Origin of the sequence: Psychrobacter sp. Ps7 (genome assembly GCF_022129225.1) — a bacterium.
GTDB lineage: Bacteria > Pseudomonadota > Gammaproteobacteria > Pseudomonadales > Moraxellaceae > Psychrobacter > Psychrobacter immobilis_A.
In genome coordinates, this window is the sequence record NZ_JADQAH010000015.1 from 1 (window position 1) to 57,671 (window position 57,671).

Consider the following 57,671-nt stretch of genomic DNA (forward strand, 5'->3'; position numbering starts at 1 on the left):
TTTTCATGGGGTAATTATGATCTCAATGTATTTGGTTATCAAGGTATGTTCAATCCTAGGTGACAACGGTTGACGCCTGATATCCATGCCCTAGAAGGACGTGGTTTTACGGCGCTAGATGATAAAAGTATTAATAATAGAAAACGCTCAGCTTTTGAGTATAACGAAGTTTGGTTGGTTTTTCATAATTCAACGGCTATAACAGCAAAAATACAACGATAATAAAACGAACCATCATGCTGTGATAGTAATTATGCTCAAGGCATCAATCATAAAAAAGACGCTAAGAATTATCTTAACGTCTCTATATAAAGTCGATTATCAGTATTAATAATTAAGGTTTTGCAGGCTTAACCAACTTCACTAATGGCGCATAGCCTGACTGCGGCATCACATCGACTGGAATAAACTGTAGCGCCCCGCCATTGATACAATAGCGCAGCCCGCCACGATCTTTTGGCCCATCAGGGAATACATGACCCAGATGTGAGTCTGCTACTCGCGAGCGAACTTCAGTGCGTACCATATTAAAAGCGGTGTCTTCATGCTGGGTAATGACTTGCATGTCAATCGGCTTGGTAAAGCTTGGCCAACCACAGCCAGATTGGTATTTATCAGTTGATAAAAATAAAGGCTCACCGCTCACCACATCGACATAGATACCCGGCGCAAATAAATTATCATATTCATGGCTAAAGGCGCGCTCAGTACCGGCATCTTGCGTGATATTGTATTGTGCTTTGGTCAAGGTGTTTTTGAGCGCGCCTTTATCAAATCCTGCGTAACGCTTAGGATTTAAAGTCTCAGCAACGGTACTTACAGGTGCAAGCTTGGTACGCGCAGTACCTTCTGGTTTATCATCGGCAAGGCTTAAATCAACATGACAATAGCCGTTTGGATTTTTTGCCAGATAATCCTGATGGTACATTTCAGCTAAGTAGAAATTGTCTAGCGGCTCATTTTCTACTACAATTTTTTGTTTATACTGGCTTTGCACACGTTGGAGGGCAGCATCAATCACTGCTTTATCTTCTTTATCGGTGTAATAAACGCCTGAGCGGTACTGCACACCGTGATCATTGCCTTGTTTGTTGAGGCTGGTTGGATCTATCACGCGGAAGTAGTATTTTAAGATAGTATCAAGGTCTGTTTTATCCGCATCGTAAGTGACTTTGACGGCTTCGGCATGACCTGAACCACGAATCACTTGCTCGTAACTTGGATTGGCGGTATCACCGTTGGCATAGCCTGATACAGCGTCGACCACACCCTCGACGCGCTCCATGTAAGCTTCTACGCCCCAAAAGCAGCCGCCCGCCAAGTAGATTGAGCGCGTATTAATCGCTTTGCCTTTATCGTTATAATAAACGCCCTCTTTTTGTTTGATGGTTTCAATCTTGCTGTTGTTGTCTAAGGTTTGCGCGTTTGCTGGTTTAGCACTCCCTGCTTTAAGCTCAGCAAAATCATTATTGGCATTTTCAGCAAGGGCATAGGCTTGCTCTGCCGATATATTGCCTTTCACCAAATGCACCAAGTTGCCGCTTTTATCGAGTATCGCCCAGCTTGGATAAACTTGCACACCAAGTTTATTAATCAGCTCGCCTGAAGCGTCAGACAATACTGGTAGCTTTGGATAGTCTGCTTGGACGCCTGCATACCAAGTGCTAAAGTCGCTATCGGCTTTTTCGTTTAGATGACCGGGACTGACAACAGTCACGACATTTAAATCAGCGAACTTGGGATCGGTGCGCCATTCTTCGGTTTCTGCCAACGTACCCAAACATAATGGGCACCAGCTTGCCCAAAATTTAATCAATGTCGGTTTATTAGGGTCAATGACTGCTGTGCCCGTGTCACCTAAGCCTTTTGTCAATTGCGGCAGCGCTCGCATTTGTCCAAGCATATCGGAAGGCAGCATGTCACGTGAGCTAGTCACTCCACTGTTTTGCTTGGCTGATTTAGTCGTGCTACTTGCATTGCTCTCCGCACTACTCATTTGTCCACAAGCGACCAATATGCCAGCACTCAGTACTGTCGTGACACCAACGGCACTAATGTTTTTTAGCCAACGTGATGAATCACATGGTGAGTCTGTCGCTAACTTATTAGTATGACTATGATCATTATGGCGAATTTTCTTATGCGGCATGCGAGGTCCTTTTTACGAAGTCTTACGATCATAAACTGAGTTTTTATGCTCGCTCATGATCTTCTTACGTAATCAATGAGAGTGGATAAATCAAGATTTTAGCAAAGCTAATAAACTATTAGAGTATCTTAATAGTATACATCGATGATGGAGTTTACTTTAATAGTAACTAAGGGGTTGCTACACTTTTTTAACACCAGTGTAAGAATAATGATATAGACAGAAATCTATCATTTTGCAGGTGTAATTTATAAAACAGCATTTAAAAAAACGTCGTATTATTTTTAAATTAAATTTTGGCACGCATAAATTGCGCCACATACTCATCAGCTGGGTTGTGGCGTAATTCACTGGGTGTATCCGTTTGTACCAAACGCCCGCCATTTAAAATACTAATCCGCTGACCGACCTTAATCGCTTCATCGATATCATGAGTGATAAAGACGATGGTTTTGTTTAGCCGTGCTTGTAGCTCAAGTAGTTGGTCTTGTAATTGGGCACGAATAAGGGGATCAAGGGCAGAGAAAGCCTCGTCCATCAGCAATATTTGATTGTCGGTTGCTAAGGCACGCGCAAGCCCTACTCGCTGCTGCATCCCTCCTGACAGCTCATCAGGGTAACTTTTCTCCAAATTTGCTAGCCCAACTTCATTAAGCCAATGCCGAGCAACCTCGTGGCGTTCTTTGATACTCATTTTTCGCACTCGCAAGCCGTAAGCGACGTTTTGCAGCACCGTCATATGTGGCACCAAACCAAAATGCTGAAAAACCATACTGAGTGTCTGCTGGCGATAATGCTGTAGCGCTTTATCATTTAGCTCTAAAATATTAATAGCAGACGATGATCTTCCATTTTCTAATACATCAGCAGAGGGTTTGGCATTAGTGGAGGGCTTAGCAATAGTAGACGGCTTAGCATTAATAGAAGTATCAACCCATATTTTACCGCTGGTTGGGTCAATCAAACGATTGATATGGCGTATCAAGGTTGATTTTCCTGAACCTGACAAGCCCATAATACAATGCAGCTCACCTGCTTTAACGCTTAAATTGATGTCATAAAGCCCGACCGAATAGCCTGTTTGTTCCTTTACCTGAATACTATCCATACCTTCTGCTAGTAATGCCAATGCAGACTTTGCTTGCGAGCTATTGGCATTATAAATCTTGCTGATATTTTCCAATTGAATATGATTCATGATGGCTCTCATTTTTATTTTTCTAGTTATCATTATGATTAGGGCGTGTTGAACATTCGACCAGGGCACTGATAATTAACCAATGGGATGCCTGCCAGCATCGATGGTTTTTTGCCGAGCACGCTTGCCTTGACCGAACGCTTGGGTGATACGGTCAATGATAATGGCAACGATGACAATCGCCGTACCTGCTTGCAAGCCCTGACCGATATTAAGCGTTTGAATCGATTGCAACACATCTTCACCAAGCCCCGGTGCGCCAATCATAGACGCGAGCACCACCATAGAGAGCGACATCATCACCGCTTGATTCACGCCCGCCATAATACTGGGTAATGCTTGCGGCAATTTAATCCAAATGAGCAGCTGCAAGTGTGTGCTACCGAACGAGCGCCCTGCTTCGACCATCTCATGATTGACTTGGGTAATCCCCAATGTCGTCAGCCGAATCAGTGGTGGCAAGGCATAAATAATAGTGGCAAATAACGCAGGCACTTTGCCAATCCCAAATAACATTAATACGGGTATCAAATAGACAAAACTTGGCATGGTCTGCATCACATCCAGTATTGGCGTCACAACCTTGCGAAGAATTTTACTGCCCGACATAGCAATGCCTATAGGAATACCAATCACGACGGTCACCAACACTGATACGATGAGCAGTGCCAAGGTATCAATCAATGCGCCCCATAGTCCAAATGCACCAATGAGAAAAAGTCCTGCGCCGCATGCCAGTGCAAACCAGATTTTACGGACACCAAACCATGCCAATACGCTCACAAGCGCAATGATAAGCCAAGGCGGCATAGTGGTTAATAGACGCTCAATCGGTAGCAATAGATAGGTTAACGCCATGGTACTGACAGTACGAAACACATCGCCATAATTTTGGACAACGCTTGCTAATGTATTATTAAGCGGCGTCTCAAGTGACCAAGAAGGAAAGCTCGATAATGAGGTCGCTCGATTAGTGCTAGAGACGGTTGCATCTGAAGTGATAGCCTCGCCCGTTAAGCTGATGCCTAGCTTAGCCGCAAGGTTACTGGCTGCTTCATCAGACAACCATGCTTGCCAGACGCTCGGATATTTACGCAAAAATGCTAGTGCTTGCTCATCGCCACTGCGTTTATTTTCACTCATCTCCAAGATAGCACCATTGAGCTCATCGGAGCTAAACTGAACTTTTTTAAAGACATCAGCAAGCTCTGGATTGGATTCAATAAAGGGGGTAGATACTGCGATACCTAAAGGTGAGACAGGGAAGCCAGACACACAATCGGCGGTGCCATCCGCTCGTAACAAATCTTGCCAACAAGCGTCATCATGGGCAGGGAACTCTAATGGCGCAAAGTCATATTTTGCCATCAAGCCCGTAGGCTGCCAGTAATAAAACAGTAGTGGCTTATGTTGCTCAAAAGCAGAGGCAATCTCAGCGTCGAGCGCTGCCCCAGTGCCGGGATGGGCATTATTAAAGATACTGTCCAAACCTGTATTCTTCAGCAAGCGAGTATTGAAAATCTCACACGTCCAACCAGACGGACAATTCATAAAGCGTGATTTGCTAGGGTCTTCAGGATCTTTAAACAGCTCAGCATATTTAGGCAAATCTTGATAACTGCGTAGACCTGGGTTTTCTTCTAATACATATTTGGGTACATACCAACCTTGAGTTGCGCCGCCTTTGAGCGTATCACCGATGACTGCCACTTTATTCTGCTCGATGGCTTGTTCCATAATTGGCGAGCGTCCAACCCACTGCTCCCCAATCACTTGAATGTCGTTTTGTGACAATGCCGTTTCGAGTGCAGGACCAGCACCCGGCACCTCTTCAATTGTACAATCATAGCCATCTTCAGCGATGTACTTAAGCACCCCAGAGATAAACTGACCGCTCTCCCATGTCAGAGCGCCAAATTTGATTGGTGAGTCGCAGGCTGCTGATGCCGATACTGGCAGTAACAGCACGCTCATGCATAGTAAACTTAACGCAATCCATTGGCGCATAAGATGTCCTATTTATAATTTTTATTATGGAAATGAACGCCCAAGTCAATAACATTATTGCTTTACGCCAAGCGTGTATTGCTTTTGACTCATTCAGTCGTTGAAGACTAGACAACGTCTTCATCTAAAACTAATACTACTATCGTTTAGGCTCACTACAAAGTGTAGCGATTTATAGACAAGATGACAAATGCTCATTAATTTTTTATCGCTTACTTTTATACAAAAAAATAGCACCTATTGAGATAGATGCTGTTTTTTAAAGTTGCTTATATGATTGCTCACAATGATTAGGTATTTTTGTTTACTTGAACGAAAGTTATGTCAACTTTGCTCACTTTAGCATTTGTTATTTTAAAAACATTGCCATGGCTTTTTTAAACAACCCGCCATAAGGTGGCAACAACAAATTCAACCCATTTAACTTGGATTGTACAAATACTGGTTTCATATGGCTAAGACGCTCGAATCCCGCTTTACCATGGTAAGCCCCCGTTCCTGAATCGCCAACCCCGCCAAACGGTAAGTCATGCTGGGCAACATGTATCAGCACTTCATTAATACATAGGCCACCAGAGACCGTATTGTTACGTACTTTCTCTAGGGCGTTATAGTTATCACCAAAAACGTATAACGCCAGTGGGCGTGGTCGCTCGTTGACAAAATGAATGGCATCATCAAGCGTATCGTAATGCATCAATGGCAAAATCGGCGCAAAAATCTCTTCCTGCATCACATCACTATCGGGGGCAGGCTCACTCACGATGACAGGCGGCATTAGACGCGTTTCGATATTAGACTCAGCATCAGTGAGCTTATGGATCCCATCGCTCGATAATGCATCTAGATAGCCTTTGACACGCTTAAATTGCTCGCCATTGATAATACGTGAGTAATCTGGATTGCTCTCAATATTTGGATAGTGCTTTTCCATCCACTCTTTTGCTAAACGGATAAACTCTTCATGATATTGGCGCTGAATCAGTACATAATCAGGGGCAATACAGGTCTGACCCGCATTTAGTGTTTTGCCCATCATCACACGATTGACGGCGTTTTCTAAGTTTGCGCCCTCTAACACGACGACCGGTGATTTACCGCCCAGCTCGAGCGTGACGGGTGTTAAGTTAGGAGCCGCCGCCGCCATGACTTTTTTGCCCACAGCCGTAGAGCCCGTATAAAGCAGATGATCAAAAGGCAGCTCACTAAAAGCAACCGCAATGTCTACCTCACCCAGTACTACACAAATCATGTCTGGTGAAAAATAACGAGCAATCGCACTGGCAAATGCTTGGGCGAACTGCGGTGCCGCTTCACTCATCTTGATCATAACTCTGTTGCCAGCAGTGAGTGCATCAATCATCGGTCCTACTGCTAAAAATAACGGATAGTTCCAAGGCACCATGATACCAACCACGCCCAATGGCTGAGGCTGGATTTCATTATGAGCTGGCATATACAGCGCTGAAATAGAAGCCCGCTGAACTTTCATCCATTTTTTACCGTGCTTTTTGGCATGACTGATACCAGTAAAGCTAGGAAACAACTCGGCAAACTGGGTCTCTGATTCGCTACGATAACCAAAGTCGGCACTGATCGCTTTGGCGAAACTGGCTTGGTTATCGCTAAGCATGACTTCTAGACTGTCTAGTTGGGTTTCACGAGTGGCCCAGTCATTGATTGGCTGCGTGCGACTGAGTGTTTGTAAGCGTAAAAATTGCGCTCGCATCTCATCAACCGTATTAGCAATACTAGGCGATTTTGGCGCAGGTTGCTGCAACATATCCGTGTCGATTGAGGTCTGCTCATTCATGTTTTGATTATTATCTGTCATTTATCTTCCTTGTCATCTGCGTTGGAGTCAATATACTCTATTGGGTTAGAGACTCTGTATTTCTAGGGCTTATCCTCATTTTAAAAATGGTGATAAACATGAGATAAATTGCCGTCAAACAAGGAAAGTAGCGCAAATAATATCGAGATATTAAGAAGCTATTTGACGATGTTTGGCAAAATTTAGCCATTTTCAGCCCATTTAGAAAGTAATCTATTGAATTAAGGACACGCCCTAATCAGCGGGTTGCATTGATGGCAACCCCTGAACATAAGTAATGCGATTCCATTCATTGCACTTTAATGTAGCGCATCAACGAATCAATGAACAGCACATTAAGTTGACTCCTGCGTCTGTATGGAATAAGTGTCTATAAACACGCATCACAATGCTAGAAATTTCATATTAAGCACTGAGAACTTTTGCTTATTATGGCTACTCCGTTAGGGCATTTATCAGTGTTTTGATTGTTGAGTTTTACAGCGTGACCAGAGATAATCTTGGGTACCAATCGCAAAAACTGCTACACTCACTATCGATATCACGACTAAATATCAGTGATACACCTCTTCGAACCAGACCACAATAAGACTGCGACTCTCATGCAAAACACCACGCAACAGCTTAATGACACACTGATCAGCAAATCTCTAACAACAGCCGATTACGTTCCCACTCTCGATGCGATGCTAGCACGTACACTTGCGCGTATTGACTTAAAAAAACAGCAAGGACTGCGCACACCTGACGAGTTATGGATTGTCGATCACAATGATGTCTATACTTTAGGGCAAGCAGGTAAAGAAGAGCACATCTTGCAACGTACCAATACGCCTATTATAAAAACGGATCGCGGCGGTCAAGTGACATGGCATGGTCACGGCCAGCTGGTTATTTATTGGTTGTTCGATTTGAATAGCTTGGGCTGGAGTGTGCGCAACTTGGTCTCGCATGCCGAGCAAGCAATCGAAGACGTCATCAATGACTGTTTGCAAAATCCTGCTTCATTAGACACGACAGCCATCAGCGCCCATGCGCGCCGTGACGCACCCGGTGTTTATCTATATGCTGATACATCTGTAGCGGATGATAAAATTATGCTTGGGAAAATGGCGTCACTAGGCTTCAAAATTAAACATGGATTTAGCTATCACGGTATTGCGCTTAATTTAAATTGTGACTTGTCCGCATTTAATGCGATTAATCCGTGCGGTTATGCGGGGATGCAAATGTTACGGTTATCCGACTTTATGGCTATGCAAAAAGAGTCAGATGAACAAACTGGTGAAGCCTTAAGCTATGAGCAAGTGACCCAAAAACTTATTGATAACATTGCTAAGCGTCATGCCGGACTCATTGAGCTACGCGCACTCGCACCCAAGTGAGTTCTTTTAGTCCGTTTTTGCATAATCTTTTTTTGCATAATATCGTGCACGCTTAGACTTAAGCATTGTGAGAAAATTTGAGTCAAACTTGTTATAATCGCAGGCGGCACATATTGGGCACAGTGATAATATCGCAGTGCCGCGACGTTATTCTTTTATCATCACTTATTATTCAAGCACTTAAAACAAAAGCAAATTGGAGTACTTTATGGCAGATTTTAATAAAATTTTGGACGCAGGCGATGTAGACGGCGGCATTATCAACGTAGTAGTAGAAATCCCAGCTGGTAGCAGCCATAAAATTGAGTGGAATCGTGAACTGGCGGTATTTGAGCTTGATCGTATTGATCCACAGATTTTTGCCAAGCCTTGTAACTACGGTTTTATCCCGCAAACGCTTGACGAAGATGGTGATGAGCTTGATGTGTTATTGCTGACTGAGCAGCCGCTACCAACTGGTATTTTCCTAAAAGCCAAAGTCGTTGGTGTGATGAAGTTCGTTGATGATGGCGAAGTCGATGATAAGATCGTCGTCGTACCTGCTGACGACCGTGATACAGGCAATGCTTATAACAGCCTAGCGGATCTACCAAAGCAGCTAATCAACCAGTTAGAGTTCCATTTCAGCCACTATAAAGATCTGAAAAAACCAGGTACTACGGTCGTTGAATCTTGGGGCGATGTTGCAGAAGCAAAAGAAGTCATCAAAGAGTCGATCCAACGCTGGAAAGACCTATAGGTCATCAAAAATTGGTAGAAATACTAATAAATGATAGCTATCAAAATACCGCAGTCATTATCGTGATTGCGGTATTTTTTTGATTGAATATTACTGCTGTAAAATGGTTATAATAATCAACACTATCGATGCCTATTTTTCATATCGCCATAAGGACAGTCATGTTTAACCCCGACCCTAGCTCAAAACCAGTCAACCCAAAGCTGCCAAGAGACGTCATCATGATGATCGAAAAAAACAATTTAGTGATGGCGATCAAAACTTTGGCGGCAGATGAAGACATTAGTATGGATGACGCCAAGAATAGGATTGATGCCTATGAGACACAACTAAAGGTGAAGCAGCAGCAAAAACTCAACACTATCGCCAGCAAGCAAGGCATTCCTAACCATGCTATTAGCTTTGATAGAGAGCAAGGTGCTGAGGATGAAGCTGGACATCTGATAAAAAATCGCGTCAAAACGACTAAGCAAAGTCGAGGATTCAAGAGTCTACAAAATGGTGTGGACAGCCAGCTTAATGATTTAGGCTATAAAAAACCGCTGATACCCTATTGGCTGAAACGGCTATTGGTGATTGCCATCATTATGGCTGGATTATTTTGGATATTATGGCGAGTATTTGGTTAAATAGGACAGGATATCGTCGTGTTAATTTTTTTATAGTCTGTTATAAGTGGTTCTGTTATATCAGTCTGTTTTAAGTAGTCTACTAATACGCATGAGGGCTGAAATAACTGGTTTCTTTGAGGTATAGCCTTTTCTAATATCTCTATTACTTTAAATATGAACAAAGGACATCAAGATGAATAAGGAACTACCGAATGATAATACTGGAAATGCATTGCAAAGATTAAAAGATGATGGAACAGATTTGACAAAAATGATCGAAATAGATTTTTTTATCTCAGTACCATCTGAGAGTTTTGGAATCTTAGTAGTAGAAAAAATTAAGGAAGCTTTACCAAATACTACTTTCAGCATTGAAGAGGAAGAAGATGATTTTACATGCTATTGTAAAATATCCATGATTCCTAACTATTATGATGTAGTAGAAACTGAATCATTACTGAATGCTATAGCAGAGCCGTATGGTGGTTATATAGATGGTTTTGGATCTTTTGGTAATTAAATCAAAAACCAACCTTTGAGTTATATTGAACAAACTGTAGAGATAAACCTTATAGATTTTAATCAAACAGCTCAGTAGTCATAACCTATACTGTAAATTTCATAGTCATGAAAGTCATATCTAAAACTAGTAGTTCGACTCCTGTATAGCGCACCGATCACAGATAGAATATATATGGTAAGTACACCATGAAGTATACTGCGACTATTTCAGTGGGCAAAACCATTGATACTATTAGCTTACAGCCGAGTGTTCAAGTCCTCACTAGGAAACCATAGCCTTAATTTTTTCTGAAAGTATTCTTTTAGACACATGTTTTTTTAGACTGAAATATGCATAAAAAACAGATGAGATTACATGTAATTTACTTTATTTATTCTGTTCAAGATCTTTTAGTATGGCACAATCGGCGTTTGCATCACCTGAGCAATGATCAGCTGAAATCTGTAGTGAGCTCACCATATCTTGCAATTGAGCTATTTTTTGGTTCAAAGTTGCGATATGTTGCAGTGTCAATTGTTTAACATCAGCACTCTGCCGATCTGTATTTTTCCGCAAATCAAGCAACTCTTTCATCTGTTTGGACGAAAAACCTAAATCACGAGCCTGTCTTAAAAAGCATAAGTCTTTTATATCTTGTTTAGAATAGATTCGATATCCTGAATTTGAGCGTTTTGCGGCATCAAGTAACCCAATCTGTTCATAATAGCGGATCATTTTGGGAGAGATTCCTGATTGCTCTGACGCTTGACCGATATTCATAACTTTCCTCCTGATATAAAAAGGGTTAAAGCCAAACGGGTACTTTAACCCTATATTAACAGTTCTACGCTTTAATCACGGGCACCTGAAAGTACTTTAAGCGTAAGGCATTACCTAGTACAAAAACAGAGGATAGCGCCATTGCGCCTGCTGCAAAAATAGGTGACAACAAAATTCCAAATGCTGGATATAAAACCCCTGCGGCAATTGGAATTAAAGCAATGTTATAGAAAAATGCCCAAAATAGATTTTGTCGAATATTTTTGATGGTAGCCTGACTTAAAGCAATCGCATTAGGAACCCCTTGTAAACTACCTGACATTAACACTACATCTGCGGCTTCAATTGCCACATCTGTCCCTGTGCCAATTGCCAGTCCGACATCAGCTTGAGCAAGAGCGGGTGCATCATTAATACCATCACCAACAAAAGCCACTCGTCCATATTGTTGTTGCAGTTGACGTATTGCATCTACTTTTCCATCAGGCAACACTTCTGCGATCACTTGATCAATATGTAATTTTGCTGCAATAGCTTGCGCAGTATGCCGATTGTCCCCTGTAATCATTGCTACTTTTAAGCCCAGTTGATGTAAACCTGCAATCGCGGCATAAGTGGTGTCTTTAATGGGATCTGCAACGGCAATAATAGCAACCAATTTCTGATCAATCGCGACATATATGGGGGTTTTAGCTTCTTGTCCTAAGTGCGCGGCTTCGTCTTTAAAGGGAGTAACATCAAGTCCTAATTGCTGCATATAACGATCAGCACCAATATGAACGGCTTGACCTTCAACTCCTGCTTTGATTCCAAATCCCGTCACAGAGTCAAAAGTGGTAATCGGCAATAAGCTAATATTCTGTTGCTCTGCGGCCTGAACAATGGCTAAGGCAATGGGATGTTCAGATTTTGCTTCAACCGATGCCACAATACGCAAGACTTGCTCACGTTCGAACCCTGGTTGGACATAAAAATCTGTTAAGGTTGGTTTGCCTTCAGTCAATGTGCCAGTTTTATCGACAGCAATGACTTTTACTTCCTGTAAAGCTTGTAACGCTTCACCTTTGCGGAATAAGACGCCCATTTCTGCGCCGCGACCTGTACCAACCATTATGGATGTAGGGGTTGCCAATCCCATTGCACAGGGACAAGCAATGATTAGGACGGCAACGGCGTTGACGAGACTAAACGTCAACGCAGGGTCAGGACCAAAGATAAACCAGACTATAAAAGTGAGCATTGCTAAGAGCATGACCATGGGGACAAACCACATAGTGACTTTATCAACCAATGCCTGAATCGGTAATTTAGACCCTTGAGCCTGTTCAACCATGCGAATGATTTGTGCCAATACCGACGATTCTCCGATAGCAGTCACCCGAAAATTTAAGGTTCCATTCTGATTGACTGTTCCTCCGACCACTTGATCACCGACTTGTTTTTTGACAGGAACGGGTTCACCTGTAATCATGGATTCATCAATATAACTTTGACCTTCAATTACTTCACCATCGACTGGAACACGCTCACCGGGACGAATCTCAACAATCGTTTCTGTGGTCACCTCTGCAATCGGTACTTCAGTCACTTGCCCATTGTGGTGAACACGTGCTGTTTTTGCTTGCATACCCACTAGATGTTGAATGGCTTGAGAGGTACGCCCTTTGGCTTTTGCCTCGAAATAACGCCCTAATAAAATTAAGCTCACAATCACAGCCGCCGCTTCGTAATACACATTCACAGTACCCTCAGGTAGAACTTGTGGAATAAATGTTGCGACTAGCGAAAAACTATAAGCCGCCAGTGTTCCAACAGCCACCAATGAATTCATATCTGGAGCCAAGCGCCATAATGCTGGAATACCTTTTTGATAAAAACGTCGGCCTGGAAAGATGAGTACCAGCGTGGTCAAAACAAATTGAATCAGCCAGCTTTGTTGCGTGCCGATATTGTCCATGACCCACATATGAAAAGCTGGAATCATATGTGACCCCATTTCTAGAATAAAAACAGGCACGGCTAGAATTAAAGAGATCATCAAATCTCGTTTCAGCTGTTGCTGCTCCGTGGCTTTTTTATCCTGTCGAACACGTGCATTCTGCTCAATCTGCTTAGCCGTGTACCCCGCTTTTTTAACGGCTTGAATCAAATCGCTGCTCTGTACTTGAGCGTTGCCTTGTACCCATGCGCGTTCAGTAGCAAGGTTGACGTTTGCTTGTTGTACGCCTTCAACTTTTTTTAAGGCTTTTTCTACCCGTCCAACGCAGGAAGCACAAGTCATACCTTCTATCGACAGCTCAATCGGCTGAGAGGCCAAGACCTTATAACCGGCTCGTTCTACGGCTTTGGTTGCTGCGATAAGATCTAAAGGTTGAGACGAGGAAATCATGGCGTTTTCAGTCGCAAGATTCACCTCAGCATTTTCAACACCTTCAACTTTTTTTAATGCTTTTTCCACCCGCCCCACACAGGAAGCACAGGTCATACCTTCAATGGGTAATGTTTCATTGTAAAGATAAGACTTACTATTTTCTGAGTTCATAACATCCTCTATCATGTTCAATCTGTTATCAACAGCATAGAGGTTGACATGATGGTAAGGTCAAGCGTGTTTTTTTAAAATATGTTTGACATTACCATCAAGACAAGGCTTAAGCTTAGTGATGAAATAAAACTTATTTGGAGAAAGGCTATGAAACTATGGATTGGAAACATGAAATATGGCGGCTGTGCTCGTGGTGTGACAGCAATTATTCACGATATCGACTCAAACGCCAAGGTTGACATGGATTTAGCAGCCAAAGTGGTCAGTATTGAAACCATCGCAAGTGTTGAGCAGATGACGGCTGCTTTAGCAAAGGCTGGCTTCCCTGCACAAGTGCAATGAGTCAGTCTGATAGACGCGCAGTCTATACGATTAACAGAAAGGATTATGGGCTGAATCATTTTGAATTTATTGACCACGCGCGTTTGGTGATAGGTCTACTTTTACGTATGAAAAGTGGATAATGTTACCAAAATGAATACTTTATTTATGACAGGAGTTATCGGCAAGCGCATGCAATATTCCGCAGGATTCAGCCAGCGCTTCACTTGCGCATTTTTGCCGCAACGCTAGTAGATGTTGCTTTAACTGAACCAATTCTTCCATACGTGTTTCTACCGCATCGATATGCTCATCCAATAGCACATTGACCTCACCGCAGTTTTCCTCAGGTTTATCTCTATACTGAAGCAGGGTTCGTACTTCATCCAAAGTCATATCGAGCGTACGGCAGTGCAGGATAAATTGTAGACGCTCAAAATGCGCCTCATTGTACAAACGATAGTTGCCTTGGCTACGCGCAGGCTCTGGTAATAACATCTCTTTCTCATAATAACGAATGGTTTCGACCGTCGCACCGGTGCGCGTGGCAAGCTCGCCAATTTTGATAAGCATGTGTATCTCCTTAAATAGTATTTTCTATTATCTAAAACAATAAAGTAACTATAAGGTTTGCTGATAAAAAATCAAACCCCTTTATCGTTAAAAGCCTTGACCCTGAAGCTACTATAGGGTTCATAATATCTTCAATAAGAGGATAAATAACTATGCAATATCATATTGAAGGTATGGACTGTGCCAGTTGTGTTGGCAAAATTGAGCGGGCGCTCATACGTATGCCAGGCGTCTCTGGTGTTCAGTTAAACTTTGCGACCCAAAAGCTAGAGCTAATCTTGGCGTCTGATGCATCGACTGATGTTAAAGATATCGAAAAAACCATTAAGCGTCTCGGGTTCGGTATATCAGCGTTAAATGGTCAACAAGAGAAGAGTAGCACTGATGAAAGTCAATCAGCGATAGAGAATCAGCGCTGGTGGCAAACCATAAAGGGTAAGCAGGTTATTGGTACTGGGATTTTGATGAGTGCCGCATATATGTTGTCCTTAATTTTCCCTGAATATGGCGCATGGGTTTTTATTGCCGCTGTGGCTATCGGAGTCCTACCATTTGCTCGTAAAGCTTTTGCACTGGCGTTAGTAGGTTCGCCTTTTTCAATTGAAATGCTCATGTCTGTTGCGGCTATCGGCGCCCTTATCATTGGAGAGGCAGAAGAAGCTGCCGCCGTGGTATTTTTATTCTCAGTTGGTGAGCTGCTAGAAAGTGTCGCAGCTGATCGTGCGCGCGCTGGCATCAGAGCGTTATCATCGCTAGTGCCAAAGACAGCTATCTTGTTAGACACGCAAGGACAACAACGTCAGGTGGCAGCGACTGCATTACAGATTAACGATAAGGTGCTTGTGCGTCCCGGTGATAGAGTTTCTGCTGATGGGGTGATTATTCAAGGAATATCTAGCCTTGATGAGTCACCTGTGACAGGAGAATCTGTTCCTGTTGCCAAAACCATAGGTGCTGAGGTCTTTGCTGGATCTATCAACGTTGATGGGGTACTACAAATACGCGTAGAAAAGACAGCAGCAGATAATACGATTGCGCGTATTATTGAACTTGTGGAGCAGGCGCAATCGTCCAAAGCACCGACTGCACGCTTTATTGAAACCTTTAGCCGTTACTATACGCCTATCGTGATGGCGATTGCAGCGCTGGTCATTATTATCCCACCTCTACTGATGGGAGCAGAATGGGGAATATGGTTATATCGCGGTTTGGCGCTATTACTGATAGCTTGTCCTTGTGCTCTTGTGCTGTCAACACCTGCCGCTATTGCCTCAGGTTTGGCGGTCGGCACGCGCCATGGACTGCTTATCAAAGGCGGTAATGTCATGGAGTTGGTTGGTCAGGTCAGCACCGTCGCTTTTGATAAAACGGGTACTTTGACTGAAGGAAAACCACGGGTAACCGATGTCATTGATTTTAAAACAGTACATGGCGATGCTGAGGGTCACGATAAACTACTGTCACTGTTTGCGAGTGTCGACTCCGTCTCTAGTCATCCGCTTGCTATCGCTATTGTGGATCATGCCAAAGCCGCTAAGGTAGTCATACCTAGATCCTCCAACGCCTTTGCGACTGCCGGTAAAGCCGTTCATGCAACGGTTGCTGGACGCTCTTTGGCCATCGGCTCACCAGTCTACGTCGCTGAGAAAGTGAGGTTGCCAGCTGAGCAGCAGATTCAAATTGAGATGCTACAAAATGATGGTAAAACGGTTTCTATTTTGTTTGATGAGCACACGAGGGAGGCGCTCGGATTGGTCGCTCTACGTGATGAGTTACGAGAAGATGCACAGCAAGCCATTGCCCAGCTCAATAAAATGAACGTGCGCTCTGTCATGCTCACAGGTGACAATAGCCGTACGGCAAAAGCACTTGCTAGTCAATTAGATATAGAGTGGCAGGCTGAGCTGTTACCTGAAGACAAGCTACGTCTACTCAGCGAGATGCAAAGCAATAGTAAAATAGCGATGATTGGTGATGGTATCAATGATGCACCCGCTTTGGCAGCGGCAGATATTGGCATTGCGATGGGCAGTGGCACGGATGTGGCTATCGAAACGGCTGATATTGCCCTATTAAAAAGCCGCGTGATGGACGTTGCTAACCTTATTGCCTTATCCCGCGCCACCATGAGAAATATCCATCAAAATGTCATATTTGCACTTGGGTTAAAAGGCATATTTCTGATAACCACTGTGCTCGGCGTGACAGGACTTTGGATTGCTGTGCTAGCGGATACTGGTGCTACGGTACTGGTGACGCTGAATGCATTGCGTTTACTGCGTTTTAAAGGAATGTCTTCCCGTTAATGACAGTTAAAGAATAAAACGGTTATGGCTACATCAGTGGCCGTTTTATTACATCCACCTCTTACCTAGAAGCAGTCAATGAGCCTACCTTTAAAAAAATCATTACCTAAACCTATCACACCTTATTCGAATTAAATCTACGTCGATACTCACTTGGTGTCAACCCAACAATGCGCTTAAATATTTTACGAAATGCACTGGCATCACTATAACCAACTTTCCACGCTATTTGCTCAACAGGAGATGACGAGAACTGTAAAAAGTCTTTTGCCTCTCCGATGCGTAATCGCTGACAATATTCTGTGGATGTCATGCCCGTCGCCTTATGAAAACGACGCAGAAAAGTACGCTCTTCTAACTGTGCGCAATCGGCTAAGGTAGATAAATCGATATCTTGTGCATTGGTTCTTTGTAGCCAATGCTGCACTTTTAATATGGCTGTGTCTCCATGGGTGAGGTTGGGTGAGAAAGCACTGTAATAACATTGTTCACGCCTTGAAGGGTCAATTAATAACATACGAGCGGTCTCATTCATCACCTGAGAACCAAGAAAGCGATCCACCATTCTCAATCCCAAATCCGTCCAAGCCATCGCGCCACCAGCGGTCACAATATCACCGTCTTCGATAATAATGCGATCGACATCGAGCTCCACATCAGGGAAACGCTGCTTAAAATCCTCTGCATAACCCCAATGCGTGGTTGCCTTTCGCTTGGAGAGTAGTCCTGTTTCGCCCAATAAAAAAGCACCGGCGCAGACGGACGACAGTATCACCCCTGTCGAATGCTGCTCTTTTAGCCATTCTAGCCAAGGTTCTGCCGCTTGCTTTGCAATCGGTGCTTCTAACGTGGGTGGAATGATGACGGCTGTTAATCTTCCTACGCTATCAGGATTGCTCGAAAAAGTGCGCTTAGGCTGCTGCTTAACGCCGCAAATCTCCCAGTGACTGACCTGTAAAGGCAGATCGGTTGTATCTTGACGTTTAGCGGCGAGTTTACTGGCCACCACGAATAAATCAGTCAGTCCAAGGACAGCCGCCGTTTGTGCTTTCTCATAAACGATCAAGCCAATTTCAATAGCATGTTTTTGATTCATATGTCGTTATTAACCTCTTATGTGTCGATGTAGCCACTCGTTAGTGTAGCACAGTGCTTGTAAAATATACGCCTATACAGTCACTTCCATAAACAAAGAGGCATTATCATGAACACACAAGCATTGATCGTTGTCGACATTCAAAATGAGTATTTCCCACAAGGTAACTTATCACTTGTAGGTATTAACGAAGCCGCTGATAATGCAGCTTTGGTGATTGCGTCTGCGAGAGAAAAAGGTCATACCGTCATTCATATCCGTCATGAAATGCCTGCTGACGCACCGATCTTTACGCCTGGTACCGATGGTGTAGCAATCAATGAAAAGGTAAAACCAATAGAGAATGAAGCCGTCATCACTAAGCATTACCCCAATTCGTTCCGTGAGACCAATCTGAAAGAGCTATTAGATAAAGAAGGTATCAAAGAAGTGACTGTGATTGGCGCCATGAGCCACATGTGTGTGGATGCCACAGTTCGTGCTGCAGTGGACTTTGGTTATACAACCACTACGGTTCATGATGCCTGTGCCACGCTTGATCTTGAATTTAATGGTACGAAAGTACCTGCTGTTCAGGCTCATGCCACCATCATGGCAGCGATTGAGTTTCTATATGGCGAAGTGATTGATACCCAAACTTGGATTGCCCGTTAATCCAGAGTTGTTAGCCAAACCATGATTTAGTCATGAAATAGACTCTTAAACCCTAGTCCCATTAAGAAGAATTTCCTCAATAAGGTAACTATTATGAATATCGCAAAATCACTGACCGGCACCACACTGTTAAGTGGCGTCATGTTGTTAACGGCATGTACCACCTTTGCCAGTCCAGCAGCAAATTCTAACGCGGTAAAACAGACAGCTACCAATACCGTTCAATTTCAGCAAATCCGTAATGCCACGATCAAGCTTGATTATGCTGGCACCACGTTTTTAGTGGATCCGATGCTAGCAGCTAAAAACGCTTATCCAGGGTTTGATGGCACAGTAAATAGCCAAATACGCTATCCAATGGTGGATTTGCCGATGACTGTTGCCGAAGTGCTTAGGGCTGATGCCATTATCTTGACGCATCTTCATGCTGACCATTGGGATGATGCCGCACGCAACCTCGTGCCGCGTGACATGCCAATTTTTACCCAAGATGAAGCGGATACGGCAATCGTACGTAAAGATGGTTTTACCAATGTTATAGCATTAACAGAGCAAGGCTTTGTGTTTAAAGGCGTTACAATTCATAAAACCATCGGACAGCATGGTACTGATGAGATGTACAAAGTGGCACCATTAGCTGAACTACTGGGCAAAACGATGGGGATTGTATTCCAGAAACCAAACTACAAGACCGTTTATGTCGCAGGGGATACCGTTTGGAATAAGGAAGTGGAAGATGCATTCACTCGCTATAAGCCTGATGCGGTCATCCTTAATACAGGCTATGCGAAGTTAACTACCTTTGTTGATGACTCTATCATTATGGGTAAAGAGGATGTATACCGTGCGTATAAATTCTCTCCTAATGCTCAGATCGTGAGCGTGCACATGGATACGGTCAATCATGCCACCCTCACCAAGGCAGAGCTGCGCCGCTTTATCGAAGAAAAGCACTTAGACAAGCAGCGTGCGCTTGTCCCTAATGATGGTCAAACCTATAAATTCTAGTGCTTGATGGTTGGGTCTTTAAATCTTCCCTGTGTGGCAATACCCAAAGTGTGTTGCTATGCATCGTTAATACGGTAAAAATGAGATCGTTTATGAATATGCCAAATCATTCAGGTAGCGCCCCTTTCGTTCTTTCGGTGCTCGACAATGCCTTCACCGGCGTTAGTCACACGGCAGAGGACACCTTTCAAGAGATGATTGCGCTTGCGAAATTGGCTGACAAAAGAGGCTTTCAGCGGTTTTGGATGTCTGAACATCATGCCATGCCTGGTGCTTCGGTGCCTTCACCGCAGATGATGGTGGCTCGGCTTACTGGGGAAACTGAGCGAATTAGGCTTGGTGCAGGCGGCATCATGCTACCGAATCATGTGCCTTTGGTCATTGCTGAACAATTTGGCATGCTCGATGCGATGGCGCCAGGACGAATTGATCTTGGTTTGGGACGGGCACTGGGTACGGATGGTGCAACGGCTTCCGCTTTGCGTCGGCATAAGGCAGCAAACGATGAATTTCCTCAGCAAGTCGCAGAGTTGTTGGGCTTTTTAGAAAACAGTTTTCCAAAAGACCATCCTTATCATGCGGTTCATGCGGTGCCAGGCCCATGGCAAGCCGAGCAAAACCGAGTACCCCCATCGAAGACCGCTGCTGATGTTTGGATCTTAGGGTCATCGACTTACTCCGCGCATCTGGCAGCAAAGCTGGGTAGACCTTATGCATTTGCTCTACAGTTTGGCAATGCTGATGTCTTAAGTGCCATGCGCATTTACCGAGAGAATTTCCGTCCTTCAAAAATTCTAGCCAAGCCATACTGCTTAGTCAGCATTGGCGCGATTGCGGACGAAGATCCTGTAGAGGCACGTCGCCAGTCAACATCGTCTGCCATGGCAATGTTGAGAATGTTTCAGCGCAAGCCTTTTGCTTTACTGCCTCCTGATGAAGTAGCCGCTTTTCAAGGCAATATGCAAGAGCACCAGATTATTGAACAGTATACCGATCAAACCCTGCATGGCACTGCTGCCGAGGTCGCAAAAGGTTTAGAGGATCTTCAGGAGCAGACAGGTGTCGATGAGGTAATGATGGTGGTTCAGGGCTATTCGCGCCGCGCCCAATCGCGCACTGTTGAGCTAATCGCAGATCATTATGGTATGCCAAATCACTAGATCCTGTTGGGAATAACGATATTAAAAAGTTAGCAAAGCGCTTAATGCCTAACCATTAGGCTTGATTGGGCTCGTAAGCTACCCAAATGCATTGCACCGATGTAATGACAGCGACACTCAAAAGACACTGATTCTCATCCAAATAGTAGTCCCTGTGTAGATAATGGCTTTTGAAGAAGTAGCGCATACAAGTGAAGTTAGCAACCAAGATAAGCCGTGATATAATGCCCCGATAATTGATATTTTATGAAAGGTTTACATTATGGCTCGTACAGCTAGCGCATTACACATTTTAGTAAAACACAAAGAGCAGGCTGAAGACATTATTGCCAAGCTTCAAAAAGGCGCTAAGTTCGATGTGCTGGCGAAACGACATTCAACCTGCCCATCAGGTAAAAAAGGCGGCAGCTTAGGTGAGTTTCAACAAGGCGACATGGTACCGCCATTTGACAAAATCTGCTTCAGCGGCAAACTCTTCACCCCACATTTGGTAAAAACCAAATTTGGCTGGCATGTGGTCAAAGTACTCTACAGGACATAAGCATTAGGAGCGGAGCTTTAATTATAAGCCGACTGACATATGCCTTAAACATTATCCTGACTCATACAGGATCTAACATCATGGCAATCACGATTTGAGCTGCCATGATTGACTCATTTATGACCCAAAACGACTTATGATCTAATGTCCGTGTCATATCTAAATTTGAGTTGAAGACACTTTAGTTCCCATAAAAGTGATGATGATAGACATTTATAAATAGGTTTTGATCATAATAAAGCGTTAAGAACAAAAGGCTGCTACTGCCCTCTCTCCTATTTTATATCAACAATAATAATTTTTAAGGCATTAAAAAAGGACACCGCAGCGTCCTTTTTTATTCTAAATCAAGGCTCATATACAGCCTATTCTAATGATGCTCACCAGGCAGTATTCTGGCAAAAGCACGCTGAGCAAGGTTTGGCTTCTTATCGGTAGTCAGTCCAGCGCGGGTGCTTGGAAAAATACGATAACCCATCGACTGAATACCAACGTTGATTGCTGGTGCCAGTGAATAAGTAGCTGACGCAAATTTACCCATGTTGCTGGCAATACTGTTTGGTTTATGGACAATCGCTTTGGCAACCATCATCGCGGCTTCATCAGGCATTAATGCAGGCATGTAACGGTATAACTTAGTAGGCTCAATCATAGGCGTACGCACCAATGGCATAAAAATATTGGTAATCGTCACATTATCGCCCTTCACTTCAGCAGCTAAGCAGCGGCTAAAAGCGTCCAATGCCGATTTTGAGGCAACATAAGCGGCAAAACGCGGACTGTTTGCCAATACGCCAATCGATGAGATATTCACAATTTGACCAGTCTGACGTTCAATCATCCTCGGCAAAAACCCAAGAACTATTTTAACCGCGCCAAAGTAATTGATATCCATAGTACGCTCAAAATCATGGAAACGATCAATAGACTCGTGAACCGAACGCCGAATTGAACGACCAGCGTTATTGACCAAGACATCAACATGTCCGAAATCTGCCAAAATTTGCGTGCTAACTTTTTCGATATCATCCATATTGGTCAAATCACAAGGGTAATAACTGGCATTGCCACCAAGCTCCTCGATACTTTCTTTAACGGCTTTTAGTTTGTCTTCGGTACGTGCTAATAAGATAACATGCGCACCGCATTCACTAAGTAAATATGCTGTACGCTCACCAATACCGCTTGATGCCCCTGTGATAATGATATGCTTATCTTTGACCGCTTTGTTGATTGCTTTTTTTGAGGGATTGGCCATAAAAAATCCTTTTTGTTGTTTCTATGCCTATGAATGTTCGATTACAGCATAGCAAAAAATTATGGCTTAAAGTGAACAAAACCGCCGTCTCAGCCAGATAATTTGCCGATCATAAGGATCGATAAACGTATAATCGCAGTATTTTTCAGACTTACGCTTTTCACCGAGCATCGATAAGGAGTATCTATTTTGATTGCAACTCTAGCTCATTACATTGATTTAATTGCTAAGATAGTCGAGGTCATTGGCGTACTTATTATGTTTTTTGGACTGTTTTTTGCTTTTTATCGAGGGATTCGCCTAACCAGTGGGTTTAACCATGAGACCTATATCGAAGTCAGACAAACCGTCGGTAAATCTATTTTGTTAGGATTAGAAGTCCTCATCGCCGCTGATATTATGGCGACTGTCGTCACAGAACCGACGTTACGCAGCGTCCTAGTACTAGGTTTTATCGTACTCATTCGGACTTTTTTGATCTTGTCACTACAAGTAGAATTAGAAGGCAAATTCCCTTGGCAAAAAGAAAATACCGCACTCAAAAAAGAACCAAGTACCGCTAAAGTGGACGAGCCTTAAAGCTTTTTTATTATTTAACAAACGCTTAGCATGAACCCTCTGCTCACTTACTATCCGTGCGCCTGCAAAAAATCTTCGACCACGCGAAACTGTCCAGCGGTACTTTCTTCACCATACATTGCTTGGCGAAAAGCATTAGAATTAGGAATGCCTGTGGTATACCAAGCAATGTGCTTGCGAGCGATACGGCAGCCAGAGTACTCACCATAAAAGTCATATAGCTCTTGCAAATGCGCCAATACGATCTCTTTTATCTCACTGACGCTCGGTGCATCAAGACTCTCACCAGTGCGTAAGAAATGCTCGATATCGCGGAATATCCACGGTTGTCCTTGGGCAGCACGCCCAATCATCACCGCGTCACAGCCTGTCAACTCATAGACACGCTGGGCTTTTTGCGCGCTATCGATATCGCCATTGGCAATGACGGGAATGTTGATACTTTCTTTAACTTCGCGTATCAGCTCATAACGCGCCTCGCCAGTGTACATATCCTCGCGCGTGCGTCCGTGAATGGCAATCGCTGCAATACCTGCTTGCTCAGCGCGCTTCGCCACACGCAAGATATTCTCACGACCATTCTCATAGCCCAATCGCGTTTTTAAGGTCACGGGGGCATTTACGCTATTTACCGCCGCATCTAGTAAACGGGCAACCAAATCTTCGTCTTGCAACAGTGCAGAACCTGCCAGCCTACGGCAAACTTTTTTGGCAGGGCAGCCCATATTGATATCAATAATTTGCGCGCCATTATCGATCTGATAACGTGCCGCTTCTGCTAATTTATCAGGCTCAGCCCCTGCAATTTGCGCTGATATAGGCGCAATTTCATTGTCAAAATTGGCACGATACAAGGACTTTTTGCGCGCGTAAAGCGCCGTGTCAGCGATAATCATTTCACTCACCGCATGACCGGCACCAAAGGATTTACATAAACGCCGAAAAGGATTGTCCGTCACGCCAGCCATAGGAGCAACCATGAGGCGGTTTTCAATCGTCAGGCCACCGATATTCAATGGTTGCAATAATGGATGGTCAGATACTGGCAAAGACGACGGTAAAGCAGGAGAATCAGTAGACATAACAAACGGCTTGCCATTAATTAAAATAAGATAATAAAAACAAGCCGTTATTCTAAGGAATCGTACGCATATTGCAAGCTATTAACATGAATAACTTGCATTAAGAAACACGACTTTTTCAACAGTGTACCCTTACTTATCAAACACACTGCCCTGTTCTAGTGTGATGTCCTCATCATGCTCCTGCATACGCCACGGCAAACTATCTGGCGACACATTTAAGAAGTGTAGGTATTTTTCGAACTGATCAATAATATCGTTAATCACCGACTCTGATTGATAGCCATATAAATCATAGGTTTGACCACCACGGCGCAAATACACCTCAGCACGATGATGGTGCTCTTGTGGTAATTCATTGGCCATATCTTCCGTATAATAGTCAGGAATTTCATGCTCTGACAAACGAACTTCATACCAGAACTCTACATTGTCACCGCGTCTTAATTCCAATACAGCACGGTTATTGACCTCATCATAATTTACATCAGGCAACCAGCCTGTTTCGGCAAATTTCTCTGCCACCTCATGCATCGATGATAAAACCGTACCTTTGATATAACCCAGCACTTTATCTCGCGTTGGTTGATTGGTGATATAGTCAATACGATCACGCCATGCGTCAAGCTTAAGTAGATGCGGCGGCAAATGATTGTCATTGGCTAGGCTTTGATTGCGATGCTCTTCAATACGTAGCGCGCGCCACATACCAAATGTCGAAATCAATATAATGATTGCAAACGGTAAAGCACTAACGATAGCCGCTGTTTGTAGTGCACTCAGACCGCCCGCGATAAGTAGAACTGCCGCGACCGCCCCCTCGGTTACCACCCAAAACGAGCGCTGCCACCAAGGCGTATCACTACGTCCACCCGCAGCGAGCGAGTCAATCACTAATGACCCTGAATCCGATGACGTGACAAAAAAAGTAATAATTAACAGTACTGTCAATGACGAGACAATCTGCGTGAATGGTAAATTCTCTAGCAATTTAAATAACGCAATCGCTTGGTTGTTTTGCACTTCGCTAATCAGCGCGTCGTAACCATCGACCATAATCATATGTAGTGCCGTATCACCAAACACCGAAAACCAAAAGAAGGTAAATAGCGTTGGCACTAACATGACGCCCAATACAAACTCACGAATGGTGCGACCGCGACTGATTTTGGCAATAAACAGACCCACAAAAGGCGCCCAAGCAATCGTCCATGCAAAAATAAATAGTGTCCAACTACCGATCCAATCACTCGATTGATACGCTTGCAAGCTAAAAGTACGCTCAACGATATTGCCCAGATAGCTGCCCGTGTTTTCCATAAAAGCATTGAGAATAAAGATCGACGGACCAACGATAAAGACAAATAACATGAGTGCCGTTGCCAATACCATATTTAAAATAGACAAGCGCTTGACGCCTTTGTCCATACCTGCCAACACGGACACCAAGGCAGCTGTTGTTACTAAGGCGATGATAATAACCTGCACCGTCGTATTAACTGGCACCATCTCTGGTAGCAAATAATTTAGTCCTGCATTAATTTGCGCCACCGATAGACCCAAACTGGTGGCGATACCAAACATCGTACCCACTATCGCAAACACATCAACAGTATGTCCGATAGGGCCATAGATTTTGTCACCGATTAATGGATATAGCGTTGAGCGTACCGACAATGGCAAGCCATGACGAAAAGAGAAATACGCCAGCGACAAACCTACTACACCATAAATCGCCCAAATATGAAAACCCCAATGAAAATAGGCAATTTGCATGGCTTCTTTAGCAGCTTCAATCGTCTGCGGCGTGGAAAGTGGCGGACTGGCAAAATGCAATACGGGCTCTGCTACGCCATAAAACAGCAAGGCTATGCCGTAGCCTGCGGAGAATAGCATGGCGAACCATTCCAGAAACTTATACTCAGCCTCCGCATGGTCAGGGCCCAATTTAATACTGCCATAAGGCGAAAATGCCAAGGCGATAATAAACATCAAAAATATGGCGACTGCCAACATATAAAACCAGCCGAAAGTGTCGGTGGTAAATGCCAACACTTTGCTGAACAGCTCGCCAGCAGCGTCAGGGTTGATGGCTGTACCGATCACCAATAACAGCATAATCGCTGCTGCCGGTACAAAAACCGGCAACAAAATAGTGGAGCGAGGTAATTTACTCATAGAAAGTGATATCCCCAAAAAGTAGCAATGAAAAATAATCTTCGATATAAAGATTAATAATCAGAAGGAGCAGTGCCTTTTTTATAAAAAGTGACTCACAAAGGCGAAAATGCATCAGTTATTATTAAACAAATACAATTTTTATCACACTATGCTCAAAAACCCCAGACAAGCGCCCAACTTGTAACATGACTTTAACGATTGTTACATGACTATTACCAAGTAATAAAAAAGGCCGCTTGTTAGCGACTTTTTTATTTTATTCTGGAACAATTTACGTTTTGCTTGTTAATTCGACAGCTATCTCGTTTTTTTATTACTAAACAGTAATGGTAGCAGCAAGTTGCTTAGCCGTTTCAGCCAGTTCTGTGTGATCAGCTTGGGTCACTGCATGTCGACCGAGCTGATGAATACTCGATGGAATGAGATGCACGTGATAATGAAAAACGGTTTGACCCGCCTCGCTACCATTTAATTGCATCTGAATAATGCCTTCACGCGCAAACACTTGACGCTGTGCTTGCATGACTTTTTTAGCGGTCATTAACACCGCTGCGGCATACTCTGGTTCAAGATCCGCCAAATCAACGGCTTTTTGCTTAGGAATCACCAGCACATGCCCCTCTGCTTGTGGCATGATATCCATAAAAGCAAGGGTTTTATCATCTTCATAAACTTTGTGATAGGGAATGTCACCGTTTAGCATTTTGGCAAAGATATTGTTATCGTCATACGCGGCTTGCTCATTGGCTTGGGTCATTATTTTTTCCTTTACTTGTTTGATTATTGGTTGCTCAACAGCTTTTAGAGGGGGTGGGACAACCTGTAATATAGTGGACGAAATGTCGTTTAAGCACAAGTTGCGATAGCACTCGTTATTAAAAATTCGCAATACGTAAGCTAATCGCGGTAGCTCACTAATTTGGTTGGCGAGTCAGGCGCTTTAAATGTTATATTAACCCTCTACTTTAACAACACTACGTTTATGGATTCGTCTACTTTGCCGACTCAATCAAATATGAGTAACATTTACACAGAACCTGCTCAAGCAGCGCAAACGTCTGTCACAGCTGGCTCTGTATTCAATAATGGAAAACAACCAAGCAGCGCTGAGACTGAAAATGAGACTCAAGCCCCCACTCAAAGCATTGAGCCTAACGCGCTCATTCTGGCCGAAGCACTGAGCGACAAGACGATTGGTTGGAAGATACACAATTGCAAAATCACTAAAAAGACGGTCACACAGGATTTACCACTACCGTTCTTATATCATTACGACAGTTTAAATGATGCGATTAAGCAAGCGAATCCGCTCACACCCGCCCTCCTGTCACAGTTCAATACGCCCATGAGCGCTCATGAAGCAGCCAAGCTGATTGGTATTAACGAAGCACTAATAAGCAGCCCTTGGCATGTCAAAATCATCGGGTCATTGGTGGTTTTTAGCGAAGCGTTGCAGTTAGCCGTACGCTTGCATTGGACCAATACAGGCAAAGACACCCAACAGCTTTATACCCAGAATGAAGCAGATGCTATTACAGCCGCTTTTAAAGATTGGCAGTTTTTTGGTCGTATCGATGTACTCTACAAAAATAATAAGCAAACCTTAATCAGTATAGATGAACAAGCTGAAGGCAATGAGCAACTACTTCGTATTGAAGCAAACGCTGATTATCAATGCTTGCCAGCGACTCATGCGTTAGTGGTTATCGCTAAATTGGAAGCGGACAAAATAGAGCTACCTTGGTTCGAGGCGGCGATAGTAGAGCGCGTCGAATAACACCTTATCTTCCAAATACTTACGATGTTATGACTACTATTGACTTGGCATTATCAATGAATAGTTTTCAGTGACTCATATCTAATGGTATGGTAACGACCTAGTATTATTCACTAGTCCTCGCATTTTATAAAAAGCACACTATCAATATTAAAATTGAGGGTGCACATTTTCACAAACCTCGCCTATTTGTAAGGAATATCACATGGATTATCGCTCAAAAACCTCTACTGGCGGCCGTAATATGGCAGGCGCGCGCGCATTATGGCGTGCAACTGGCATGACTGATGGCGACTTTGGTAAACCAATCATTGCGATTGCCAACTCATTTACCCAGTTCGTACCTGGCCATGTGCATCTAAAAGACTTGGGGCAACTGGTCGCACGTGAAATTGAACAAGCAGGCGGCGTGGCTAAAGAGTTCAACACCATTGCAGTCGATGATGGTATTGCCATGGGTCATAGCGGTATGTTGTACTCACTGCCAAGTCGCGATTTGATTGCCGACTCGGTCGAGTATATGGTCAATGCCCATTGCGCAGATGCCTTAGTGTGTATCTCCAACTGCGATAAAATAACGCCGGGTATGTTAATGGCTGCGATGCGCCTGAATATCCCTGTAGTGTTTATTTCAGGTGGCCCAATGGAAGCGGGCAAGATTTTAGCCAGCACGGTTGGTAAAAGCCATAATACCGATGGTAGTGACAGTAGTGCGATTCGTAAGCTTGATCTTGTCGATGCGATGATGGATGCCGCTGATGACAGCATTAGTGATGAAGATGTAGCCGCTATCGAAGCCTCAGCCTGCCCAACTTGTGGTTCGTGCTCTGGTATGTTTACTGCTAACTCAATGAACTGCTTAACCGAAGCGTTGGGCTTGGCATTACCGGGTAATGGCTCACTATTGGCAACTCATTCATTGCGTCGTGAGCTGTTTTTAGAAGCAGGACGCACCATTGTCTCACTTGCCAAACGTCGCTATGAGCAAGATGATGATTCAGTATTGCCACGCTCCATCGCTAGCAAAGCCGCTTTCGAAAACGCAATGACCTTAGATATCGCGATGGGTGGCTCAACCAATACTATTTTGCATCTGTTAGCGGCTGCTAACGAAGCAGAAGTCGATTTCAAAATGTCAGATATCGATCGTCTAAGTCGCGGTGTACCTTGCCTTGCAAAAGTCGCCCCTGCCTCGCAGAAATACCATATGGAAGATGTGCATCGTGCTGGCGGTGTCTTTGCCTTATTGGCCGAGCTTGATCGTGCTGGATTACTGAAGACTGACGTACCGACCATCCATAGTCCAACGATGAAAGCCGCGATTGATAAGTGGGATATCATGAATCCTGATAATCAAGAGGCACGCGCACGCTTCCTTGCAGCACCGGGTGGCATACGTACCACTGAGGCATTTTCACAATCAAAAGAATGGTCAAACCTTGACGTCAACCGTGAGTCAGGTTGCATCCGTAGTGCCCAACATGCCTATTCTACAGATGGTGGTTTGGCCGTATTGTATGGCAATATCGCTGAGCGTGGCTGTGTAGTCAAAACCGCAGGTGTGGATGACAGCATCCTAGTATTCACTGGTCGCGCGCGCCTATTTGAGTCACAAGATGATGCTGTCGCTGCGGTATTGGCTGACGATATCGTCGCAGGTGATGTGGTCATTATCCGCTATGAAGGCCCTAAAGGTGGCCCTGGCATGCAAGAGATGCTTTATCCAACGACTTACCTTAAGTCTAAAGGCTTGGGTAAAGAATGCGCCCTACTAACTGACGGTCGTTTCTCGGGTGGAACATCAGGTTTATCCATTGGTCATGCAAGCCCAGAAGCAGCGGAAGGTGGCGCCATTGGTTTGGTTGAAGAAGGCGATACCATCCATATCGACATTCCTAATCGTACGATTAACATGCAAGTCAGTGATGCCGATTTGGCCACTCGCCGCGAGGCGATGGAAGCTCGTGGCCGCGATGCGTGGAAGCCTGTAAGCCGTGACCGTCATGTGACCCCTGCGCTACGTGCCTATGCTGCTATGACTACCAGTGCCGATACTGGTGCGGTACGTGACGTGAGTCAAGTTGAGCGTTAAGCCTTCAATTATTAATCGTTAAAGTATATTGGTAAAAATCTATTAAGCCTGCGCTATGCAGGCTTTTTTTTCACCAAAAAACAACGCATATGTCGTTTTGATAACGATTTTTTGCGGTAATCATTATTTTTTAGCGTCATTATAATGGACTAGGGCGTGTCCTCAATTCAACCGATAGCAATCTAAATGAGCTAAAAATGGTTAAATCTTGCCAAACATCGTCAAATAGCTAGGTAATATCTCGATATTATCTGCACTATTTTCCTTGTTTGACTGCAATTTACCTCATTTTTATCACCATTTTTAAAATAAGGACACGCCCTAGTAAATATGACCTCACTCTAACTTTTTAAGATAAACATAACAGCGTGCACCTACCTTATGATTGAAAACTACAATTTATTTTTATTGGTCTGCGGTATCGCTTTTTTACTGGGGGCGTTGTTCCCCATTATATTTAAGCGCACGCCTATCTCTTTGCCTATGTTGCAGGTCAGCTTTGGGCTGCTGATGGGGTACTGGTGGACGACCTTATCATTTTTAGACCCTATGAATAACGGCTTAATTATCGAAAAATTAACCGAAATTGTGGTGCTCGTATCCTTGGTTGGTGCTGGTATCAAAATTGATACGAAGCTGTCTTGGCAATTGTGGCGACCGACCGTGCGTCTGTTGCTTATTACCATGCCGATTGGCATCTTTGCGATGGCGGTGCTAGGCTACTATGCATTTGGTCTCAGTCTGGGAGCCGCTATATTGCTGGGCGCAGTACTGGCTCCAACCGATCCCGTCTTAGCTTCTAGTATTCAAGTAGGGCCACCCAATACAGGTCGCGAAGACACACCTCGCTTTACCTTGACCTCAGAAGCAGGATTGAATGACGGACTGGCTTTCCCATTTGTTTATTTGGCCATAAAAATAGCAGAAGCTTTTAGCAAAGGCAATACCTTTACCCTCGAGATGCTCTGGTCATGGTTCACTCATGATGTCTTATGGAAAATTGGTGCTGGGCTGGTGGTGGGGATTGTCGTTGGTAAAATTATGGCCAAGCTGGTATTTTCAAAATACAGCCAAAACACCACTATTTCTCAAGGCTATGTGGTCATTGCGCTAACGTTAGTGGCTTATGGACTTGCCGAATTTGTACATAGTTATGGCTTTATCGCCGTATTTATCGCGGCATTTGCCTTTCGCCGCTCAGAGCATGAGCACAGCTATCACCACAAGCTCCATGATTTTGCAGAACAATCAGAAGGCTTACTCATGTCTTTAGTGCTGGTCACTTTCGGCATGTTTCTTGGTCAAGGATTGCAATCGGGCGTTGAGCTGACATGGCGTGTTTACATCGTCAGCTTCACCTTCCTCTTATTGATACGTCCCATTGGTGGGTTTATTGCTTTATCAGGACTAAACATGGCACACACTGAAAAATATGCCATCTCTGCTTTGGGCATCCGTGGTATTGGTACGCTATATTATTTATCTTATGCGCTCAACCAAGGTTTTTTCGGTGATGAAGATGCGCTTAAGCTATGGGTCGTCTGTTCGATTGTCATTTTAGCGTCAATTTTTATCCATGGTCTTAGCGCCACAAAATTGCTGAAAATGACGCCGAATAAATCACATTAACCTTATCGATAGAGCTATTTAGCGCTTTGAAAGCTCTGAATCGACTAAGTTAAGTACCGCTTCCGTTAGTGCAAACTGACGGACATCATTCAGCATCGTGGTGTCAAAATTATGGATAAAGGCAAATGACAACTGACGCTCTGGGTCACACCAAGCCACTGAACCGTTATAGCCCATATGCCCAAATCCTTGCTTGTTTACATCAACTTCTTCACTGTCTGTATGCTGACAGAGACTAAATAACCGATGATAACCCAAGCGCCAATCCATGTTTGCTGGCATAACAGCATCTAGCCCTGTGACTTGCGGTTTGGATAGTTGCTCAAAAGTGGCGCTATTAATAAACTTGTGTCCTTGCCATGTTCCGCCATTGGCTAACATGGCATAGATGGTCGCCAATGCCTGAGCTGAAGCGACACCATTTGCTGCTGGAATAATCGCCTGTAATGTCTCACGACTGTGATAATCGATTGCTTGTTTGCCAGCAGGTATGAGTGCCGCCTTATAGTTTTTTAGATTAAGCTGACTGGTATTGAAGTACAAACGATTAATATGAGCCGTGTCTAATATCGGTAAAGTGTTCTGCTCATCATCTGACCTTAGGTCTACCGCTTGTATATCAACCAAGGCGAACTGCTGCCAACAAGTGTAGCTAGGCAGACTAGCATAAGTACGTAAAGTACTTTGTGAATCGGCTTTTAGGGTTGGTTTATGACGTTTATTACGCAGTTGTGAGCCAGCCTCATTTGATGCTTCGAAGTCTTTGGCCAGTCTTGCTATTTGGTTGACTTTATTCTCTGGTACACCAAAATAGCAACTATCGGCAATACCTAAAGGCTCAGTGAGATAATAGCGCAATGCCTCAGCTAAAGGCATTTCAGTAACGGCTTCTATCAGACCGCCCAACACCCAACCATAGACCAGAGCACTATAAGCGCTGTCATATAGCTCGCCATGGTCTGGTGCTGTGATTGACATGGCAGCAACTTTATTGAGCATTTGATCCCAATCAAGCAAAGCTTCGCTATCCGCATCGATACTCTGAATTGAGAATAAGTTGGCTTGATGTGACATCACGCTACGTAGCGTAATATTCCCTTTATTCTGTGCAGAAAATGCAGGCCAATAATGGGCAATAGGCTGGTCATAATCAAGCATCTGCTGCGAAACCAATATATGTACGAGCGTCGCCAATACACCTTTACCCGTCGAAAAGTTAATCGCCAAAGTATCAGGCTGCCACGACATCTCTGGACGTGCCATCCCCACACTCGCCTGTGCAATGCATTCTCCTGCCTGATAGACAACCACGGCACCCCCTGCTGGTGCATCATCAAGCTGTAAATCGGTGAGTATTTGCTGCAAACGTTGTTGCAACGTTATATTTATCTGATGATCAAAAATCTGCGTGGTTTTATTATTATTGTCCATCATGGCTACCCTGCTCCATTTCTATAAAACAGCTAAACGGTAAAAAACTATTTAGCCCCTAATATTAATTGTTCATATGATAAAAAATACATTATTTGCTAAGGCGTAACTGTTCAATATCTCAATATTAACAATTTATCTTTTCGTTTGCTTAGGGCGTGTCCTTATTTTTAAAATAACAACGCGCCTTAATAAAAAAGGCAACCTAGTGGTCGCCTCTCTGTCATTCAATGCTGCTCAATAATACGTTGTCATCCTTATGGTCTTAACGCGGTACCAACAGACGATTATGAACTTCTTGCTCAAGCTTCGTTAAGCCATGACTGCGCCCACGTTCCATAGCGGTGTCCATTTTACGTCCACGTAACCATCCTGCGCGTAGCGCCATTGCGGCACCCACTCTATTGCCTGAGCCACAATGCACTGCCGTTTTTTTGCCATGATGTTGGCGCAATATATTATCAAATGCCAATATATTGAGCTGCTTTAAGTCTGCAGCACCGTTAATAGGCAGATGCTCATAGTGCATGCCAGCTCGCTCGACCGCTGCGGCTTCATCAAAGCTCAATTCATCATCTGGCTGTAAGTTAATCACTAACTCAACCCCAGCGTTCGCTAAGGCAACCACTTTTTCGTCATTGAGTGCACCGCATACAATGGTAGTGTCATCAGGACGAAAATAAGGCTCAAGAATAGTACTAAGATCAACACCATTGTCTAAAACGTTATTGCCAGCATTCGATACTGTGTCAATAGCTACTGAATGATTCAGTTGATCTGGGTTCGGTACGGCGGTATGTGAAGTCATAATTATAAATTTGTTCGTTATATTTACTATGGTCAATTCCAGTTAAAATAAGTACAAAACAACCGCGTGTCGATGTATAAGCAATACTTCAAGCGAGGTTAACGCGATCACTTTTCTATCACGAATCGACCATATTGAGATATTTTTTAGTTAAATGACATTTGTTCTACTGGCTTTTATTCATTGCCACTCTGTAATTTAACCGTACCTGCCAAATGCGGCTTGTCATTTTTAGAGCTAAATAAGCCAAACTCACAGGTATCGTCTGTGTCTTTAAGTGCAGCCACCGGATCAGCGATAAGCTCTACTTCGGCTGGCAAAAAGATAGGCAGTTTAAATGACACATCAACCGTACAAGCATCCGGCAACTCGTCCATCATAGCAAGGCATTTGGCCTTTGACCACATGCCGTGAGCAATCGCTTTAGGAAAGCCAAACGCACGCGCAGATAATGGATGGAGATGAATGAGGTTAAAGTCACCTGAAACAAAAGCATAACGACGACCGATATCTTCTGGCACTTCAAAGATACTATGCACGCCTTCTGGGTTGACTGATGGCTTGACCGTTATTGGACGTGGAGTGCTTTTTTTGTCTTTGCTGCTGATTGGTTTTTTGCTGCGTGATAGATACGTCGAAGTACCTTCCCAAATCACTTTATCTTCTGACTTGACCGTCGTCACAAAATCAAACTGCTGACCCTGAGCATGGTCACGCAAATTATCAAAGGTAACTGACATAGCAACCGTTTCACGCTCACCGATAGGACGATACTGAGTCACACTATTATCGACGTGCACTAGACCCAGCATAGCAAATGGAAATGGCTCTTTGACCATCATATTCATTTGCAGCGTTTGAGACAGCACTGAAAAGTAAGTAATGGGTACTTTGCCATTATCTGCAAAACCACAAATTTTACGATAATCGTTTAAGTTACTTTGGTCAATGTGCAAATCGTCCACATAGTAAGTCGCTTGCGGCAATTGGTCTTTACTGATTTTGCCATTATTACCAATAGGCAATAAACTTTTAACGATATTGGCATAGGTCGTATGCGCTTTCGGCAACGCATCATAATGTTTGTCTGACATAATAAATCCTAAGTGGGGCTTGAGCAAATTTTCTTGGTGTATCTAAAGATGCTATGACATTAGTGGTTACGGCCTATCATTGAGCAATGCCACCAGTATTATGCCTAAATTAGGCACAATTCATAGGCGTGGTTTTAGACAATGTAAGCAACTCTCACAGCAAAAAACAATTTGGCTACTGGTTCTCTGTGTTTTTATCATAAAAAAGCCACCCTTGGGCAGCTTTATTACGATTTATGAGCAATTTTTTCGTAAGCATATGTGAGGAAAATTAAAAATACTGATTAATATCAGCTATTTACTATAATCTAAATCATCATCTACACTTACTTATAATTGACACTTACTTATAAAGTGATATTAAGCACCCAATAAGCTTTGACCACAAACGCGAACGATGTTGCCATTTAAGCCACCAGAAGCAGGTGATGCAAACCATGCGATGGTCTCAGCCACGTCTACTGGCAAGCCGCCTTGGCTCATAGAGTTCATACGGCGACCCGCTTCACGGATAGCAAATGGAATAGCTTCGGTCATTTGCGTTTCAATAAACCCTGGAGCAACAGCGTTGATCGTCATGCCTTTGGCGTTGTCTTCTAACTGCTTAGCAGTGGCATTCACCAAACCAATCACCCCTGCTTTAGAGGTGGCATAGTTGGTTTGACCCAAGTTGCCAGCGATACCTGAAATCGATGACACACAAACGATACGTGCATTGTCTTTTAATACGTCGTTGTCTAGTAAATAGCGGTTCAGCCTAGCAATACTACCTAGGTTGATATCGATAACCATGTCCCACTTTTTCTCGTCCATGTTTGCCAATGTCTTATCACGAGTGACGCCAGCATTATGGATGATTGAATCTAATCCACCACGCTTTTGTGCGGCTTCAGCGATTTGCTTACCAGCATCATCACTGGTGATGTCGACGGTCAATACTGAGCCACTAATTTCGCTAGCGACTTTTTGTAGGTCTGCTTGCTGCTGCGGTACATCAAGGCAGATAACGTGAGCGCCTTCGCGAGCCAATACACGAGCAATTGCTTCACCAATACCGCGGCTTGCGCCAGTTACCAGCATAGTTTTACCGCCAAGAGGCTGTGTCCAATCGACATCAACATTGCTACCCTTACTAACGCGTACGACTTGTCCTGAGACATAAGCTGAACGAGCGGAGGTGAAAAAGCGTAAAGTCGAATCTAGATTTTGCTCTGCGCCGTCTTCCACATAAATAAGCTGTGCCGTAATACCGCGTTTGAACTCTTTACCGACAGACTTTACAAAGCCTTCAAGCGCACGCTGAGCCAAAGCTGTATCAATGTCAGTGATATTCTCTGGTGTGCGGCCAATGATAATGACGCGACCAGACTTTTCTACACGACGAGCCACAGTATGGAAGAACTCATACACTTCTTTTAATTGATCGGCATTGCTAATATTGCTGGCATCAAACAACAAAACTTTAAATTTATCATCGCCGCCCGTATTGGCTTTTGCTTCAACGCCTGCATCAGCAAGGGCATCTTTGATATCATCACTGCTGTTTACATAAATATCAGCATGTACGTCTGACAAAATTCGCGCCACAGACTCACTGACGCTTTTATCATCGCCATTAGCACGACCAACCAATACGCTACCACGTACTAAAGGCTCACCGCTTTCGAAGCGATCAAGAGTAACAGGTAACGGTAAACCCAAATTTTTGGCCACTTTTTTGCCAATAGAAGACTGAACAAAATCACCATAACGGTCTGACATAATATAATCCCTATAACGAACGGTTAGAATAATAGTAATAAATGTAATGTGCCTATTATATAGACTCAACAACCTCATAATTATTGATATTTAGTAAATGAGTCTAAAGCTGGCCTAACTATACACTGCCATCTTAAACAAGTCCAAAAACCGATAATGTCTACAACAATCTGTAAACAACTCAGTATACAAGACGGTCACTTTTTCTGGATTTAAAAATCACCACATTGTGCTAAAATCAGACCTATAAGTTATAGCAAATGCAATTATCGATAACAATATATTATCAAATCTATCGTTATGCAATGCCAATAATCGATACTAGCCAGTCTACGAAAGTCATATTGATGTCTTTCAAAGCTGATACCGACCTTAGATAAGCGTCACATAGTTTGCCAAAGATATACAGTAAGGTCGTAAAAACGTCTTATCATAAACAGTTATGCTGCGTAATAAGTGATAATATTTGCTTCTTGTTTATTTTCGATTATTGAATTATTTAATGTAATCATTTTTATTATTAGCTTTACTATTGTTACCCTCTTTTCTTCTGCCCATATTTTTTAAGGATAATATTATGAGTAATAAAAACAATCACCCTGATAGCCCTGTTGTTGAAAGCACAGTCGTAAAAGCCACTACCCCAAAATCTACTGATAATAAATCAGACAGCGCCAAAACAGAAACGGCTGTTAAAAAAGCTAAAAGCACGACAGCTACAGACACGTCTAATAAAGAGTCTTCTAGCACCACAGAAGCAAATGATAAATCACCAGCTTCTACTACGAAAAAGCCAGCATCTGCTGCCAAAAAAACTAGCAAAACCAAAGCCGTTGCTGGTCAAAATCGTGTGGCTATCTTAGGTGGCAACCGTATTCCGTTTGCACGCTCGAACGGTTCATACGCTGACGTTAGCAACACCGACATGTTGACAGCTGCATTAGATGGCTTGATTGAACGCTATAACCTACAAGACGAAGTGTTGGGTGAAGTGGTATCTGGTGCCGTCATGAAACTAAGCCGTGACATCAACCTAACTCGCGAAGCCACGCTTAACACAGCGCTCAACCCACATACGCCAACTTACGATATCTCACAAGCTTGCGGTACTGGCTTGCAAGCGACTTTTGCTTCTGCCAATAAAATCGCACTGGGTCTTATCGATTCAGCAATTACTGGCGGCGTAGACACGACCTCTGATGCACCGATCGCGATTGGTGATGGTCTACGTAAAGTACTGATCAAACTGGGCGCGGCTAAAGACAACAAACAACGCCTAAAAGCGTTAATGGGTCTAAATCCAAAAGACTTAATCGATTCACCACAAAACGGTGAACCACGCACTGGTCTATCAATGGGCGACCATCAAGCCATCACCACTCTTGAGTGGAATATCAGCCGCGAAGCACAAGATGAGCTTGCTTTTAACAGTCATCAAAACCTAGCGCGCGCTTATGATGAAGGGTTCTTTGATGACCTTATTACTCCATACAAAGGTCTGACGCGCGATAACAACTTGCGCCCTGATACTACTTTGGAAAAACTGGCTAAATTAAAGCCTGTGTTTGGTAAAAAGAACGCCAACCCAACGATGACAGCAGCCAACTCTACACCATTAACGGATGGTGCCTCTTGTGTCCTACTAGGAACCGATGAGTGGGCAAAAGAGCGTGGTCTTAAGCCATTGGCTTATATCGTTCATCAAGAAACGGCCGCCGTTGATTTCATTGGTAAATCTGGCACCACAGAAGGCCTATTAATGGCACCTGCTTATGCCGTACCGCGTATGCTTGAGCGTGCAGGTCTAACACTACAAGATTTCGATTTTTATGAAATCCATGAAGCCTTTGCATCACAAGTGTTATCAACACTAGCTGCTTGGGAAGATGAAAAATTCTGTGCAGAGCGTCTAGGACTAGATGCACCACTAGGCTCTATCGATCGTAGCAAGCTAAACGTGAATGGCTCGTCGTTAGCTGCGGGTCATCCATTTGCCGCAACGGGCGGTCGTATCCTAGCCACTGCAGCGAAGCTATTGGATCAAAAAGGCTCAGGTCGTGCACTAATCTCTATCTGTGCAGCTGGTGGTCAGGGCGTGACTTGTATCTTAGAGAAATAACTCTTTGACTGCTATTATTTGATTGGTATTATCAGTCAATAGTTAGCATAAATACTTTAAAGCACTCTTTAATCGATAGATTAGAGAGTGCTTTTTTATGCCCATTCACTACTCAAAACTGGATATTAGTCATGGTCTTGCTAACAACACAATAATGAAACGTAGCCAACGCATAGCTCTATCGGTAGTTATGCTAAAGTAAGAGAATAACCAATAAAAATCATAACAACACCAATTAGGAGTTTTTTATGGGTAAGATACCTTCGTCCATCAATCCCAAATCCCTCACGCCACAAGAGCGTCAGGAACTTAGCTCACCTGAGCAACACAGTTTTATCGAGCGTATGGATAAAGAGGTTTTTAATGATCAGCTGCGTCGTAAGATGCACGAAGACCTCATCGATACTTATGATGAAGAGCTAGAAAACGAGATAGATGATTATGTGCGTGACTTTCGTTTTGATGGGCGCGAAATGAGTGAGCAAGAAAGACTTGATCGTCGTATGTACTTTCAAGAGTTGGTAAGGCTACAGCGTGAGCTTATTAAGTTGCAAGACTGGGTCGTTGATCGCGGTGAGCGTATCGTCGTCATATTTGAGGGTCGTGACTCAGCGGGTAAAGGTGGCGCTATCAAGCGTATCACGCAGCGCTTAAACCCTCGTGTGTGTCGAGTGGCTGCCCTACCTGCACCGACGGAACGTGAGCAATCACAATGGTATTTTCAGCGTTATGTCGCCCATTTGCCTGCTGCTGGTGAGATTGTGCTGTTTGACCGCAGTTGGTATAACCGTGTGGGGGTTGAGCGTGTGATGGGTTTTTGTACCGATACACAGTATGAAGAATTTTTTCAGTCGGTGCCTGAGTTTGAACGTATGCTAGTCCGCTCAGGTATTCGCTTGGTGAAGTACTGGTTTTCGATCACTGATGATGAGCAGCATTCACGCTTTATGAGCCGTATTCACGACCCGCTCAAGCAATGGAAGCTCTCAGCCATGGACTTACAGTCACGCCGCCGTTGGGAAGACTATACCAAGGCTAAAGAGACCATGTTTGAGCGAACGCATATCCCTGAAGCACCTTGGTGGGTGGTTGAAGGTAACAATAAAAAACGCGCAAGGCTAAACTGTATTGCTCATCTACTCGAACAAATTCCTTATAAGGAAGTGCCACGTGATGAGGTAGAATTACCCGATCGTAAACGTGATGACGAATACTACCGTGAGCCTATTCCAGATGATATGTATGTGCCACCGCGTTATTAAAAGATATGATGACTTTACTTAGGTTGTGTCCTAAATCCAATCGGTTGTCCTCTAAATGGGCTAAAAATGGCTACATTTTACCAAGCATCGTCAAATAGCTTATTGATATCTCGATATTATTGGCATTGCCTTTATTGTTTGACGGCAATTTTTATCACCATTTTTAAAATAAAGACACGCCCTAGTCTTATGCTCATAAAAAAAGCCGCCTTATCGATATATAAGGTGGCTTTTTTTATACTGTTTGTTGAATAATAGTCGTCTAACACTCATCAAAACCATTATAAGTACAATAAATAATTACATGGTATAGGTGGACTGCAAACCATCTATTTTACCCGCCAATAATCGCTCAACTTCGTTTTTAATTCTTTGACCTGCAATATCAGTTCCAATCTGTACCGCAAAACCTGCCGGTCGGCCACCTTGAGTTTTGGCGTTAATCCAAACCACTTTGCCATTCATAGGCAAACGCTCGCTAGAATTGGGTAAAGTGATGGCGATAAATACCTCGTTACCTAGCTGCTGAGCGTCATTGGATGGCACAAATAATGCGCCATTACTGACAAAGGACAAGTAGCTGGCATATAACATTTCGATATTTTCAATGTGGCAGGTTAATATCCCGCCGCGTCCTGGCATGGCCATAGTCAGCTTCCTTCATTAAGTTTGGTATTTTTATTTGCTATCAAGGCAGATTTTCTTATAAACAAGCCAATTCTTGCATTAGCTTATCATAGGCAAATTTTTCTTGCACATTTTGTTGCAGAGCGATTTTTGTCTGCTGTAAGCTACTAGAAAAAAGTGCTAGGCCATTATTATCAGGTGGATACTTTTCTAAGGCAGCGGATAGATTGACGTCTTTTTGAAGCTCATTAAGCCCTAAGCAAACACGGCGCATATCAAGTAGCATCAGCTCAGAAAGCTGAATAAATTCCGTGATACTCAGTTGGTTTTGCCAATAGTCACTGGCTGCCACACTACTACGTTTACCACTCCGCAATGCCTGCCACGTCGTCAACCATAGCGCACGTTTGCTATACCATGGCGCTTGTGCCATGGCTATCGCTGCCAAAGGTGCGCCATTTGCCAATTGGATAAGCTGCTCAATCGCAGCCGTTCCGACCGCTTCACGATTGACCGTAGAGCCAAGTGCCTGTGTCACATAATCAACGGCGATCACAGGCTGAATGGTCTGTAATGGCAACTGCTGCACCCGACTTTTAATGGTGGGCAGTAGTTGTGCTGGAGTATCACTGATCAAAAATAAATGGACTTGTGCTTGTGGTTCTTCCAAAGTTTTGAGTAGCGCATTGGCCGCGGCAATCGTCATTTGCTCTGCATGGTCTAACACACAGATACGCATTCCTTGACCACCTTGGTAGATAAAAGGCTGCAAGTTACGGATATCATCCACTTTAATCTTAAGAGCACTGTTATTGGCTGTTTTGGATGATTTTTTATCCTTTGCAGCGTTACTTAATTTTTCTTGATTATCAGCACTATCTGCACTGATTGGCATACTGATCAGTGGCAATACCTGTAAGCTTGGATGCGTGCCAGATCTTAGCCATTGGCAACTTTCGCACGCGCCGCAAGCCCCTGTGGGATGGCTATCACGCTCACGGCATAACAACCAAGCGACCAAACGCCATACAAAAGCCCGCTTGCCCATACCTTGCATACCAGCAGCTAATAGTGCATGTGGCAAAGATTGCTGTGATGTCAAAACTCGCTTGGTCAATTGCGACCATAGATTTTGCTGCCATGGCAATAACGCGGCGAAATAAATGTGGTCTGTAGTATCCATTGTGCCTGTATTTTGCGTCTTATCACTCATAGCTAACGTCCTATAACTTCGCTTGATTATTCAGGATATAGCGTGTTCATGACGCTTTAGATGAAATATTTTTGCTTAGGCTATTTATCCAATGGGGCTCTGAAATTCAGTCAAACTCATGGCATTTAAGCGGTCTAAATCTTCTTGGGTATCGACCCCTGCAGGTAGATGACAAACGGCAACTGAAATAGCAATCTGCGCTCCATTTTCTAAAACGCGTAACTGCTCTAGGCTCTCAAGTCTCTCAAGTGGCGTTTGCGGCCAATGCACAAACTGCTGTAATAAACGGACGCGATAAGCATATAACCCTAAATGACGATAAGCATTTTTTGGTGGGTTTCTATGATTATCATCGGACAATATGACATCACGATCACAAGGAATGGGCGCTCGGCTAAAATAAAGCGCACGTTGCAAGTCATTAGCGTGTTGACTGACAACCTTAACCACTGATGGACGCATAAAAGTCTCATAGTCGTCGATTGGCTCACACAAAGTCGCCATCACGCTATCACTGTCTGTGACCAAAAGCGCCTTTACCTGCTCCAATAATAACGGTGGCACTAACGGTTCATCGCCTTGCATGTTGACCACGATATCATGGTCAGCCCACCCTTTGATGGCGGCAACTTCTGCCAAACGGTCAGTGCCTGAAGCATGCTCGCTACTGGTCATCACCACATCAAACCCTGCATCCATGCATATCTTGGCAATATCATCATCATCCGTGGCAATACACATATCATCAGCGAAGTGCGCTGTTTGCGCCTTTTCAGCAACCCAAAGAATCATCGGCTTACCATGTATCTCTAGTAATGGCTTGCCGGGCAGCCGCGTGCTCTTAAAACGAGCAGGGATAACAATGTGAGTTTTGGCGGGCATAATCACTGACGACATGGGGTTTCCTATAGCAATTTTTATACGGTTTAAAGCATCATCTATTATTTGCTTTGGTATTATTATTGGTACTGTTATTGTCATTGTTTGCGATATCAATACCTAGCTTTTTTAGCTGCTGCTGCAGATTATCATAACAGCTGTCAGAGAGTTCGGCGGTTACTGGCAGCACCCATAGTCTGTTTATCAGCGTTTGATGTTCATTATTTAGCGCTTTATCAGTAGTAGCTTTCGACAGCAACGCTCTTATTTTTACCGCATCTTTACTGGTTACTACGATTGGATATTCGGTATACTGCAATAATTCCGCCAACTCAAAATCATAATGATCAGGATAAGCATGTCCAACGACATCAAAGCCTAGCGAATTTAAAGTATCAAAAAACCGCTGCGGATAACCAATACCGCTCACCGCATGCACTTTATGACCCTTTTTAGGTGCATCGATTTGAGAATAAGATAAAGTAGGTTGCCATAAGAGTTGCAGAGCATCCGCCTCTAAGTGCATCGTCAAACGATGGGCTCGGTACAGATTGCTATTATTTTTATTCTTGTCCACTGAATCTGTTGTTAGTGGTTCATGGTATATGACAGTTGCACCCTGCAACCGCGACATGGGTTCACGTAAAAAACCTGTTGGCAGGAGTTGCTGATTACCAAAGCCCCGTGCTGAATCGACCACAATCCATTCAATGTCACGTTGCAGTGCATAATGCTGCAAGCCATCGTCGGCAATAATGAATTGCAAGTCAGGATGGGCAGCTAACAAGGTTATAATCGCTTGCTTACGATTAGGACATACTGCCATGGGTGCATTTGTCATATTGACAATCAAACAAGGCTCGTCCCCTACCACGTTGGGCAAACTGGCGGCATCGACCAAAGCGGGCATTTGACTGGTGTCGCCACCGTAACCACGGCTGATAACCCCTACCTTTATTCCTCGTTCTTGTAGATAATGAACCAAGGCAATGATCAATGGTGTTTTGCCACTACCGCCCACGCTAATATTGCCGATCACCATAACGGGAACAGGCGCACGATAACTTGCTAACAGTCCAACTTTATAAGCTTGACGACGCAGCGTGGTGATAAGTCCGTACAACCAACTAATAGGTAGCAATAGCCATAGCCAAGCGGCTTGACGTTGCCAGGCGCGCGTCACTGTCGTTTCAATACTCATGATAATTGACCACTTACCTATTCAGCTAAACTTTAACTTAGCAAGATTTGAACATCAAAGCTGCTCAAAGAATAGTCCAATAATTTTATTCAAAGTCGCGTTCATACATTTGCGCATAATGACCTTGCAATTGCATAAGCTCATCGTGCGTGCCTAACTCGACGATTTGACCGCTGTCTAACACAGCGATACGATCGGCTGATTCAATAGTGGTCAGTCGATGTGCAATGACTAATGTGGTACGATCTTTCATCACATTATCAAGTGCTTGCTGAATGTAATACTCTGATTCATTGTCTAACGCACTGGTTGCTTCATCTAAAATTAAAATTGGTGCATCTTTTAATAGCGCACGAGCAATCGATAAGCGCTGACGCTGCCCGCCAGACAGCTGCAAACCTTCAGCACCGATTTCACTTTGATAGCCGTTTGGCATTTTCATAATAAAATCATGAGCAAAGGCATCTTTTGCGGCACGCTCAACCTCAGCTTGGGTTTTATTGGCTAAGCCACCATAAGCAATATTGTTAAATACCGTGGTATTGAACAGGACTACTTGTTGATTGACCATCGCAATCTGCGCCCGTAAGCTCTCAAGCTTAATGTCTTCAATCGGTATACCATCCAAGGTAATTTGTCCAGAAGAGGTCGATAAGGTGCGCGTCAATAAATTTACTAAAGAGGATTTACCAGCACCACTTCGCCCTACCAATGCAACCGTCTCACCCGCTCTTACCTCTAACGTAAAGTCACGCAAAGCGACCGTTGAGTCAGGATAAATCAGACTGACATTATCTAGCTTGATTTCGCCCGTCAAAGCAGGGCTAAGCACACCAGTGTCTGTTTCTTCTGGCTCATCTAACAAGGCAAAAATCGACTCACCTGCCGCGATACCTTTTTGCAGTTTTTGATTGATATCAGTCAATGAGCGTACCGGCTTGCTGAGCAAACCTGCAGCGGCGATATATGAGATAAACTCACCCGCTGAGATATTGTCGATCACCGATGGGCGTAGTGCGAGCCACACCACAACTGACATGGCTATAGCCATTAGCAGCTGTACTGCTGGCGTATTGATACTGTTGGTCACCACGACCTTCATGCCTTGGCGTAAGTTCTTTTTTGATGTTTTATCGAAGCGTGCGGCTTCGTATGCTTGACCACCATAGTTTTTGACAACCTGATAGCCACCAATCACTTCATTGGTAATATGGCTGACATCACCCATCGTCTCTTGTATACCTTTAGACAACTTTAGATAACGCTTTGAGGCGATGCGAATAAGCCACAATATTGGCGGTAGCACAACGAATAAAATCAACGTCAAACGCCAATTGCTATAAAGCAAGAAACCTATCAAAGCGACGACTGTCAGACCATCACGCAGTAGCGTCTTCATAGAGTCTGTACTAGCTGCGGTGACTTGCTCAACATCAAATATCAGCTTGGATGAAATGGTACCAGCAGGATTGGCTAAGTAAAAAGAGCTTGGCAGACGAAGCAATTTATTAAAGACTTCCACTCGCAGCTCATATACCAAATTACGTGAGACCAGAGCAGAATAATAATTACCCAAAAAGCTACCAACACCGCGGACAAAAAACAGACCAATGATCAATAATGGAAATAAATCCTGTTTGCTTTGATCGTTCTGATTAATGGCATCGGTGATATATTGAAGTAATTTGGCAATCCAAATCTCTGTCGCCGCATTAATCGCAAAGCCCAACACAGTAAGCATTAATGCCCACCAGTATGGTTTTAGATAACTCAGCAAACGCAGCAAGGTCTTATGTTTAGGTATATTTGACGGCTCTGCTGATAGTTTTTTAGCAGCAGTTTTTGCAGAGTCAGGTTGATATGCTTGGCTCATAAAAGCCTCAATTTGGGGGTCATAACATGAATGGACTGCGTTAAAATCGCAGTTTTATAAGAGCATCTATCAATGGCACTAAAGTAGCTATAGGCTACTGAGGTAACGGCTGACCAAGTGGCACGACCGTACTGATATTAAGGTTCAAAAACCCCAGTTTACCCGCAATGTCCATCACTCGCACAACCGATTGATGGGTGGCATTGGCATCCGCAGCAATAACAAATAGCATGTCACGATTACCGCCAGCTTCTTGTTGTAGCATACTGGTCAACTCTGCCTCATTACTACTGGCAAGCGTAATACCGTTCACCAGATAACTGCCATCTTCTTGTACCGCCACTTCGATACTGTTTTTCTCTTCTGTCAGCGCGACACCTTCAGCTTCAGGAAGAATAATATTTAAACGACTAAAATGATTAAACGACGTTGCTAACAGCAAAAAAACAATCAAAAACAATAAACAGTCAATCATCGGGGTCAAGTTAATTTCGAGCGGCTCAACAGTCGGTTTTCTAAAGCGCATATCACTCTCTTTAATTTACTGAATACTCATGTGCTTGATGGATTATTATAGCGTGCTGAACAGTCACAGATACTAAGAAATAAATGCTAAGAAGTGACGGCAACACCATTATTTGAGCTTAATCCACCCACTGCATACTCATTATCTACAACGTCAGCCGATGGCGCACGATGTGCAGGCACATTCAAGCCAGCAGTAGACGTATTTTCCAGCAAATGATAATCATACAACTCTTGAATCATGAGTCCCGCTTGCGTCTCAAATTGGGCATTAATATCGATAATACGGCGCTGAAAATAACGATAGGCAACCAGTGCTGGAATAGCCACGATCATACCAGCAGCAGTCGTAATCAACGCTTGTGACACACCAGCAGCAAGCATCGTTGGGTCTTGCATCGCCCCATCGGTAATCGCCAAAAATGACGAAATAATGCCTAACACCGTGCCTAACAAACCGAGTAGTGGCGCAATCGCTCCTATGGTCCCAAGCATATTGATGTTTTTTTCTAACTGATGCACTTGTACGCTAGCGCGGTTTTGCATATGCATCGTCATCGAATCTAAGCCATATTGACGATACAGCAGCCCTGTCGCTAAAATATCTCCCAAAGGTGTTTTTTCTTTGACATTCATCAACTGTGTACGACCAATATCCCCATTCTCACGTAAGCGCGTGATTAGCTGTTCGCGCAATCTACTCGGGGCAACTTTATTAAACTGTAAGGTATGACTACGCTCGATGATGATAACCAATGCCAATATTGAGCACACCACGATAGGTGTCATCAACCACCCACCCGCTTTTACCAACTCCCACATATTGACTCTCTTTTATATTTTTATAAAAATAGCGGTTATCAAAATATCTTAAATTTACAGCATCATGACAAACTCGTTAGCGATATCAAGCCTGTGCTTCTATGTGCTTAATCAAAGCTGCTAACTGATCTTGGTTATGGAAAAATATCTCAACACTACCCTGGCCATCTTTTTTGTGTTTGAGTTTGACTTCAGCCCCTAACATATCTGTCAGTCTTTGCGTCAAGCGCTCAACCTCACGAGATTGCGTTTGCTCAGCACGATTGGCTTTAGGCGCAGGCTGCAAGATCGATTTAACCAACTTTTCAGCGTCGCGTACCGTCATACCACCGTCGATAATTTTTTGCGCGATAATCGGCTGCTGCTCAGAAGATAATGCCAAGAGCGTGCGCGCATGACCCATATCTAGGGCATTATTTGCCAAATGATCTTTGACTGTATCATGCAGTTGATTGAGACGCAGCAGGTTTGATACGGTGGTGCGCGCCTTACCAACGACTTCGGCAATCATCGCATGACTCATACCAAATTCAGTATGAAAGCGTTGTAATGCGGCGGCCTGTTCAATCACAGACAAATCTTCACGCTGGATATTTTCAATCAAGGCCAGTGCGATGGCAAGCTCATCAGATAAAGCACGTTCAATCGCTGGAATGACAGATTTTCCTGCCATTTTTGCCGCACGCCAGCGGCGCTCGCCAGCAATGATCTCATGGGTAACGAATGCTTCACTCTTGTCTTCATTGGCCAATAACGGACGGATAACGATCGGTTGCATAACGCCATGCTGCTCAATCGAAGACGCCAGCTCTGCAAGCGCCGTTTCACTCATATCACGGCGTGGCTGATACTTACCCGCTTGCAAACGCGTGACATCTATTTGCACCAAGCTTATCTGGTCTTCAGAGGCACTAGTATCTGTTCCATTAACACGATTCTTATTAGCCGTACCTTTGTTTATCGTGCGCGGCGACCGTGTAGTTCGACTGCTGGTAGTGGTGTCAGAGGCGATAGCTTTGGTCGTTGGTTTTTCACTGGTCTCATTACTATCAGATTGAGCAGGCGTGCTAACATTTAATCTATCAGCGTTTAGCGTTTCAGCTGGCAAAGTACTCTCACGCGCCGCCATATCGTCTTGCAAGGCAGAGGCGGTGATTTGCTTTTCTTTTTTGATTGACCCTAATAAGGCATCTAAGCCTCGATTGGCAGCCAACCCTCTTTTCTTCGCCATGATTACCTATCCTCTAACGCTAAAATAAAAGCCAAATAATTATTAATACAGCTTACTCATTACTTATAAATACGACATTCAATGTTCAATATCTGTTTAGTCGCTTGTGCTGACATTCTATCACTGGTGCTAAAAAACATGCATACATGCGTATTAATCACTTTGTTTCATGACTTCAGCCGCCAATTTTTGATAAGCGCGCGCACCTTTTGACCATCTCTCATAAGCGATGACTGGCAAACCATGTGCTGGCGCTTCTGCCAAGCGAATATTTCTTGGAATATGGGTCTTATACATAATATCGCCAAAGTGCGCTTCCAGCTCGGCAGACACGTCGCGAGCCAGTGTATTGCGTGCATCAAATAATGTTCTCACCACGCCGCGGATATATAGCTTTGGATTCAATTCCGTCAAGCGCTCAATCGTCTGCGACAAATCAGCCAAGCCTTCTAATGCATAGTATTCACACTGCATCGGAATAATGACGCTGTCTGTAGCAACTAACGCATTAATCGTCAGCAAATTCAAGCTGGGTGCGCAGTCTATAACCACATAATCGTAAGCAGGTTTTTTAGCAGCTAGCTGATCATTAACCAAAGCCACCATTGCTGTTTTAAACAGCTCATGACTATTGGTCTTATTCATTAGGGTGATATCCATGCCAGCCAAATCACGATTGGCACCGATCACATCAAACCCTGCCGGACTGGTAACAATAGCATCAGACAGCGACACCCCATCCAATAATACGTCAGCGATAGTTAGCCCAAGCTCGTTTTTATCAACACCCGTACCACTGGTAGCATTGCCTTGTGGGTCTAAGTCAATCAGCAGTACATGCTTGCGCTTCGCAGCCAAGCTGGCGGTCAAATTCACTGCCGTCGTGGTTTTACCCACGCCGCCTTTTTGATTCGCAATTGCTATGATTTCCATACACTCACTCAATTTAATTAGGGTCTATTACTATTGTTTTACTTTTGGCTTACACAATCGATTTTTCACTAAACTTTGCATAGCATAGTACTCATAAGTGTAAACAGTACGAGTATCTCTATACAATTAGCACTATCTGTATCACCATATTTTGAATATCTTGCCATTCAGATATCAAAAAAACCATGTGTCACCGACACGTATCACTTAAAAGGTGTTCATAGCTTAGACATTTTTATAGGACAATTCAATTAAATGACGACTATCATGTAAACGAGGCACTTTAAGCTTAATCGTCTTAATATGCCAGTCATTGTCCAGCGCTTGTAGTTCTTCATCGCTTGGCGCTTTGCCTTTCATCGCGCATAGGTAACCGTTATCTGCTAAGCGCGGCTGAGCCACTTCGACAAAATCGATCAAACTGGCAAAGGCTCTAGAAGTCACAACGTCATAGCTGGCTTCATGCGCCTCGATACGAGAAGCGATTGGCTGCATATTATTCAAGCCAAGCTCGCTGCTGATTTGCTTAATAAAACGAATTTTTTTCTGATTACTATCAAGTGCGGTGCATTGACGCTCTGGCTGACAAATCGCAATAATAACCGCTGGCATCCCTGCTCCTGTGCCAATATCTAACAGTGACCCTGACGGTAAATGCGTTATAATAGTCAAACAATCGATTATATGTTTGATTAAAGCCTCTTCTGGATCAGTGATGGCGGTCAGATTATACGCTTTATTCCACAACAAAAGCTGGTCTAAGTACAATAATAATGTGCGCTGCTGCGTCTCACTCAAGGATAAATTGAGCTCATTGACCGCTTGAGCCAAGGTATTCGCCAGCGCTGGCAACTGTGCGCCAAGCTTTACAAAGCCAGTCGGATCAATACGGATATTGCCCGTGTTGGCAGAGGATGAAGATGTTTCAGTAAAGTCTGACATACAACGAGTTATCCAGTTTTGACATGTGAACCGTCTATTTTATCATGCAGTCTGCCCATTGAATAGTTGCAGATTGCGCCAATGTGAGACATCTTATACTATCTGAGCCTATATTGAGGCGTTATTGTTCTTTAATCGCCTTAAATGGATGATGAATGATGGCTTATATAGGCGTTTTTAACAGAGCCTGCTAATGATACAAAACTGCTTTTAATGATTTATTTAAAATATCGTTTTATCTTGTAAGATGTTTTTATGAACGATGCAAATTAACTAGAAAAAACCAAGTATTAGCACTCATTAGTAACCTTAATAACACTTAATAGCACTTAATACATACGCCACTTTCTACAAACGATATAATTTATACCTATGACCAAACAGCCACACATCCCTACCTCTCAATTATCGAGAGACGCTAATAAAAAAGACGCTAATAATATGGCAACACCCATCATTGAATTAAAAAGCACCAAATCAGCAACAGCGAATGCACCGCATCCATGCTTTATTGATATCAAGCAGCGCTGCCTTGTCACCGCTGAGCAACTAAAACGCTATAGCGACCCTGATGAATTACCCTCGGATACCCGTACGGCACCAGATCTAGACGTTGGCTTTGGTCAACAGCGTGCCCTAAAAGCCTTACAAACAGCTTTGGATATCAAAGCCAGTGGCTATCATGTGTTTGCTGCTGGTGAAAATGGCTTGGGCAAACGCACCGTCATCAGCCGCTTGCTAACGCGTATTGCCGCCGATGCACCCACACCTGACGACTGGGTATATGTGCATAATTTCACCGATCCACGCACCCCACTAGCCTTGCGATTACCTGCGGGGCAAGCCTCCTTATTGCAGCAGCAAGTCAATCACTTATGGCAACAAGCCAAAAAACGATTGAGCCAACGCTTTCGTAGTGACCAATATCAAAGCAAAATCGAAGCCATCAAAAATGACACGCATCAAAAAGAAAGTCAGGCTTATGATGTGCTCAATGCGGAAGGCAAACAATATGATTTGGCGTTGACGTTTCGCTCCTTTGATAATAAAGCGGTGTTTGTACATCCCAGTCAACTCGCGACAGAAACTAGTGGTGGTGATGATAAATTATCTGCTAGCAACAAAAATAAATCCGTGAGCGATAATAGTAGCAAAGCGAGCATTTCTAGCACCGAGTATAACGATCCTATTAATGCAGAGCGGAATGAAAACAATACTGAATACGGTAATAGTGAATACGAAGCTGAGTTAAATAACTTTGTCCAAAAAAACCATATGCAAAAACGCTTAAGTCAGTTGACCATCGCGTTAGAGCAGTTAGAGGACGAAGCCAATGATGCGATAGAAGCCCTGCATCGCAATATTGCACGTCGTGCATTACAACCATTATTTGCCCCTGTTTATGAGCAATTTGCCAGTCACCCGTTGGTCATTGACTATCTCAAGACCGTATTTGCCGACATGGTTACGCATGTCGAGCGCATCGTCAATGGCGATGACGAAGAGTTTGTAACGGCAGTTTTGGCCACGACCCCAAGTCGCTATGCGGTCAACGTCATTGTCAGTCACATGCCGGACGACGGTGCACCCGTCATCTTTGAGGACTTACCGACGCACTTGAACTTGTTGGGTCATGTCGAGCAAATCACCCAATTGGGCACGGTCACCACTGATGTCAGTATGATTCGAGCAGGTGCTCTACACCGTGCCAATGGTGGTTATTTACTATTAGAAGCGAGTCACTTACTTGAGCATCCGTATGCTTGGCAGGGTCTCAAGCGGGCGCTACAATCACGCAAAATCAAACTCTCAAGCCTTGAACAAATGCTGACCTTAACAGGCAGCTTATCGTTAGCACCTGCCCCCATTGACCTTGATGTTAAAGTGATTTTGCTTGGTGAAGCAGACTTATATTATGAGCTGTTAGAGCTTGAGCCTGAGTTTGATGCGGTATTTAAAGTACGTGCCGATTTTCACGATGATGTGCCTCGCAGCAGTGAGCACGAATTGGCGTTAGTCGCAAAAATGGCTGACATCATTGACTATGCCAATCTCTATCCGTTTGATCGTAGCGCGCAAGCTGCCCTACTTGAGCATTTAAGCTTACAAGCAGAAGACCAAGACCGCTTAAGCTTGCACAGTGATTTATTAATCAAGCTATTGCATGAGTCTAACCGCCACGCGCATTTAAGCGGAAAAAACATTGTTAATGCCTATCATGTCACACAAGCCATCGATGATATGGACGAGCGTTCAGGATACCTGCGTGACCTCTATTGGGATGAGCTCAAAAACGGTCAGCAGCTTATTCAAACCACAGGCAGCGCGGTCGGACAAGTCAATGCGCTGACAGTGGTTAGCTATGCCGATAGCGAGTTTGGCATGCCCGCCCGCCTGACTGCCGTCATTCAACCAAATATCGGTACGGGTGAGATTCTCGATATCGAGCGTGATGTAGATTTGGGTGGTAGTTTACACGCCAAAGGCATGCTGATTATGACCAGCTATTTGCGCGCATTATTCAGCCAACATCATGCGCTCAACTTTAGCGCCTCGCTCGCTTTTGAACAAAGCTACGCCCATATCGATGGCGATAGTGCTACCGTCAGCGAAGGCTGTGCGCTGCTATCTGCCTTAGCAAACGTCCCGATTGATCAGTCATTTGCCATTACTGGCTCTATGAACCAATTGGGCGAAGTGCAAGCGGTTGGCGGTATCAACTCTAAAATCGCCGGATTCTTTGATGCATGCCGCGAGCAAGAATTGACTGGGAAGCAAGGCGTGGTCATTCCAATGGCCAATGTCAAACAGCTCATGCTGCGTGACGACATCATTGCTGCCGTCAAAGCGAACGAATTTCATATTTATGGTGTCTATACACTGAGCGAAGCATTGACGCTGATGACTGGTTTGCCTATCGATACCATGAACAAGAAAGGTCGCTATCGTAAAGACACGTTGTTTGGCAAAGTTTTAAGTCGTCTGATGTTATGGGATGAAAATCAAGATAACAATGACGATGGTATTGATGATAAAAAGTCCAAAAAGAAAGATAAAAAAAAGCAAAAAGCAAAACGTCAAAAAAAACGGGACAAGAGAAAAAAAGAAAAATGTAAAGACAAGGCGGAGCATAACGAAGTCGTTATAAATGATGATCAAGGTATCAACCAAAGCATCAATCAAGGTATCGATAACAATGCCACTAAAACGCCCATTGACGCCATATAAGCTGATTTATAGTGAAATTTAGCCTTGTCAAAACCAATCAATAAGTCAGTGTGCTAATTTAAGACATGCCCTAGACGCTACGATGCTTTTCTGCGATGATGAATGGTTAATACTCCGCTAAGCTATACAAAAGCCAACTCGTAATTTCATAAAGGTTATCGCTTAATGACTGTACATTCTACTGACGCCGACCACTCTCATGCTCAAACGAACTCTGTTGAGCAAGCTAATACTGTAGCGGCAGCGGACAGTCATGTCTCAGAAGATAATAACGATAATCGCCATGGCGCGGCGACGACAGCGCGCCAGTGGCAAGTGCTATCGCAACTACAGCGCAACCGCTGGGTGGGCACAACCCATATCTACGAGCAGCTGATGATGGCAGGCTTTGACATCAGCCTGCGCACTGTCCAGCGCGACTTAAATGCGCTGGCAAAACGCTTTCCCATAGAAAAAAACAACGCCAACCCGCAAGGCTGGCGCTGGCGTGATGACGCGCCACTCCAAAGCTTACCGCACATGAATCTATCGCAAGCAGTCGCCTTTAATATGGTTGAAGCCAATCTAACTCAGCTACTACCACCTGTTATTTTAGATGAATTATTCCCGTGGTTTGACTTGGCAAGGCGGCAGCTAAAAAACAGTAAAGTCACCCATTCATGGATCGACAGAGTGCGTATCGAGCCTGCCACTCAGCCACTAATCGCGCCGCATATTGACTTGGATAGCAAAGACAATATTTACCATGCGCTGTTTTATCAATTACAAATCAAAGCCTGCTATACCCGCAGCAATAAATCACAGGCCAGTGAATATCTTTTGAATCCTATAGCTATCATCCAGCGCGGTGTGATTATTTATCTGCTGGCAACTCGTACTGATGATCCAAACTTTACCATTCGTACCTTTGCCCTACATCGATTTGCTAGCGTTGACATTCTTGAAAGCGCCGCACAAACACCTGAGAGTTTCCAACTCGATACTTATTTGGATGCGGGTGGTATGGGCTTTAGCCATCCCTTATTCGGTGAGCTGCCTAATCATGGCAAAAACACCGCTATTGAGCTACAATTCACCAAACAAGCGGGCAAAAGCCTGACTGAAAGCAAGCTCAGTGACGATCAAACTGTTACGTTGGATGATGACACGCTGACCATTCAAGCCACTGTCAACCTAACTTCGCAACTGGTTTGGTGGTTGCGTGGTTTTGGCAATGGTTTATTGAATGCCAAACCAGCATTGTTACATCAAGCCGTATTGGATAAGTTTTTTGATCATAAATAACAACTGCGAGTAATGACGCTCAAATCTAACCGTATTCAGACGATTACCACTATTTAAAAATAAAGAACGAAAATAGATAAGGAATGTTATGCCGACCACTGCCTCATTGCCATTACTGTCAGACAGTTTAAGAGGACTGGGCTTAGATGCTGGAACCTTATTTTTTGCGCTAAACTATGAATTTACCAAGATTGAGCCAAAAGGCATGTTTAAGCGCTTTAAAAAAAACCAGAGCGCTATTGATATTGATTTGGCTTGCGTACTATATGACGACAATTGCACCATCAGTGATATCGTTTGGTTCAAACAATTGCGCGATAAAGCGGAATCAGTGAAACATCAAGGCGACAGTCTCAATGGCAAAGATCGCGGCGAACAAGCGATGTATTTGGCACCTCTTGACCAAGAGCAAATCAGGCTTTACTTAGATAAAATCCCAGCACATATCACCCATATTGCTATGATAGCCAACTCTTACCACGGTCATCCGTTTTCAAGAGTCAAAAAAGGCGAGATTCATCTAAGCGATGATGAAGGCAATCGATGTTTTGAAGTCAATCTAAAGCAACTGCCACGTGATTGTACGACGCTGTGGGTGGCACATTTACGCCGAGAAGTGGATGATTGGCATCTCACACTGCAAAACTTACCCCTTCCTGCCGAAGATTTAGCAACGGCGGCGCAGCAAGTCGCCCATGAATTGGCCCGTGCGCTACCCATTCCACAAGCTATCTAAATACCATAAAACATCCGTTTATTGCTAATAAAAGGGTGCAACGTTCTGATAACGTTGCACCCTTTTCTGACATATCCATTTTTTGAAACCTAAAATAATTACTATAAAAGACTTACAGTGGCTCACCGCAATGTGGGCAAAAGTTCTTTTGTCGTTCTTCCACTTCTCTTTCGCGGCGCTCAAGCTCTTGTTCGCGTAATACCTGTAATACGATATTTTGCGCCTGCTCTTTATCCAGTCCCAGCTCACGGCGAATTTTATCGATCATCATCTGATTTTTCACCAAATCAAAATCACTATCAATCAACTGTGCTCGAAAGTCCTGTTCAAGCTCTTCACGGCGCTGAGCAAGCTCATTTGCCAAACCAGTCGCTAAAATACCTGCAGGTAATGCCGCCAGACCCACACCTAATATGGTAATAACCGCACCCAATATTTTACCCGCATTGGTAATCGGCGTGACATCGCCATAGCCCACCGTTGTTAGCGTCACCACCGCCCACCACATCGCTTTAGGTATCGACTCAAACTCTTCTGGCTGGGCGTGGTTTTCAACCAAGTAAATGCCGCTAGATGCCGTCACAATCATAATTATTAAAATAAAAATAACCGCTTGGAACGAGCCTTTTTCTTTGCTGATGACCACCAATAAGATGCGTAACGAAGCAAAATAGCGTGTCAGTTTGAGAATTCGGAATAAACGTAATATACGTAAGAAGCGTAAATCAATCGTAACAAAGAAATTCAAGAAAGCTGGCGCAATGGCGACTAAATCAATCAACGCAGAAGGACTTTTCAACCACTCCCAGCGCTGACGCCAAGTGGTGCCATCTGGTTTTTCCTCGGCCACACTCCACAAACGCAGCAAATACTCAATAGAAAACACCACGATAGAGAAATTTTCAAACCAAGTAAAATACTCTTGATAAGGGTAATACCAACTGTCAACCGACTCAGCAATAACCGCTGCTACATTGGTCATGATTAAAAATATTAAAAAGTAGTCAACGCAACGGCTAAACAGCGTATCGTGCTCATCATTTTGCAGAATATCGTAAACGAAAAGACGCAAGCGCCGTATAGATTGGAATAGCATGCCGTCCCTATGCGGTGAAACACCGGTCTTATATTAGTATAATAAAGCAGTCATCACAGAATATGACATTAATGCTCGGTCACTATCAGTATTTCATACCCATCATTACTTAGCGATATAGTGCTCTTAAAGCATTACTAGTGACAGGACTGTCTTATTTATTATGAAGCATGATCGGTGATTATACTAAATTTAAATAGTACATGTAGGCAAACAAAATTAGCACCAGCACAATGGCGATGATAGCGAAGCGTAAGAATCGTTCGTCAGCGCGTAATTGCTGACTGATATCTTGAGCAGGCAGCAAAAATAAGTTGCATTCAGGACAGCAAGAGTCCATCCGATCCAATATCGTCACAGAACGTGCGTTTGTGCAGCGTAGAGGAGAATTACTACAATAGCCAAGCATAATATATTACCCCTCTTTTCCCACTCTCATTATTCATTCGAAAAGTAATGAGACTATCATTACCGACTCTAAGCTTTTGACATTTTAATATTCTAAAAATATCAGCGAGAGTTTAGCACCATTGACTATCGACCAAATTCTAATGCCATACCTCTGTATAACATCAGCATGAAGGGATCTAAGTCTTGCT

General features: G+C 43.7%; 46 protein-coding genes. 19 read left to right on the plus strand and 27 right to left on the minus strand.

Annotated elements, in window-relative coordinates:
* Nucleotides 1-334: 334 nt before the first annotated feature.
* The 4 genes from msrAB to I3257_RS07085 form a co-directional block, all read right to left on the minus strand.
* Nucleotides 335-2,149: a bifunctional peptide-methionine (S)-S-oxide reductase MsrA/peptide-methionine (R)-S-oxide reductase MsrB gene (msrAB, locus tag I3257_RS07070; protein WP_087814394.1), complete on the minus strand. Its 1,815-nt coding sequence runs from the start codon at nt 2,147-2,149 to the stop codon at nt 335-337.
* Between the two features lie 289 nt (nt 2,150-2,438).
* Nucleotides 2,439-3,347, minus strand: a complete 909-nt coding sequence (locus I3257_RS07075; protein WP_087814393.1) for an ATP-binding cassette domain-containing protein — start codon at nt 3,345-3,347, stop codon at nt 2,439-2,441.
* A 75-nt stretch (nt 3,348-3,422) separates the two neighbouring features.
* Complete coding sequence (locus tag I3257_RS07080; protein WP_176393037.1) at nt 3,423-5,354, minus strand: glycine betaine ABC transporter substrate-binding protein; 1,932 nt, start codon at nt 5,352-5,354, stop codon at nt 3,423-3,425.
* A 349-nt stretch (nt 5,355-5,703) separates the two neighbouring features.
* Nucleotides 5,704-7,137 carry a coniferyl aldehyde dehydrogenase gene (locus I3257_RS07085; protein ID WP_227675920.1) on the minus strand — a complete coding sequence of 478 codons (1,434 nt, stop codon included), beginning with the start codon at nt 7,135-7,137 and terminating at the stop codon, nt 5,704-5,706.
* Between the two features lie 653 nt (nt 7,138-7,790).
* Here I3257_RS07085 and lipB point away from each other — a divergent pair.
* The 4 genes from lipB to I3257_RS07105 all read left to right on the plus strand — a co-directional run bounded on the left by lipB (nt 7,791) and on the right by I3257_RS07105 (nt 10,443).
* Nucleotides 7,791-8,573, plus strand: a complete 783-nt coding sequence (gene lipB, locus I3257_RS07090; protein WP_238049237.1) for a lipoyl(octanoyl) transferase LipB — start codon at nt 7,791-7,793, stop codon at nt 8,571-8,573.
* Nucleotides 8,574-8,781: 208 nt separating this feature from the next.
* The gene (locus I3257_RS07095; RefSeq protein WP_238049238.1) at nt 8,782-9,312 is read left to right on the plus strand and encodes an inorganic diphosphatase; all 531 of its coding nucleotides are present in this window, start codon (nt 8,782-8,784) and stop codon (nt 9,310-9,312) included.
* Nucleotides 9,313-9,473: 161 nt separating this feature from the next.
* Nucleotides 9,474-9,941, plus strand: coding sequence for a hypothetical protein (locus I3257_RS07100; RefSeq protein WP_087814391.1), 468 nt, complete (start codon nt 9,474-9,476; stop codon nt 9,939-9,941).
* Between the two features lie 175 nt (nt 9,942-10,116).
* The gene (locus I3257_RS07105; protein WP_087814390.1) at nt 10,117-10,443 is read left to right on the plus strand and encodes a ribonuclease E inhibitor RraB; all 327 of its coding nucleotides are present in this window, start codon (nt 10,117-10,119) and stop codon (nt 10,441-10,443) included.
* 369 nt (nt 10,444-10,812) lie between these two features.
* Here I3257_RS07105 and cueR read toward each other — a convergent pair whose 3' ends face one another.
* Both cueR and I3257_RS07115 read right to left on the minus strand, forming a co-directional pair.
* On the minus strand, nt 10,813-11,205 hold the full coding sequence (cueR, locus tag I3257_RS07110; protein WP_087814389.1) for a Cu(I)-responsive transcriptional regulator: 393 nt from the start codon (nt 11,203-11,205) through the stop codon (nt 10,813-10,815).
* 64 nt (nt 11,206-11,269) lie between these two features.
* Nucleotides 11,270-13,747: a heavy metal translocating P-type ATPase gene (locus I3257_RS07115; RefSeq protein ID WP_109590098.1), complete on the minus strand. Its 2,478-nt coding sequence runs from the start codon at nt 13,745-13,747 to the stop codon at nt 11,270-11,272.
* A 150-nt stretch (nt 13,748-13,897) separates the two neighbouring features.
* On the opposite strand from I3257_RS07115, the gene I3257_RS07120 reads away from it, so the two are divergent.
* Nucleotides 13,898-14,092 (plus strand): cation transporter, encoded by a 195-nt coding sequence (locus I3257_RS07120; RefSeq protein WP_109590099.1) that lies wholly within the window; start codon nt 13,898-13,900, stop codon nt 14,090-14,092.
* A 141-nt stretch (nt 14,093-14,233) separates the two neighbouring features.
* Here I3257_RS07120 and cadR read toward each other — a convergent pair whose 3' ends face one another.
* Entirely contained in the window at nt 14,234-14,638 is a 405-nt protein-coding gene (cadR, locus tag I3257_RS07125) for a Cd(II)/Pb(II)-responsive transcriptional regulator (protein WP_201555037.1), read from the minus strand.
* Nucleotides 14,639-14,796: 158 nt separating this feature from the next.
* Here cadR and I3257_RS07130 point away from each other — a divergent pair, with 158 nt between their 5' ends.
* A complete protein-coding gene (locus tag I3257_RS07130) occupies nt 14,797-16,950 on the plus strand; it encodes a heavy metal translocating P-type ATPase (RefSeq protein ID WP_238049239.1) in 2,154 nt (717 codons plus the stop codon).
* A gap of 115 nt (nt 16,951-17,065) precedes the next feature.
* On the opposite strand, the gene I3257_RS07135 is transcribed toward I3257_RS07130, so the two are convergent.
* Nucleotides 17,066-18,046, minus strand: a complete 981-nt coding sequence (locus I3257_RS07135; RefSeq protein ID WP_109590103.1) for a GlxA family transcriptional regulator — start codon at nt 18,044-18,046, stop codon at nt 17,066-17,068.
* Between the two features lie 108 nt (nt 18,047-18,154).
* On the opposite strand from I3257_RS07135, the gene I3257_RS07140 reads away from it, so the two are divergent.
* From I3257_RS07140 to I3257_RS07155, 4 genes are all read left to right on the plus strand, one after another.
* Complete coding sequence (locus I3257_RS07140; protein ID WP_087814383.1) at nt 18,155-18,700, plus strand: cysteine hydrolase family protein; 546 nt, start codon at nt 18,155-18,157, stop codon at nt 18,698-18,700.
* A gap of 93 nt (nt 18,701-18,793) precedes the next feature.
* The gene (locus I3257_RS07145) at nt 18,794-19,708 is read left to right on the plus strand and encodes an MBL fold metallo-hydrolase (protein WP_087814382.1); all 915 of its coding nucleotides are present in this window, start codon (nt 18,794-18,796) and stop codon (nt 19,706-19,708) included.
* 92 nt (nt 19,709-19,800) lie between these two features.
* A complete protein-coding gene (locus I3257_RS07150; RefSeq protein WP_238049240.1) occupies nt 19,801-20,868 on the plus strand; it encodes an LLM class flavin-dependent oxidoreductase in 1,068 nt (355 codons plus the stop codon).
* A gap of 262 nt (nt 20,869-21,130) precedes the next feature.
* Nucleotides 21,131-21,409, plus strand: coding sequence for a peptidylprolyl isomerase (locus I3257_RS07155; RefSeq protein ID WP_045446094.1), 279 nt, complete (start codon nt 21,131-21,133; stop codon nt 21,407-21,409).
* 370 nt (nt 21,410-21,779) lie between these two features.
* On the opposite strand, the gene I3257_RS07160 is transcribed toward I3257_RS07155, so the two are convergent.
* Nucleotides 21,780-22,667 carry an SDR family NAD(P)-dependent oxidoreductase gene (locus tag I3257_RS07160; protein ID WP_087814380.1) on the minus strand — a complete coding sequence of 296 codons (888 nt, stop codon included), beginning with the start codon at nt 22,665-22,667 and terminating at the stop codon, nt 21,780-21,782.
* A 189-nt stretch (nt 22,668-22,856) separates the two neighbouring features.
* On the opposite strand from I3257_RS07160, the gene I3257_RS07165 reads away from it, so the two are divergent.
* Nucleotides 22,857-23,246, plus strand: a complete 390-nt coding sequence (locus I3257_RS07165) for a DUF1622 domain-containing protein (protein ID WP_238049241.1) — start codon at nt 22,857-22,859, stop codon at nt 23,244-23,246.
* A gap of 50 nt (nt 23,247-23,296) precedes the next feature.
* Here the strand turns inward: I3257_RS07165 and dusB are convergent, their stop codons facing one another.
* The 3 genes from dusB to I3257_RS07180 form a co-directional block, all read right to left on the minus strand.
* A complete protein-coding gene (gene dusB, locus I3257_RS07170) occupies nt 23,297-24,328 on the minus strand; it encodes a tRNA dihydrouridine synthase DusB (RefSeq protein WP_087814378.1) in 1,032 nt (343 codons plus the stop codon).
* Between the two features lie 132 nt (nt 24,329-24,460).
* Nucleotides 24,461-26,506, minus strand: coding sequence for a BCCT family transporter (locus I3257_RS07175; RefSeq protein ID WP_238049242.1), 2,046 nt, complete (start codon nt 26,504-26,506; stop codon nt 24,461-24,463).
* Nucleotides 26,507-26,825: 319 nt separating this feature from the next.
* A complete protein-coding gene (locus I3257_RS07180) occupies nt 26,826-27,266 on the minus strand; it encodes an HIT family protein (protein WP_087814376.1) in 441 nt (146 codons plus the stop codon).
* A 258-nt stretch (nt 27,267-27,524) separates the two neighbouring features.
* Between I3257_RS07180 and I3257_RS07185 the strand changes: the two genes are divergently transcribed.
* From I3257_RS07185 to I3257_RS07195, 3 genes are all read left to right on the plus strand, one after another.
* On the plus strand, nt 27,525-28,286 hold the full coding sequence (locus tag I3257_RS07185; RefSeq protein WP_238049243.1) for a hypothetical protein: 762 nt from the start codon (nt 27,525-27,527) through the stop codon (nt 28,284-28,286).
* A gap of 205 nt (nt 28,287-28,491) precedes the next feature.
* The gene (gene ilvD, locus I3257_RS07190) at nt 28,492-30,378 is read left to right on the plus strand and encodes a dihydroxy-acid dehydratase (protein ID WP_193009323.1); all 1,887 of its coding nucleotides are present in this window, start codon (nt 28,492-28,494) and stop codon (nt 30,376-30,378) included.
* A 381-nt stretch (nt 30,379-30,759) separates the two neighbouring features.
* On the plus strand, nt 30,760-32,007 hold the full coding sequence (locus I3257_RS07195; RefSeq protein ID WP_238049244.1) for a cation:proton antiporter: 1,248 nt from the start codon (nt 30,760-30,762) through the stop codon (nt 32,005-32,007).
* A gap of 18 nt (nt 32,008-32,025) precedes the next feature.
* Here I3257_RS07195 and I3257_RS07200 read toward each other — a convergent pair whose 3' ends face one another.
* From I3257_RS07200 to I3257_RS07215, 4 genes are all read right to left on the minus strand, one after another.
* A complete protein-coding gene (locus tag I3257_RS07200; RefSeq protein WP_238049245.1) occupies nt 32,026-33,441 on the minus strand; it encodes a serine hydrolase domain-containing protein in 1,416 nt (471 codons plus the stop codon).
* A gap of 262 nt (nt 33,442-33,703) precedes the next feature.
* The gene (locus I3257_RS07205; RefSeq protein WP_238049246.1) at nt 33,704-34,246 is read right to left on the minus strand and encodes a sulfur transferase domain-containing protein; all 543 of its coding nucleotides are present in this window, start codon (nt 34,244-34,246) and stop codon (nt 33,704-33,706) included.
* A gap of 176 nt (nt 34,247-34,422) precedes the next feature.
* Nucleotides 34,423-35,340 (minus strand): MaoC/PaaZ C-terminal domain-containing protein, encoded by a 918-nt coding sequence (locus I3257_RS07210; RefSeq protein ID WP_055124219.1) that lies wholly within the window; start codon nt 35,338-35,340, stop codon nt 34,423-34,425.
* Between the two features lie 360 nt (nt 35,341-35,700).
* Entirely contained in the window at nt 35,701-37,101 is a 1,401-nt protein-coding gene (locus I3257_RS07215; RefSeq protein WP_238049247.1) for a 3-oxoacyl-ACP reductase, read from the minus strand.
* Between the two features lie 577 nt (nt 37,102-37,678).
* Between I3257_RS07215 and I3257_RS07220 the strand changes: the two genes are divergently transcribed.
* Nucleotides 37,679-39,220, plus strand: a complete 1,542-nt coding sequence (locus tag I3257_RS07220) for an acetyl-CoA C-acetyltransferase (RefSeq protein WP_238049248.1) — start codon at nt 37,679-37,681, stop codon at nt 39,218-39,220.
* A 248-nt stretch (nt 39,221-39,468) separates the two neighbouring features.
* The gene (ppk2, locus tag I3257_RS07225; RefSeq protein ID WP_238049249.1) at nt 39,469-40,482 is read left to right on the plus strand and encodes a polyphosphate kinase 2; all 1,014 of its coding nucleotides are present in this window, start codon (nt 39,469-39,471) and stop codon (nt 40,480-40,482) included.
* Nucleotides 40,483-40,782: 300 nt separating this feature from the next.
* Here ppk2 and I3257_RS07230 read toward each other — a convergent pair whose 3' ends face one another.
* The 10 genes from I3257_RS07230 to rsmG all read right to left on the minus strand — a co-directional run bounded on the left by I3257_RS07230 (nt 40,783) and on the right by rsmG (nt 50,728).
* A complete protein-coding gene (locus I3257_RS07230) occupies nt 40,783-41,130 on the minus strand; it encodes a PilZ domain-containing protein (protein ID WP_045446052.1) in 348 nt (115 codons plus the stop codon).
* A 55-nt stretch (nt 41,131-41,185) separates the two neighbouring features.
* Nucleotides 41,186-42,322, minus strand: coding sequence for a DNA polymerase III subunit delta' (locus I3257_RS07235; protein WP_238049250.1), 1,137 nt, complete (start codon nt 42,320-42,322; stop codon nt 41,186-41,188).
* Nucleotides 42,323-42,406: 84 nt separating this feature from the next.
* Nucleotides 42,407-43,219: a 3-deoxy-manno-octulosonate cytidylyltransferase gene (gene kdsB, locus I3257_RS07240; RefSeq protein WP_238049251.1), complete on the minus strand. Its 813-nt coding sequence runs from the start codon at nt 43,217-43,219 to the stop codon at nt 42,407-42,409.
* 37 nt (nt 43,220-43,256) lie between these two features.
* On the minus strand, nt 43,257-44,402 hold the full coding sequence (gene lpxK / locus I3257_RS07245; RefSeq protein ID WP_238049252.1) for a tetraacyldisaccharide 4'-kinase: 1,146 nt from the start codon (nt 44,400-44,402) through the stop codon (nt 43,257-43,259).
* 85 nt (nt 44,403-44,487) lie between these two features.
* A complete protein-coding gene (msbA, locus tag I3257_RS07250) occupies nt 44,488-46,275 on the minus strand; it encodes a lipid A export permease/ATP-binding protein MsbA (protein ID WP_238049253.1) in 1,788 nt (595 codons plus the stop codon).
* A gap of 94 nt (nt 46,276-46,369) precedes the next feature.
* Nucleotides 46,370-46,801, minus strand: a complete 432-nt coding sequence (locus tag I3257_RS07255; RefSeq protein WP_238049254.1) for a biopolymer transporter ExbD — start codon at nt 46,799-46,801, stop codon at nt 46,370-46,372.
* An 86-nt stretch (nt 46,802-46,887) separates the two neighbouring features.
* On the minus strand, nt 46,888-47,622 hold the full coding sequence (locus I3257_RS07260) for a MotA/TolQ/ExbB proton channel family protein (RefSeq protein ID WP_238049255.1): 735 nt from the start codon (nt 47,620-47,622) through the stop codon (nt 46,888-46,890).
* Between the two features lie 85 nt (nt 47,623-47,707).
* Complete coding sequence (locus I3257_RS07265) at nt 47,708-48,853, minus strand: ParB/RepB/Spo0J family partition protein (protein WP_238049256.1); 1,146 nt, start codon at nt 48,851-48,853, stop codon at nt 47,708-47,710.
* Between the two features lie 153 nt (nt 48,854-49,006).
* Nucleotides 49,007-49,786: a ParA family protein gene (locus I3257_RS07270; RefSeq protein WP_201581186.1), complete on the minus strand. Its 780-nt coding sequence runs from the start codon at nt 49,784-49,786 to the stop codon at nt 49,007-49,009.
* 225 nt (nt 49,787-50,011) lie between these two features.
* Nucleotides 50,012-50,728 carry a 16S rRNA (guanine(527)-N(7))-methyltransferase RsmG gene (rsmG, locus tag I3257_RS07275; RefSeq protein ID WP_238049257.1) on the minus strand — a complete coding sequence of 239 codons (717 nt, stop codon included), beginning with the start codon at nt 50,726-50,728 and terminating at the stop codon, nt 50,012-50,014.
* A gap of 372 nt (nt 50,729-51,100) precedes the next feature.
* Here rsmG and I3257_RS07280 point away from each other — a divergent pair, with 372 nt between their 5' ends.
* The 3 genes from I3257_RS07280 (at nt 51,101) to I3257_RS07290 (ending at nt 55,976) form a co-directional block, all read left to right on the plus strand.
* Nucleotides 51,101-53,956 carry an ATP-binding protein gene (locus I3257_RS07280; RefSeq protein WP_238049258.1) on the plus strand — a complete coding sequence of 952 codons (2,856 nt, stop codon included), beginning with the start codon at nt 51,101-51,103 and terminating at the stop codon, nt 53,954-53,956.
* A gap of 165 nt (nt 53,957-54,121) precedes the next feature.
* Complete coding sequence (locus I3257_RS07285; protein ID WP_238049259.1) at nt 54,122-55,240, plus strand: WYL domain-containing protein; 1,119 nt, start codon at nt 54,122-54,124, stop codon at nt 55,238-55,240.
* Between the two features lie 88 nt (nt 55,241-55,328).
* Nucleotides 55,329-55,976, plus strand: coding sequence for a TerD family protein (locus I3257_RS07290; RefSeq protein WP_045452128.1), 648 nt, complete (start codon nt 55,329-55,331; stop codon nt 55,974-55,976).
* Nucleotides 55,977-56,088: 112 nt separating this feature from the next.
* Here the strand turns inward: I3257_RS07290 and I3257_RS07295 are convergent, their stop codons facing one another.
* Nucleotides 56,089-57,072 (minus strand): ion transporter, encoded by a 984-nt coding sequence (locus I3257_RS07295; RefSeq protein ID WP_055124234.1) that lies wholly within the window; start codon nt 57,070-57,072, stop codon nt 56,089-56,091.
* Between the last annotated feature and the right edge of the window lie 599 nt (nt 57,073-57,671).

Coding starts and splice junctions, on each gene's coding strand:
- I3257_RS07235 (WP_238049250.1), bottom strand. CDS start 42,322: ATGAGTGATAAGACGCAAAATACAGGCACAATGGATACTACAGACCAC.
- I3257_RS07095 (WP_238049238.1), top strand. CDS start 8,782: ATGGCAGATTTTAATAAAATTTTGGACGCAGGCGATGTAGACGGCGGC.
- I3257_RS07105 (WP_087814390.1), top strand. CDS start 10,117: ATGAATAAGGAACTACCGAATGATAATACTGGAAATGCATTGCAAAGA.
- I3257_RS07255 (WP_238049254.1), bottom strand. CDS start 46,801: ATGCGCTTTAGAAAACCGACTGTTGAGCCGCTCGAAATTAACTTGACC.
- rsmG (WP_238049257.1), bottom strand. CDS start 50,728: ATGTCAGACTTTACTGAAACATCTTCATCCTCTGCCAACACGGGCAAT.
- I3257_RS07145 (WP_087814382.1), top strand. CDS start 18,794: ATGAATATCGCAAAATCACTGACCGGCACCACACTGTTAAGTGGCGTC.
- I3257_RS07195 (WP_238049244.1), top strand. CDS start 30,760: ATGATTGAAAACTACAATTTATTTTTATTGGTCTGCGGTATCGCTTTT.
- I3257_RS07260 (WP_238049255.1), bottom strand. CDS start 47,622: ATGTGGGAGTTGGTAAAAGCGGGTGGGTGGTTGATGACACCTATCGTG.
- lpxK (WP_238049252.1), bottom strand. CDS start 44,402: ATGAGTATTGAAACGACAGTGACGCGCGCCTGGCAACGTCAAGCCGCT.
- msrAB (WP_087814394.1), bottom strand. CDS start 2,149: ATGCCGCATAAGAAAATTCGCCATAATGATCATAGTCATACTAATAAG.
- I3257_RS07180 (WP_087814376.1), bottom strand. CDS start 27,266: ATGACCCAAGCCAATGAGCAAGCCGCGTATGACGATAACAATATCTTT.
- I3257_RS07140 (WP_087814383.1), top strand. CDS start 18,155: ATGAACACACAAGCATTGATCGTTGTCGACATTCAAAATGAGTATTTC.
- I3257_RS07085 (WP_227675920.1), bottom strand. CDS start 7,137: ATGTTGCAGCAACCTGCGCCAAAATCGCCTAGTATTGCTAATACGGTT.
- I3257_RS07270 (WP_201581186.1), bottom strand. CDS start 49,786: ATGGAAATCATAGCAATTGCGAATCAAAAAGGCGGCGTGGGTAAAACC.
- I3257_RS07285 (WP_238049259.1), top strand. CDS start 54,122: ATGACTGTACATTCTACTGACGCCGACCACTCTCATGCTCAAACGAAC.
- I3257_RS07115 (WP_109590098.1), bottom strand. CDS start 13,747: ATGAACTCAGAAAATAGTAAGTCTTATCTTTACAATGAAACATTACCC.
- cueR (WP_087814389.1), bottom strand. CDS start 11,205: ATGAATATCGGTCAAGCGTCAGAGCAATCAGGAATCTCTCCCAAAATG.
- I3257_RS07210 (WP_055124219.1), bottom strand. CDS start 35,340: ATGTCAGACAAACATTATGATGCGTTGCCGAAAGCGCATACGACCTAT.
- I3257_RS07120 (WP_109590099.1), top strand. CDS start 13,898: ATGAAACTATGGATTGGAAACATGAAATATGGCGGCTGTGCTCGTGGT.
- I3257_RS07295 (WP_055124234.1), bottom strand. CDS start 57,072: ATGCTATTCCAATCTATACGGCGCTTGCGTCTTTTCGTTTACGATATT.
- I3257_RS07100 (WP_087814391.1), top strand. CDS start 9,474: ATGTTTAACCCCGACCCTAGCTCAAAACCAGTCAACCCAAAGCTGCCA.
- I3257_RS07280 (WP_238049258.1), top strand. CDS start 51,101: ATGACCAAACAGCCACACATCCCTACCTCTCAATTATCGAGAGACGCT.
- I3257_RS07160 (WP_087814380.1), bottom strand. CDS start 22,667: ATGGCCAATCCCTCAAAAAAAGCAATCAACAAAGCGGTCAAAGATAAG.
- I3257_RS07080 (WP_176393037.1), bottom strand. CDS start 5,354: ATGCGCCAATGGATTGCGTTAAGTTTACTATGCATGAGCGTGCTGTTA.
- I3257_RS07175 (WP_238049242.1), bottom strand. CDS start 26,506: ATGAGTAAATTACCTCGCTCCACTATTTTGTTGCCGGTTTTTGTACCG.
- I3257_RS07230 (WP_045446052.1), bottom strand. CDS start 41,130: ATGGCCATGCCAGGACGCGGCGGGATATTAACCTGCCACATTGAAAAT.
- I3257_RS07135 (WP_109590103.1), bottom strand. CDS start 18,046: ATGAATCAAAAACATGCTATTGAAATTGGCTTGATCGTTTATGAGAAA.
- I3257_RS07150 (WP_238049240.1), top strand. CDS start 19,801: ATGAATATGCCAAATCATTCAGGTAGCGCCCCTTTCGTTCTTTCGGTG.
- I3257_RS07220 (WP_238049248.1), top strand. CDS start 37,679: ATGAGTAATAAAAACAATCACCCTGATAGCCCTGTTGTTGAAAGCACA.
- ppk2 (WP_238049249.1), top strand. CDS start 39,469: ATGGGTAAGATACCTTCGTCCATCAATCCCAAATCCCTCACGCCACAA.
- I3257_RS07215 (WP_238049247.1), bottom strand. CDS start 37,101: ATGTCAGACCGTTATGGTGATTTTGTTCAGTCTTCTATTGGCAAAAAA.
- I3257_RS07200 (WP_238049245.1), bottom strand. CDS start 33,441: ATGATGGACAATAATAATAAAACCACGCAGATTTTTGATCATCAGATA.
- I3257_RS07130 (WP_238049239.1), top strand. CDS start 14,797: ATGCAATATCATATTGAAGGTATGGACTGTGCCAGTTGTGTTGGCAAA.
- I3257_RS07185 (WP_238049243.1), top strand. CDS start 27,525: ATGAGTAACATTTACACAGAACCTGCTCAAGCAGCGCAAACGTCTGTC.
- I3257_RS07155 (WP_045446094.1), top strand. CDS start 21,131: ATGGCTCGTACAGCTAGCGCATTACACATTTTAGTAAAACACAAAGAG.
- I3257_RS07265 (WP_238049256.1), bottom strand. CDS start 48,853: ATGGCGAAGAAAAGAGGGTTGGCTGCCAATCGAGGCTTAGATGCCTTA.
- msbA (WP_238049253.1), bottom strand. CDS start 46,275: ATGAGCCAAGCATATCAACCTGACTCTGCAAAAACTGCTGCTAAAAAA.
- dusB (WP_087814378.1), bottom strand. CDS start 24,328: ATGTCTACTGATTCTCCTGCTTTACCGTCGTCTTTGCCAGTATCTGAC.
- I3257_RS07075 (WP_087814393.1), bottom strand. CDS start 3,347: ATGAATCATATTCAATTGGAAAATATCAGCAAGATTTATAATGCCAAT.
- I3257_RS07205 (WP_238049246.1), bottom strand. CDS start 34,246: ATGACTTCACATACCGCCGTACCGAACCCAGATCAACTGAATCATTCA.
- I3257_RS07290 (WP_045452128.1), top strand. CDS start 55,329: ATGCCGACCACTGCCTCATTGCCATTACTGTCAGACAGTTTAAGAGGA.
- ilvD (WP_193009323.1), top strand. CDS start 28,492: ATGGATTATCGCTCAAAAACCTCTACTGGCGGCCGTAATATGGCAGGC.
- kdsB (WP_238049251.1), bottom strand. CDS start 43,219: ATGTCGTCAGTGATTATGCCCGCCAAAACTCACATTGTTATCCCTGCT.
- lipB (WP_238049237.1), top strand. CDS start 7,791: ATGCAAAACACCACGCAACAGCTTAATGACACACTGATCAGCAAATCT.